This window comes from Micromonospora sp. NPDC049257, from assembly GCF_040678915.1.
Taxonomy (GTDB): Bacteria; Actinomycetota; Actinomycetes; order Mycobacteriales; family Micromonosporaceae; genus Micromonospora; species Micromonospora antibiotica.
Genome location: NZ_JBFAQU010000017.1, coordinates 57,672 through 115,342 on the forward strand (window position 1 = coordinate 57,672; position 57,671 = coordinate 115,342).

45 protein-coding genes and 3 pseudogenes (2 of these 48 cut by a window edge) are annotated in these 57,671 nt (G+C 72.7%); 21 read left to right on the forward strand and 27 right to left on the reverse strand.

What is annotated here, in order from left to right; all coding sequences use genetic code 11:
- The 4 genes from AB0K25_RS22745 to AB0K25_RS22760 form a co-directional block, all read left to right on the forward strand.
- Nucleotides 1-668: the 3' portion of a bile acid:sodium symporter family protein gene (locus AB0K25_RS22745; RefSeq protein ID WP_219461766.1), read on the forward strand. It extends 241 nt beyond the left edge of the window; only the last 668 of its 909 coding nucleotides appear in the window; the start codon falls outside the window, past its left edge; its stop codon occupies nt 666-668.
- A gap of 39 nt (nt 669-707) precedes the next feature.
- The gene (locus AB0K25_RS22750) at nt 708-1,451 is read left to right on the forward strand and encodes a DUF2071 domain-containing protein (RefSeq protein ID WP_219461768.1); all 744 of its coding nucleotides are present in this window, start codon (nt 708-710) and stop codon (nt 1,449-1,451) included.
- A gap of 96 nt (nt 1,452-1,547) precedes the next feature.
- Nucleotides 1,548-2,210 (forward strand): HEAT repeat domain-containing protein, encoded by a 663-nt coding sequence (locus AB0K25_RS22755; RefSeq protein ID WP_219461772.1) that lies wholly within the window; start codon nt 1,548-1,550, stop codon nt 2,208-2,210.
- Between the two features lie 4 nt (nt 2,211-2,214).
- Nucleotides 2,215-3,228 carry a HEAT repeat domain-containing protein gene (locus tag AB0K25_RS22760; RefSeq protein WP_219461775.1) on the forward strand — a complete coding sequence of 338 codons (1,014 nt, stop codon included), beginning with the start codon at nt 2,215-2,217 and terminating at the stop codon, nt 3,226-3,228.
- Between the two features lie 77 nt (nt 3,229-3,305).
- On the opposite strand, the gene AB0K25_RS22765 is transcribed toward AB0K25_RS22760, so the two are convergent.
- Nucleotides 3,306-3,515, reverse strand: a complete 210-nt coding sequence (locus AB0K25_RS22765) for a hypothetical protein (protein WP_219461776.1) — start codon at nt 3,513-3,515, stop codon at nt 3,306-3,308.
- Nucleotides 3,516-3,684: 169 nt separating this feature from the next.
- Between AB0K25_RS22765 and AB0K25_RS22770 the strand changes: the two genes are divergently transcribed.
- From AB0K25_RS22770 to AB0K25_RS22785, 4 genes are all read left to right on the forward strand, one after another.
- The gene (locus AB0K25_RS22770; protein WP_219461778.1) at nt 3,685-4,911 is read left to right on the forward strand and encodes a sensor histidine kinase; all 1,227 of its coding nucleotides are present in this window, start codon (nt 3,685-3,687) and stop codon (nt 4,909-4,911) included.
- Nucleotides 4,899-5,555, forward strand: a complete 657-nt coding sequence (locus AB0K25_RS22775; protein WP_208566070.1) for a response regulator transcription factor — start codon at nt 4,899-4,901, stop codon at nt 5,553-5,555. Before AB0K25_RS22770 ends, AB0K25_RS22775 begins: the two co-directional genes overlap by 13 nt.
- Before the next feature lie 128 nt (nt 5,556-5,683).
- A complete protein-coding gene (locus tag AB0K25_RS22780) occupies nt 5,684-6,790 on the forward strand; it encodes a winged helix DNA-binding domain-containing protein (RefSeq protein WP_219461780.1) in 1,107 nt (368 codons plus the stop codon).
- A gap of 32 nt (nt 6,791-6,822) precedes the next feature.
- The gene (locus tag AB0K25_RS22785; RefSeq protein ID WP_219461782.1) at nt 6,823-7,419 is read left to right on the forward strand and encodes a GNAT family N-acetyltransferase; all 597 of its coding nucleotides are present in this window, start codon (nt 6,823-6,825) and stop codon (nt 7,417-7,419) included.
- 25 nt (nt 7,420-7,444) lie between these two features.
- Here the strand turns inward: AB0K25_RS22785 and AB0K25_RS22790 are convergent, their stop codons facing one another.
- The 4 genes from AB0K25_RS22790 to AB0K25_RS22805 are packed head-to-tail and all read right to left on the reverse strand — an operon-like array spanning nt 7,445 to nt 10,849.
- On the reverse strand, nt 7,445-8,050 hold the full coding sequence (locus AB0K25_RS22790; RefSeq protein WP_219461784.1) for a response regulator transcription factor: 606 nt from the start codon (nt 8,048-8,050) through the stop codon (nt 7,445-7,447).
- On the reverse strand, nt 8,047-9,201 hold the full coding sequence (locus AB0K25_RS22795) for a sensor histidine kinase (RefSeq protein WP_357533576.1): 1,155 nt from the start codon (nt 9,199-9,201) through the stop codon (nt 8,047-8,049). The genes AB0K25_RS22790 and AB0K25_RS22795 overlap by 4 nt, the downstream gene beginning before the upstream one ends.
- Nucleotides 9,202-9,222: 21 nt before the next feature.
- Nucleotides 9,223-9,954, reverse strand: coding sequence for an ABC transporter permease (locus AB0K25_RS22800; protein ID WP_219461788.1), 732 nt, complete (start codon nt 9,952-9,954; stop codon nt 9,223-9,225).
- Nucleotide 9,955: 1 nt separating this feature from the next.
- Nucleotides 9,956-10,849 carry an ABC transporter ATP-binding protein gene (locus tag AB0K25_RS22805; RefSeq protein ID WP_357533574.1) on the reverse strand — a complete coding sequence of 298 codons (894 nt, stop codon included), beginning with the start codon at nt 10,847-10,849 and terminating at the stop codon, nt 9,956-9,958.
- 345 nt (nt 10,850-11,194) lie between these two features.
- On the opposite strand from AB0K25_RS22805, the gene AB0K25_RS22810 reads away from it, so the two are divergent.
- Together AB0K25_RS22810 and AB0K25_RS22815 are read left to right on the forward strand one after the other, a co-directional pair.
- Nucleotides 11,195-14,557: a M12 family metallo-peptidase gene (locus AB0K25_RS22810; RefSeq protein ID WP_357533572.1), complete on the forward strand. Its 3,363-nt coding sequence runs from the start codon at nt 11,195-11,197 to the stop codon at nt 14,555-14,557.
- Between the two features lie 111 nt (nt 14,558-14,668).
- Entirely contained in the window at nt 14,669-16,885 is a 2,217-nt protein-coding gene (locus AB0K25_RS22815; RefSeq protein WP_219461793.1) for an ATP-dependent RecD-like DNA helicase, read from the forward strand.
- A 138-nt stretch (nt 16,886-17,023) separates the two neighbouring features.
- On the opposite strand, the gene AB0K25_RS22820 is transcribed toward AB0K25_RS22815, so the two are convergent.
- Nucleotides 17,024-18,622, reverse strand: a complete 1,599-nt coding sequence (locus AB0K25_RS22820; protein WP_357533570.1) for an arabinofuranosidase catalytic domain-containing protein — start codon at nt 18,620-18,622, stop codon at nt 17,024-17,026.
- 191 nt (nt 18,623-18,813) lie between these two features.
- Nucleotides 18,814-20,607, reverse strand: a complete 1,794-nt coding sequence (locus tag AB0K25_RS22825) for an RICIN domain-containing protein (RefSeq protein ID WP_363822513.1) — start codon at nt 20,605-20,607, stop codon at nt 18,814-18,816.
- 483 nt (nt 20,608-21,090) lie between these two features.
- Here AB0K25_RS22825 and AB0K25_RS22830 point away from each other — a divergent pair, with 483 nt between their 5' ends.
- Nucleotides 21,091-22,812 carry a trehalase family glycosidase gene (locus AB0K25_RS22830; protein WP_357533568.1) on the forward strand — a complete coding sequence of 574 codons (1,722 nt, stop codon included), beginning with the start codon at nt 21,091-21,093 and terminating at the stop codon, nt 22,810-22,812.
- Between the two features lie 56 nt (nt 22,813-22,868).
- Here AB0K25_RS22830 and AB0K25_RS22835 read toward each other — a convergent pair whose 3' ends face one another.
- On the reverse strand, nt 22,869-23,882 hold the full coding sequence (locus AB0K25_RS22835; RefSeq protein ID WP_357533566.1) for a LacI family DNA-binding transcriptional regulator: 1,014 nt from the start codon (nt 23,880-23,882) through the stop codon (nt 22,869-22,871).
- A gap of 368 nt (nt 23,883-24,250) precedes the next feature.
- Here AB0K25_RS22835 and AB0K25_RS22840 point away from each other — a divergent pair, with 368 nt between their 5' ends.
- Nucleotides 24,251-25,696 (forward strand): arabinofuranosidase catalytic domain-containing protein, encoded by a 1,446-nt coding sequence (locus AB0K25_RS22840; RefSeq protein WP_255597568.1) that lies wholly within the window; start codon nt 24,251-24,253, stop codon nt 25,694-25,696.
- A 373-nt stretch (nt 25,697-26,069) separates the two neighbouring features.
- Nucleotides 26,070-28,316: a helix-turn-helix domain-containing protein gene (locus AB0K25_RS22845; RefSeq protein ID WP_357533563.1), complete on the forward strand. Its 2,247-nt coding sequence runs from the start codon at nt 26,070-26,072 to the stop codon at nt 28,314-28,316.
- Between the two features lie 3 nt (nt 28,317-28,319).
- Here AB0K25_RS22845 and AB0K25_RS22850 read toward each other — a convergent pair whose 3' ends face one another.
- Together AB0K25_RS22850 and AB0K25_RS22855 are read right to left on the reverse strand one after the other, a co-directional pair.
- Entirely contained in the window at nt 28,320-29,447 is a 1,128-nt protein-coding gene (locus AB0K25_RS22850) for a helix-turn-helix domain-containing protein (protein ID WP_308290724.1), read from the reverse strand.
- Nucleotides 29,448-29,610: 163 nt separating this feature from the next.
- Nucleotides 29,611-31,086 (reverse strand): RICIN domain-containing protein, encoded by a 1,476-nt coding sequence (locus AB0K25_RS22855; RefSeq protein ID WP_357533561.1) that lies wholly within the window; start codon nt 31,084-31,086, stop codon nt 29,611-29,613.
- Nucleotides 31,087-31,568: 482 nt separating this feature from the next.
- On the opposite strand from AB0K25_RS22855, the gene AB0K25_RS22860 reads away from it, so the two are divergent.
- Entirely contained in the window at nt 31,569-32,465 is an 897-nt protein-coding gene (locus AB0K25_RS22860) for a hypothetical protein (protein ID WP_357533559.1), read from the forward strand.
- 71 nt (nt 32,466-32,536) lie between these two features.
- Here AB0K25_RS22860 and AB0K25_RS22865 read toward each other — a convergent pair whose 3' ends face one another.
- The 6 genes from AB0K25_RS22865 to AB0K25_RS22890 all read right to left on the reverse strand — a co-directional run bounded on the left by AB0K25_RS22865 (nt 32,537) and on the right by AB0K25_RS22890 (nt 39,794).
- A complete protein-coding gene (locus AB0K25_RS22865) occupies nt 32,537-34,138 on the reverse strand; it encodes a class I SAM-dependent methyltransferase (protein WP_357533557.1) in 1,602 nt (533 codons plus the stop codon).
- 184 nt (nt 34,139-34,322) lie between these two features.
- Nucleotides 34,323-37,142, reverse strand: a complete 2,820-nt coding sequence (locus tag AB0K25_RS22870; protein WP_357533555.1) for a M14 family zinc carboxypeptidase — start codon at nt 37,140-37,142, stop codon at nt 34,323-34,325.
- Between the two features lie 257 nt (nt 37,143-37,399).
- The gene (locus tag AB0K25_RS22875; protein ID WP_363822520.1) at nt 37,400-38,905 is read right to left on the reverse strand and encodes a phosphoesterase; all 1,506 of its coding nucleotides are present in this window, start codon (nt 38,903-38,905) and stop codon (nt 37,400-37,402) included.
- 183 nt (nt 38,906-39,088) lie between these two features.
- A complete protein-coding gene (locus tag AB0K25_RS22880) occupies nt 39,089-39,397 on the reverse strand; it encodes a hypothetical protein (protein WP_363822523.1) in 309 nt (102 codons plus the stop codon).
- The gene (locus AB0K25_RS22885) at nt 39,394-39,612 is read right to left on the reverse strand and encodes a hypothetical protein (RefSeq protein ID WP_219461825.1); all 219 of its coding nucleotides are present in this window, start codon (nt 39,610-39,612) and stop codon (nt 39,394-39,396) included. Before AB0K25_RS22885 ends, AB0K25_RS22880 begins: the two co-directional genes overlap by 4 nt.
- Entirely contained in the window at nt 39,609-39,794 is a 186-nt protein-coding gene (locus tag AB0K25_RS22890; protein ID WP_219461828.1) for a hypothetical protein, read from the reverse strand. Before AB0K25_RS22890 ends, AB0K25_RS22885 begins: the two co-directional genes overlap by 4 nt.
- Nucleotides 39,795-40,024: 230 nt before the next feature.
- On the opposite strand from AB0K25_RS22890, the gene AB0K25_RS22895 reads away from it, so the two are divergent.
- From AB0K25_RS22895 to AB0K25_RS22905, 3 genes are all read left to right on the forward strand, one after another.
- Complete coding sequence (locus tag AB0K25_RS22895) at nt 40,025-40,879, forward strand: helix-turn-helix transcriptional regulator (protein ID WP_308290727.1); 855 nt, start codon at nt 40,025-40,027, stop codon at nt 40,877-40,879.
- Entirely contained in the window at nt 40,876-41,064 is a 189-nt protein-coding gene (locus AB0K25_RS22900; protein WP_219461830.1) for a DUF397 domain-containing protein, read from the forward strand. Before AB0K25_RS22895 ends, AB0K25_RS22900 begins: the two co-directional genes overlap by 4 nt.
- A gap of 280 nt (nt 41,065-41,344) precedes the next feature.
- On the forward strand, nt 41,345-42,274 hold the full coding sequence (locus tag AB0K25_RS22905; RefSeq protein ID WP_363822528.1) for a DUF4394 domain-containing protein: 930 nt from the start codon (nt 41,345-41,347) through the stop codon (nt 42,272-42,274).
- Between the two features lie 178 nt (nt 42,275-42,452).
- Here the strand turns inward: AB0K25_RS22905 and AB0K25_RS22910 are convergent, their stop codons facing one another.
- From AB0K25_RS22910 to AB0K25_RS22935, 6 genes and pseudogenes are all read right to left on the reverse strand, one after another.
- Nucleotides 42,453-45,272, reverse strand: coding sequence for a hypothetical protein (locus AB0K25_RS22910; protein ID WP_363822582.1), 2,820 nt, complete (start codon nt 45,270-45,272; stop codon nt 42,453-42,455).
- A 59-nt stretch (nt 45,273-45,331) separates the two neighbouring features.
- Nucleotides 45,332-46,444, reverse strand: a complete 1,113-nt coding sequence (locus tag AB0K25_RS22915; protein ID WP_363822531.1) for an AAA family ATPase — start codon at nt 46,442-46,444, stop codon at nt 45,332-45,334.
- A gap of 14 nt (nt 46,445-46,458) precedes the next feature.
- Nucleotides 46,459-47,526 (reverse strand): annotated as a pseudogene (locus AB0K25_RS22920) (VWA domain-containing protein); the annotation flags it as partial.
- 186 nt (nt 47,527-47,712) lie between these two features.
- A pseudogene (locus AB0K25_RS22925) lies at nt 47,713-47,964 on the reverse strand (VWA containing CoxE family protein); the annotation flags it as partial.
- Between the two features lie 14 nt (nt 47,965-47,978).
- Entirely contained in the window at nt 47,979-49,367 is a 1,389-nt protein-coding gene (locus AB0K25_RS22930) for a hypothetical protein (RefSeq protein WP_357533551.1), read from the reverse strand.
- Nucleotides 49,367-49,834, reverse strand: a complete 468-nt coding sequence (locus AB0K25_RS22935; RefSeq protein WP_208566460.1) for a hypothetical protein — start codon at nt 49,832-49,834, stop codon at nt 49,367-49,369. Before AB0K25_RS22935 ends, AB0K25_RS22930 begins: the two co-directional genes overlap by 1 nt.
- Nucleotides 49,835-50,133: 299 nt before the next feature.
- Between AB0K25_RS22935 and AB0K25_RS22940 the strand changes: the two genes are divergently transcribed.
- Nucleotides 50,134-50,631: a DinB family protein gene (locus AB0K25_RS22940; RefSeq protein WP_363822534.1), complete on the forward strand. Its 498-nt coding sequence runs from the start codon at nt 50,134-50,136 to the stop codon at nt 50,629-50,631.
- A gap of 77 nt (nt 50,632-50,708) precedes the next feature.
- Here the strand turns inward: AB0K25_RS22940 and AB0K25_RS22945 are convergent, their stop codons facing one another.
- The 3 genes from AB0K25_RS22945 to AB0K25_RS22955 all read right to left on the reverse strand — a co-directional run bounded on the left by AB0K25_RS22945 (nt 50,709) and on the right by AB0K25_RS22955 (nt 52,268).
- Nucleotides 50,709-50,936, reverse strand: coding sequence for a hypothetical protein (locus AB0K25_RS22945; RefSeq protein WP_091240024.1), 228 nt, complete (start codon nt 50,934-50,936; stop codon nt 50,709-50,711).
- Nucleotides 50,937-51,075: 139 nt separating this feature from the next.
- Nucleotides 51,076-51,624 carry a nucleotidyltransferase family protein gene (locus AB0K25_RS22950; RefSeq protein WP_255597569.1) on the reverse strand — a complete coding sequence of 183 codons (549 nt, stop codon included), beginning with the start codon at nt 51,622-51,624 and terminating at the stop codon, nt 51,076-51,078.
- 41 nt (nt 51,625-51,665) lie between these two features.
- Nucleotides 51,666-52,268 (reverse strand): helix-turn-helix domain-containing protein, encoded by a 603-nt coding sequence (locus AB0K25_RS22955; RefSeq protein ID WP_363822538.1) that lies wholly within the window; start codon nt 52,266-52,268, stop codon nt 51,666-51,668.
- Between the two features lie 54 nt (nt 52,269-52,322).
- Between AB0K25_RS22955 and AB0K25_RS22960 the strand changes: the two genes are divergently transcribed.
- A complete protein-coding gene (locus AB0K25_RS22960) occupies nt 52,323-53,087 on the forward strand; it encodes an SDR family oxidoreductase (protein ID WP_363822541.1) in 765 nt (254 codons plus the stop codon).
- A 139-nt stretch (nt 53,088-53,226) separates the two neighbouring features.
- Here AB0K25_RS22960 and AB0K25_RS22965 read toward each other — a convergent pair whose 3' ends face one another.
- Entirely contained in the window at nt 53,227-53,787 is a 561-nt protein-coding gene (locus AB0K25_RS22965) for a GNAT family N-acetyltransferase (RefSeq protein WP_308291093.1), read from the reverse strand.
- Between the two features lie 24 nt (nt 53,788-53,811).
- Nucleotides 53,812-55,872, reverse strand: a pseudogene (locus tag AB0K25_RS22970) (penicillin acylase family protein); the annotation flags it as partial.
- 76 nt (nt 55,873-55,948) lie between these two features.
- On the opposite strand from AB0K25_RS22970, the gene AB0K25_RS22975 reads away from it, so the two are divergent.
- Nucleotides 55,949-56,659, forward strand: coding sequence for a siderophore-interacting protein (locus tag AB0K25_RS22975; protein ID WP_363822544.1), 711 nt, complete (start codon nt 55,949-55,951; stop codon nt 56,657-56,659).
- A protein-coding gene (locus AB0K25_RS22980; RefSeq protein WP_208566026.1) for an MFS transporter crosses the window boundary here: on the forward strand, nt 56,656-57,671 show its 5' portion. The gene runs 229 nt beyond the window's last position; 1,016 of the gene's 1,245 nt are visible here — the first part of the coding sequence; its start codon is at nt 56,656-56,658; the stop codon falls past the right edge of the window. The genes AB0K25_RS22975 and AB0K25_RS22980 overlap by 4 nt, the downstream gene beginning before the upstream one ends.

Genomic DNA, 57,671 nt, shown 5'->3' on the forward strand with positions numbered 1-57,671 from the left:
GCAGCACCGCCGGTCTCTACAGCCACCTGTTCCGGGGCAACGTCGCGCTCAACGTGTCGTTGACCGCGATCAACTCGGTGCTGGCCCTGTTCACCCTCCCGTTGATCGTCAACCTGTCGGTGGCCGGTTTCGTCGGTGCGGACAGCACGATCGGCCTCCAGTTCGGCAAGGTGGTGCAGGTCTTCGCGCTGGTCCTGATCCCGATCGCCATCGGGATGTTACTGCGGCGTCGGTTCACCGCCTTCGCCCTGCGGATGGAGCGCCCGGTGAAGATCATTTCCGTGCTCGTCCTGGCGGTGATCATCGTGGGGGCGGTGGCCGGCATCAAGGACGACGTGCTGGCCACCCTCGGGGAGCTCATCGGGGTCGTGGTGCTGTTCAACCTGACCAGCCTCGCCGTCGGCTACCTCGCGCCCCGGCTGCTGCGGGCCGGGCACCGGGACTCGGTCGCCTCATCCTTCGAGATCGGCCTGCACAACGCCACCCTGGCCATCACCATCGGGATGAGTCCGACCCTGCTCGACAACGCCACGATGGCCATGCCGTCGGTGGTCTACGGCAGCCTCATGTTCTTCACCGCCGCCGCCTTCGGGCTCGTCGTCGCCCGTCGCTCCGCCGCCCCCTCGTCCACCGTCGCCGGGCAGACGGGCCGACGGACCCTCCGCTGACCCGTCCCACCGGCCGGGGCGGTGGAGCAGGATGGGTGCGTGCAGATCGAACCGGTCGTCCCCGCACCCGTCCAGACGTTCCCCCGTACGCTGCTGCGCCAGCGGTGGGCGGACCTGACCTTCCTGCACTGGGCGGTCGCCCCGGAACTCGTCGCGCCGCTGCTGCCGGCCGGTACCCGTCCGGACACCGTCGACGGAACCACCCACGTCGGACTGATCGGCTTCCGAATGGTCGGCCTCGGTTTCGGCCGGGGGCCCGCCGTGCCGTACCTGGGGACCTTCCGGGAGACCAACGTGCGGCTCTACTCGGTGGACCAGGCCGGTCGGCGGGCCGTGGTGTTCCGGTCCCTCGACGCGTCCCGGCTGATCCCGGTGCTGGTCGCCCGGGTCACCCTGGGGCTGCCGTACCTGTGGTCGGCGATGCGCCTGGACCACGACGGTGACCTGCGCAGCTACCGGTGTCGTCGGCGCTGGCCAGGGCCGGCCGGGACGACCAGCCGGATGGTGGTCCGGGTGGGTGCGCCGATCCACCGGCCGACCCCGCTGGAGCACTTCCTCACCGCCCGGTGGGGCCTGCACACCCGGGCGTACGGGCGCACCCTGCACCTGCCGAACTGGCATCCGCAGTGGCCGTTGCACCGGGCCGAGCTGCTGCACCTGGACGACGAACTGGTCACCGCCGCCGGACTGCCGGCGCCGACCGGACCGCCGGTCAGCATGCTGTACTCACCCGGCGTGCCGGTCCGGTTCGGTCCACCGGTCGTCCTGCGCCGGCCCCGGTGACCCGGCGGACACCCGTCGGATCGGGCGGACGCAGCGGGACTCCGGTTGACCCTGACACGGTGTCAGGGTCGACACTGCGTCGGGGAGGTGGTCCGGATGACCAGATCGGAAGTGGACCCGACGCGGGCGCTGCGGGGGCTGGCGAGTGGTGACCCGTCGGTGCGGCTGCGGGCCGCGCTGGCGGTCGGCACCACCCCCGACCCGGCTTTCGTCGACCCGCTCGTCGCCCGCTGCGGGACCGAACCGGACTTCTCCGTCCGCGAGATGTTGACCTGGGCGCTCACCCGTCACCCGCCGGAGGCGACGGTGCCCCGGCTCGTCGCCGCCCTGGGGTCGACCCGGGCGCAGACCCGCAGTCAGGCGTTGCACACGCTGTCCAAGATCGGGGACCGGCGGGCCTGGCCGGCGATCACCCGGGCCCTGCTGACCGACCCCGACGACGAGGTGGCACGCAGCGCCTGGCGGGCGGCGGTCGCCCTGGTGCCCGACGGCGCGGGGTCCGGACTGGCCGAGGTGCTGGCCACCCAGCTCGGGCGGGGCGACCGGGCGACGTGGCTGAGCCTCAGCCGGGCGTTGTCCGCGCTCGGCGAGGTCGTCCCGCCGGTCCTGCACGCCGCCGGGACGCATCCGGATCCCCGGGTACGCGCGCACGCGGCCGCCACGCAGCGGCTGTTGCGCGACCCGGACGCCGGATTCGAGTTCTCCCTCGGGGAGGCGACGCGCATCGTGGCGCTCGGCGGGACCGGCGGGCCGGGGTGAGGCGGTGCTGATCGGTGACGTGTCGCGACGCTGCGGGGTCAGCGCCCGGATGCTCAGGCACTACGAGTCGCTCGGACTGCTGCGACCGACCGGTCGTAGCGGCGTCGGTTACCGCGAGTACTCCGGCGCGGACCTTCGCCGGATCTTCCACATCGAGAGCCTGCGCTCGCTGGGGTTGTCACTGCGGGCGGTGGGACGGGCGCTCGACGACCCCGCCTTCACCCCTGCGGAACTCGTCGACGACCTCATCCGGCAGACCCGGGCGCGCATCACCGCGGAGCGGGAGCTGCTCACCCGCCTCCGGCGGATCGACGCCGCCGGGCCCGCCGACTGGCAGGACGTCCTGCAGGTCGTCGCGCTCCTGCGCGACCTGGGCTCACCGCGCGCGGAGCAGCGTCAACGCGCGGCGCTGGCCTCGGTCGGTGAGGTACCGGTGCCGGTGGAGGCACTGGTCACGGCGGTGCTGGACGAGTCCGACCCGAACGTCGCCGGGGCGCTGCGCTGGGCGCTCGCCCACCTGGGCGTCGACGGGTTGCCCCTGCTGGCGGAGGGGCTCGACGCACCCGAGGCCGGGGTGCGGGAACGTGCCGTCCGGGCCATCGTCGAGATCCCGGGTGGGGACGCCACCGCGTTGCTCCGCGACGCCCTGCGCCACCCGGACCCCGTGGTCGGCAGGTACGCGGCGCTGGCGCTCGGCGTCCGTGGCGAGCCCGACGCCGTGCCGACGCTCGTCGACATGGTCGTCGCCGAGGTGAACGACGTCGACGCCGCCGACGCGCTGAGCGCGCTGGCGACCGATCCCGCCACGGCGGAGCGGATCGCCGCGCGCCTGATCGGCCTGCTCACCCAGGCAGATCTCGGGGCGTCGGCACGGCGTCGGCTGATCCAGGCGCTCGCGGACATCCCGGGGGACACGACGTCGGGGGCCCTGGCCGGGCTGACCGGGGACGACGACCGGGTCGTCGCGCTCACCGCGAGCTACGTGCTCACCCTCCGCGCCGCCCCCGACGGCCGCTGAGCGCCGGCCGGCGGAGGCGGCCGGCCCATCCCCTGCCCCGTGGCCGGGGAGGGGCGGGCCCGCGTCCCGTGCGCCGGTCACCGGGCGCGGCGGTGCCGGGCGAGCAGCGTCCCGGCGCAGAGCACCGCCAGCAGGCCGCAGGCGGAGCCGGCCCACTGGTTGTCGAACACGGTCGTCAGCGCCGCGTTGGCGGCGAGGCTGACGACCAGCACCAGCCACAGCAGCGGGCGGAGCAGGTCGGCTTCCGGCTTGGTCGGGGCGTCGGCGATGCGGTACGGATCGGTCATGGCTGCCTCCTCGGGCGGCGGGTGTTCGACCAGGTTGACGCTAGGCGTGGCGGTGGGTCGGGCACGATCCCGCCAGCGCGACCGGCGGCGGTACAGCAGGCGCTACTTTCCGCGCCGACGGTGCCGGGCCGCCCGCCCGGTGGCCTATGTTGGCGCGGGAGGTCTTCCGATGACACACCTGCGGGACCGGGCTCGTGCCTCGGTCGACGCCCTCGAACACCTCGTCGGCGGGTTGGCCACCGCACTGCTGGCGTTGGCTGCGCTGCTGTGGGTGTTGCTCGTCGCGACGGCCTGCCTGGTCTGGGTGGGGCTGCCGGCGGCACCCGGCGCGCTGCGGGCGGTACGCTCGGTGGCCGACCGCGAGCGTGTCCGGCTGTCCCGCTGGGGCACGCAGCTCCCCGCCCCGGGCCCGGTGCCGGCCGAGCTGCGGGTGGCGGTGCGCGACCCGTTCGTCCGGCGGGAACTCGGCTGGGTCGCGCTGCACGCGGTCACCGGCCTGGCCAGCGGGCTGCTCGGCCTCGCTCTGCCGCTCTACGCCGTGCAGGACCTCACGTTCCCGCTGTGGTACCGGCTGCTGCCGCCCGGGGCGGGGGCGCCGGGGATCGTCTGGTGGCGCATCGACGGGCCGGCCGAGGCACTCCTGGTCGGGTTGCTCGGGTTGGGCTGGCTGGTCGCCGTGGTCGCGCTCGGTCCGCCGTTGGCCCGCCTCCAGGCCCGGCCGGGACGGTGGTTGCTGCCTCCGCCGCCGGGCATCGACCTGTCGTTGCGGGTCGCCGAGTTGACCGCCACCCGGGCTGCGGCGCTGGACGCCCACGCGGTGGAACTGCGTCGCATCGAACGTGCCCTGCACGACGGCACCCAGAACCGGCTGGTCGCGGTCAACGTGCTGCTGGGGGCGGCCCGCCGGGCGGTGCGGCGGGACCCGGACCGGGCCGACGAGATCCTCGGGCGGGCGCAGGACGCGGCGGAACAGGCGCTCGGCGAGTTGCGTACCGTGGTGCGGGGCATCCTGCCGCCCGTGCTGGACGACCGGGGCCTCGCCGGTGCCCTGGCCGGGCTGGCCGGCAGTTGCGCGGTGCCCTGCCGGCTCACGGTCGACGTGCCGGTACGCTGCGCCGTCTCGGTGGAGGCCACCGCCTACTTCGTGGTGGCCGAGGCGTTGACCAACGTGGTCCGGCACAGCGGCGCGGGTCGGGTCGACGTGACCGTACGCCGCGAGCAGGGCCGGTTGTCGGTGACCGTCGAGGACGACGGGCGCGGCGACGTCGACGAGACGCGCGGCTCGGGGTTGACCGGCATCCGTCGGCGGGTCGGGGCGTACGACGGCCGGATGACCCTGACCAGCACCAAGGGTGGGCCGACGAGACTGGAGGTGGAGTTGCCGTGCGGATCGTGATCGCCGAGGACGACCCGCTGCTGCGGGAGGGGCTGGCGCTGCTGCTGCGGGCGGAGGACCTGGACGTGGTCGCCACGGCGGGCAACCCGGGTGAGTTCCTGGCCGCGGTCGACGCGTACGCGCCGGACGTGGCGATCGTGGACGTGCGGATGCCGCCGACGCACACCAACGAGGGCATCGTGGCTGCGGTGGAGGCCCGTCGCCGGCAGCCCGGCCTCGCGGTGCTGGTCCTTTCGGCGTACGTGGAGCAGGCGTTCGCCACCGACCTGTTCTCGGTCGGTGCGGTCGGGCTCGGCTACCTGTTGAAGGAGCGGGTGGGTCGGGTCGAGGAGTTCCTCGCCGCGCTGCACCGGGTCGCCGACGGCGGCAGTGTGATCGACCCGGAGGTGGTGGGGCAGTTTCTGGCCCGCCACCGCAGGCCGGACGCGGCACTGGGAGAGCTGTCGCCGCGTGAGCGCGAGGTGCTGGGGCTGATGGCCGAGGGGCTCGGCAACACGGCGATCGCCGAGCGGTTGTACGTCACCGAGGGCGCGGTGCACAAGCACATCCGCAGCATCTTCGCCAAGCTCCAGCTGCCCCCCGACGACCGGGCCGACCGCCGGGTCACCGCGGTGCTGCGCTACCTCGACGGCGGCCGACGGTAGCGCCTGCGGTGCCCCGGCCCCGGCCGGCACCGAACTGGCGCTGGGCGCCCGGCTGAACCGACTGCTGATCGGCGTGCCGGTGGGCTACGGTGCCGAGTTCTGTCGGGGGTGCCGCCTAGGCTGACCGGATGATCGACCGGCGGCAGGTGCTGCATTTCCGCGCCCGCGCACAGCAACTCGACCGGGCCGAGGGCACGCTGGCGGACACCGCCGTGCTCGACCTCGGGGTGCAGGACACCGGCCCGGACGGCGGCCGGTGGGCCCTCGCGCTGCGCGGGGTCGAGGTGACGGCCCCGGTCGCGGACGACCTGATCCTGCTCTGGACCGCGCGCGGTGCGCCGCACCTCTACCGTCGCGCCGACGTGGCCGAGGTGGCGGGGGCGGTCGCGCCGTACTCCGAAGCGGACGCGGCCAAACGCATCTACGACGCCGCCCGGCCGCTGAAGGCCGCCGGCATCGGCATCCTGGCCGCCCTCGACGAGGTGGCGGCGCGGATGCGGGACGTGGTCACCACCCCGACGGTCAAGGGCGACGTCTCCGGGCGGCTGGCCGCGCTGCTGCCCGAGCCCTACCTGCGGTTCTGCCGCCCCTGCGCCGCCACCCACCTCTACGAGATGCCGTTCCGGCTGGCGGCCGTGCGGGCCGGGCTGGAGCTGCGCCCCGGCACCTCGCCACCGGTCCTGCACCACATCCCCGGGTTCACCCGCCCCGCCCCGCCCGGCGACCGGTTCGACCTGGTCCGCGCCTACCTGCGGCTGCTCGGCCCGGCCACCCCCAAGCAGGTCGCCGACTACCTCGACGCCCCGGTCAGGGACGTGCGGGCCCGCTGGCCGCAGGACGTGGTCGAGGTACGGGTCGACGGGGAGGCCCGCTCGCTGCTCGCCGCCGACGAGCCGGCGCTCGCCGGTGCCGCCGACACCACGGCCGTGCGCCTGCTCGGCCCGTTCGACCTGTTCCTGCAGGCGCGGGACCGGGCGACCCTGGTGCCGGACGCGGCCCACGCCAAGCAGTTGTGGCCGGTGCTGGGCCGCCCCGGCGCCGTCCTGGCCGGTGGTGAGATCGTCGGCACCTGGCGGCCCCGTAAGACCGGCCGGGCGCTGACACTCGCCGTCCAGCCATGGCGGAAGCTGTCCGCCGCCGTCCACGACGCCATCGTCGCGCAGGCGCAACGCCTCGCCGCCCACCGGGACCTCGCCCGCGTCGACGTCGACGTCGACGTGCCGGGCGGAGTTTGACACCGGCCCACGGCAGCGGGGGAGGATGAGGCGTGCGGGTCCCTCTTTCCACACCACCGGCCATCCCCGCCGGGGCCGTCGCCGCCGGTGTGCAGCCGACCCTCACCGCGCCGGGTGGCCTGGTCCTGCGTCCCTGGGAGCCGTCCGACGCCCCGGTGTTCCTGGCCGCCTACCGGGATCCGGAGATCCGGCACTGGCACACCCGTCATCCGGCCTCCGAGAGTCAGGTCCGGCAGTGGTTCGTGGAATACCAGCAGGCCTGGGCGCGGGAGACCGGTGCCAGTTGGGCGGTGACCCGCGACGGCGTCGAGGTGCTCGGCCGGATCGCCCTGACCAGTATGGATCTCGATGACGGTGTCGCCGGGTGCGCGTACTGGGTGCTTCCCGCCGCCCGCCGGGCGGGGGTGGCCTCCCGGGCGTTGACGGCGCTTGGCGACTGGGCGCTGGACGGGGCGGGCTTCCACCGGCTGCACCTGGACCACTCGACCCGTAACGTCGCCTCCTGCCGGACCGCGCTGCGCGCCGGGTTCCTGCTGGAGGGCACCAAGCGCAGCGACGCCGTGCACGCCGACGGTCGGCACGACATGCACCTGCACGCCCGCATCCGGGGCGATCGACCAGCCGGCTGACACCGGCACCCCGGGCCAGGGGCGGTCAGAGCCAGCCGTTGGCGCGGGCGGTGTGGGCCGCCTCGATCCGGTTGCGGGTGCCCGTCTTGCCGATCGCAGCCGACAGGTAGTTGCGGACCGTGCTCTCCGACAGGTGCAGTCGGGCGGCGACGTCAGCCACCGTGGCACCGTCAACGGCGGCGACGAGCACCTCCCGTTCCCGTTCGGTGAGCGGGTTCGGGCCGGTCGCCAGGGCCGCCGCCGCCAGCGCCGGATCGATCACCCGCTCACCGGCGAGCACCCGGCGGACCGCCACCGCCAACTCCTCCACCGGCCCGTCCTTGACCAGGAATCCCCGCGCCCCGGCCTCCATCGCCCGGCGCAGGTAGCCGGGCCGCCCGAACGTGGTGAGGATCAGGACCCGGCAGGAGGGCAGCTGCTGCCGCAACGCCGCCGCGGTGTCCAGCCCGCTGCCGGCGGGCATCTCGATGTCCAACAGGGCCACGTCGGGGCGGACCCGCAGGGCCGCCGCCAACGCGGCGGTGCCGGTGCCGGCCTCGGCCACCACCTCCATGTCGGGTTCGAGGTTGAGCAGCAGGGCCAGTGCGCCGCGCATCATGCCCTGGTCCTCGGCGAGCAGCAGCCGGATCATCCGCGCGCCGCCCCGTGCGTGCCGGTGGGAATCCGGGCGGTGAGCCGCACACCGCCGCCACGGACGGAGGTGACGTGCAGTTCCCCGCCCGCCCGTGCGAGCCGTTCGGTGAGACCCCGCAGGCCGTTGCCCGGCTCGGGCCGGCCGCCGACACCGTCGTCGCCGATGGTCAGCACCGACTCCTCGGCGTCGGCGCGCACCTCGATCTCGCAACGCGACGCACGGCTGTGCCGCAGCACGTTCGTCACTCCTTCCCGCAGCACCCAGCCGAACGCGTCGTCCGCCTCCACCGGCAGCGGCCGGCCGGGTTGCCGCACGGTGACGGTGATTCCGCCGTCGGCGAGGGCGGTCCGGGCACCGTCCAGTTCCCGATCGAAGCTGCGGTCCCGGTAGCCGGTGACCGCCTCGCGTACCTCGGCGAGCGCGGTACGGCCGATGCGCTCGATGTCCCGGGCCTCTGCCGCTGCCCGCCCCGGATCGGTCGGGACGAGCCGGCGCACCACCTCCGCCTTCACCACCACGAGTGACAGTGTGTGGCCGAGGAGATCGTGCAGGTCCCGGGCGAACCGTAGCCGCTCCTGCTCGACCGCCGTCCGGGCCAGCTCCTGCTGGGTGCGGCGCAGCTCCGCCACCAGTCGGGCCGTCCGGGTGAAGGCCAGGGTCATGGTGCCTGCCAGCACCGTGATCAGTGCCGAGGCGGCGATGTCACCGACCGGCACCCGGTGCGCCACCCCGATCATCAGGACGGCAGCGGCACTGCCGCCTACCCAGGCGAACCCCCGGCTCGGCCGGACCAGCCCGACCGCACCGGCCGTCGCGACGTACGTCAGCAGGATCAGCCAGCCCTGCGGGCCACCGGCGTACGCGCCCGCGAGGCCCACCCCGAGCGCCGCGAACACCAGCAGGCCGAGGTGGAACAGCACGGGCGGCACCACCAGGTCGGCCACCGGCACCGCCACCAGCGCGAGGTAGAGCAGCGCGAAGGTGACCAGCCCGACCGCCGCGACCGCCGTCGGGCGTACCTGCCCCTGGACGATCGCGGTGGACGGTGGCAGCAGCAGCCAGAACCAGAGCGTGTGCGACGCCACCAGCAGGAGTCCCCGCCGCCGGCGGCGGCCGGTGGCGGGGGCCGCGATCGTGGCACCGGGCATGGTCGACACCGTAGCGGGAGCTCAGCGACGCGCGGTCGACCGGCGGTACGCCACCGCGGCGAGCACCCCGAAGGCCACCGTCCACCCGGCGAGCACCGCCAGTCCGGTCGGATCGGGGGTCAGGCCGGCCGCCGTACGCCAACCGAGTTCGGCGAACCGGTACGTCGGCAGCGTGTGTGCCAGGTGCCGCAGCAGGTCGGGGAAGTACGCCGCCGGCACCAGCAGTCCGCCGAGCACCGACAGGCTGAGGAAGGCGAGGAAGTTGACCGGCTGGGCGAGCTGCGGGGTGAGGCCGTACCCAATGGCGAGCCCGAGCAGCGCGAACGGCACCGTGCCGACCCACATCAGCACCAGCAGGGCCGCCCACCTGCCGGCGGGTAGCTCGACGTGGTGCTGGAGGCGTCCGGCGATACCCACCGCGACCAGCGACGGCACCCCGCTCACGGTGCTGACCAGGGCCTTCACCGCGACCACCCGGCGGGGGGACAGCGGGGTGACCCGCAGTTGGTGCAGCCAGCGCACCGCGCGTTCCTGGGCCACCGACGAGCCCACCGAGAGCACCCCGGCCATCGCGCCGTAGCCGGCCAGGCCGACCATGAGCGCGGCGGCGGCGGTGACGCCCTCCAGCCGGTCGCCCGCCGGAAGCAGGCCCGAGAAGATCACGTAGGTGACGACCGGGCCCAGCACGGTGAACAGCGCCAGCCGCGGGTCCCGGGCCAGGCGACGTAGCTCGAAGCGCAGATAGGCGCGCATGTCAGTGATTCCCTTCCGCGCCGGTGAGGGTGAGGAAGGCCGCCTCCAGCCCGACGCCGGTGACCTCCAGGCCCCGGAAGCCCCGGTCGGCGGCCAGGGCCAGCACGGTGGCGTCGGCGTCGTCGGTGGTGAGCGCCACCCGACCGCCCCGGACCTGCACCGACCGGACGCCGGGCAGCAGGTCGAGGCCCGCCACCGACCCGTCGGCGAGGTCGAAGGCCACCGTTCGGCCGCCGGCCACCGCCCGGATCTCGGCGGGCGGGCCGTCGGCCACCACCCGACCGCCGGCCAGCAGCACCACCCGGTCGGCGTACTCGTCGGCCTCGTGCAGATGGTGGGTGCTGAACAGGACGGTGTGACCGTCGGCGGCGTACCGGCGGATCGCCGTCCAGAACGCCTGCCGGGCGGCGACGTCCAGCGCCGCGCTGGGCTCGTCCAGGACCAGCAGGTCCGGGTCACCGGCCAACGCGAAGGCGAACCGGGCACGCTGCGTCTCACCGCCGGAGAGCCGGTCCAGCCGGCGGTCGGCCAGGTCGGTCAGCCCGGCCAGCGCGAGCACCCGGGCGGTGTCCAGCGGCCGGGGATACAGCCCCCGGGCGAGTGCGACCAGGTCCCGCACCGTGGCACCGGGGACGAAACCGCCGTCCTGCACCATCGCCCCGACCTGGCCGGCCCGGACCGCCTCGCCCGGTGACCGGCCGAACAGCGTCACCGTTCCGGCGTCGGGTGGGGCGAGTCCGAGCAGGAGCGAGATGGTGGTCGTCTTGCCGGCGCCGTTGGGGCCGAGCAGGGCGACCGTGCTGCCCGACGCGATGGTCAGGTCGATCCCGTCGACGGCCCGGACGGGGCCGAACCGCCGGGTGAGCCCGGTCAGGCGTACCGCGGTGTCATCCATGCCCGTCACGCTAGGCAGCCGGGGCCGCCGAGGGCAGAGCCGGCGATACCCGTCCGGCCAGGACAAATGTCCCGGCCGCGCCCGCGTCGGCGGGCCGGTGTCGCCCCGCCACGGCCAGCGGGCGTCCGACCACGACGCACCGGTCCCTGGTCACCTGCCCACCGCGCCGGGATCCATCAAGGACCGCTTACACCGCCGTGCTTCGCCGCCGCGTCGACTTTACGGATGATGTCTGTCGACAGGGGACCCGTCATAGCGTGTGCTTCTCCGGGACAGCCCGGCGTGGCCCACGAACGCCACGCCATCCGGCCCGTTCCTCTTACCTGGTGAAGTGAGGCCCACTCGATGACGGTTCCACCCCCCGATCCCGCTGGTCGCGGCCGCCGCCGACTGGCCGGGCTCCTCGCCGCGGTGCTGGTCGCCACCGCGCTGCCGCTGACCGGCGGCACCGCGGCGGTCGCCGCGCCGGCCGGCTCCGGCCCCTGGCGGCAGCTGCCGAGCGAGCCGTCGGCCAACGCCCGGGACGGGCGTACCCCCGACATCCGCGCGGAGCGGTTCACCGCGTACACCCTGGACCGGGCCGCGTTGGCCGACACCCTGGCCGACGTGCCGGCCGAGCGGGCCGGTACGGCCCGACGGTCGCAGTCGGCGCTGACCGTCGCGTTGCCCACCCCCACCGGGGGCTTCCAGCGGTTCGCCCTGGTCGACTCGCCGGTGATGGAGCCGGGGCTCGCCGCCCGGCATCCCGAGATCAGCACGTACGTCGGCCGGGGCCTGGACGACCCGACGGCGACCATCCGCGCCGACCTGACCCCGCTGGGCTTCCACGCCTCGGTCCGGTCGACCGGCGGCAGCTGGTACCTCGACCCGTACTACCACGGCGACCAGAGCGTCTACGCCAGCTACTACGCCCGCGACCTGCTCGACACCGACCCGGCCATGGTGGAGCGGGAGGACGTCGCGGCGGCGGCCGGGGCGCTGACGCCGGAGGTTACCGCGGACGAGCCGGTAGGTCCGCCGGTCACCCTGCGCACCTACCGGCTGGCCCTGGTCACCGACCCGTCGTACGCCACCTTCTTCGGCGCGGAGAACGTCACCGCGGCGAAGGTGACCCTGATCAACCGGGTCACCCAGATCTATGAGGACGAGACGGCGATCCGGTTGGTGCTGGTCAACGACACCGACAAGACCAACCTGAACACCGCAGCCCTGGCCACCGAGGCGAACGGGCCCTGTGGCACGGCGGCCTGCTACACCCCCACGCAGATCTCGTCGTGCACCAGCTCGCTGCTCAACCGCAACCGGATCGTGCTGGGCCAGCTCGTCGGCGCGGGCAACTACGACGTCGGGCACATCGGCCTGGGCCTGCCCGGTGGCGGCGTCGCCGGCCTCGGCGTGGTCGGCCTGGACGGCAAGGCGCGCGGCTGCACGGGCCTGCCCACCCCGGTCGGTGACTTCTACGCCGTCGACTACGTGGCACACGAGATCGGCCACCAGTTCGCCGGCAACCACACCTTCAACGGCACCCAGTACAACTGCTCCGGCGGCAACCGTAGCGCCGCCAACTCCTACGAGCCGGGCAGCGGTTCGTCGATCATGGCGTACGCGGGCATCTGCCAGCAGGACAACCTCCAGCCGCACAGCGACCCGTACTGGTCGCAGCGCAGCTACACCGAGATCAGCACGTTCGTCACCGGCACCCGGGCGGCGCTCAACGAGGTGCAGACCGTCTCGCTGTCCGGCTTCGACACCGACGGTGACGCGTTCAGCATCAGCTACGCGGGGCAGTCGTCGGTGCCGGTGGTGCGCGGCGGCAACTACACCGCGGCCGGGATCAAGGCCGCCATCGAGGCGATCACCGGTTGGCCGGCCGGGGCCACCGTCAGCGTGACGGCCTTCGGTGGGCTGGGCGCGCCGAACGACACCGGCTTCCAGGTCACCTTCGGTGCGGGCCCGCTGGCCGGGGTCGACGTGTCGTCGCTCGGTCTCACCGACACCGTCGGGATGACCGGCTTCGTCGGTGAGACCGCCCGGGGCGGTGCGGCCGGCAACAACGGTTTCCAGACCGCGCAGACCGGCAACCGGGCCCCCGTGGTCACCGTGCCGGCGGCGGCGCACACCATTCCGGCGCGGACCCCGTTCGCGCTGACCGGTAGCGCCACCGACGTCGACGGGGACACCGTCAGCTACCTGTGGGAGCAGAACGACCGGGGTGGCAGCACCGGCACCGCGCTGGTCAACAACACCAAGACCAACGGGCCGCTGTTCCGCCAGTTCGGCGTGGCGGCGGCGGTCAGCCCGACCGACACCCTGGAGTACCACTCGCCGGGGGAGAACGCGGTGAGCACCGACCCGACCCGGCACTTCCCCGACCTGACCCAGATCGCCGCGAACAACACCAACGCCGCCACCGGGGCCTGCCCGGCCGCGCCGGCCCCACCGGCCACCGGCGGGGCGAGCAACGTGCCCGCCGCGACGGTGGACTGCTACTCGGAGTTCCTGCCCACCGCCGACTGGGTCGGCGTGACCAACGACCGGACCCTGCACTTCCGGCTCACCGGCCGGGACCACCACCCCGGTGGCGGTGGCATCGGCAGCGCCGACGTGGCGTTGACCCTCGCCCCGGCGGCCGGCCCGTTCCTGGTCACCTCGCAGGCCACGCCGGCGGCCCACCTGGGCGGCGGCACCATGCCCGTCACCTGGGACGTGGCCGGCACGGACACCGCCCCGATCAACGTGAGCGAGGTGCGGATCTCGCTGTCCACCGACGGCGGGGCGACCTTCCCGCACGTGCTGGCGGAGAGCGTGCCGAACACCGGCGCCGCGACGGTGACCCTGCCGAACGTGGACACCGCCCGGGGCCGGCTGAAGATCGAGGCGGTCGGCAACGTCTTCTTCGACCTGAGCGACGCCGACCTCGCCATCACCCAGGTCCGCGCGGCCACCGTCACCTACACCGGTGACGCCCTGGCCGCCCCGGTGGACGACGCCGACACCACCGGCGTGCTGCTGCGGGCCACCGTGCGGGGTGGCGGCGGTGACGTCCGCAACGCCACGGTGACCTTCACCGAGGGCGACGAGACCCTCTGCACGGCGGTCGCGACGCCGTTCGGCGCGGCGGCGGACGACGGCTCGGCCAGTTGCCGCGCCGTGCTGCCGCACGGCGCGCACCCGGTCACCGCCACGGTGTCGGGGGCGTACACCGGCAGCGCGACGGCCATCGTCACGGTGGCCGGCGGGTACGGCCGGTCGGTCGCCGGTTCGGGCTACCTGAAGGGCGGGGCCACCGCCGGTGGTTACCCGCTCGACGACGACCGGCGCATCGAGGTGACCCTGGACGGCCGGATCAACAACGGCAAGAAGTTGGTCGGCAGCGCGAAGGTCGGCTACAAGTCGGGCGGCAAGCGGTACAAGTTCCAGAGCACCGCGCTGGAGTCGTTCGGTGTCACGGTGGCCGGGGAACCGGTCGCCGACCTGCGCTACCAGGTCACCCTGTACGACATCTCCACCGCGCAGGACCCGGTGGCGGTGGCGACCGGGCTGACCATGCGGGTGACCGCCACCGACCGGGGCGAGCCGGGCCGCCGCGACGGGATCGGCATCACCGTCTGGGACGGTGACCGGTTGCTCTTCTCCTCGGACTGGACCGGCGCGTCGACCCGGGAGGGCACCCTGACCGCCTCCGGTGGCAACCTCACCATCGGCTGACCAGGCGCACCGCGACACCCGGCGTCCTTCCCCGCCCACCCGGCGGGGGAGGACGCTGGTGTTCGTCCGGGCGGTGGGTGGGGCGCGTCGGGCACCCGGCACGATGAGGGGGTGACCGCCCCCGCCCGCGCACCGCTCGCCACCCTGGACGCGGTCCTCGAACGGCTTACCTACGTCAACGAGGAGACCGGCTACACCGTCGCCCGGGTCGCCACCGACCGGGGCTCCGACCTGCTGACCGTGGTCGGCGCGTTGCTGGGTGCGCAGCCCGGGGAGAGCCTGCGGCTGTCGGGACGTTGGTCGTCGCACCCGAAGTACGGCCGGCAGTTCGAGGTCGACTCCTACACCACCGTGCTGCCGGCGACCGTCCAGGGCATCCAGCGTTACCTGGGTTCCGGCCTGGTCAAGGGGATCGGGCCGGTGTTCGCCGAGCGGATCGTGGCGCACTTCGGCCTGGACACCCTGCGGATCATCGAGGAGGAACCGGCCCGGCTGGTCGAGGTCGCCGGCCTGGGGCCGAAACGCACCGCGAAGATCACCGCCGCGTGGGAGGAGCAGAAGGCCATCAAGGAGGTGATGGTCTTCCTCCAGGGCGTCGGGGTGTCCACGTCGCTGGCGGTACGCATCTTCAAGCAGTACGGCGACGCGTCGATCGAGGTGGTGACGAAGGAGCCGTACCGGCTGGCGGCCGACGTGTGGGGCATCGGCTTCAAGACCGCCGACACCATCGCCCAGGCGGTCGGCATCCCGCACGACAGCCCGCAGCGGGTGATGGCGGGCCTGCGGTTCACCCTGTCCGAGGCCACCGACTCGGGCCACTGCTACCTGCCCGCCCCGGCGCTCGTCGCCGACGCCACGACGATCCTCGACGTCCCCGGCGACCTCGTCACCCGCTGCCTGGACGACCTGATCGCCGAGGAGGGTGTGGTCCGGGAGCTGTTGCCCGGCGACGACGGCGAGCCGGTGCCGGCGGTCTACCTGGTGCCGTTCCACCGCGCCGAGCAGTCGCTGGCCACCTCGTTGCTGCGGCTGCTGCACGACCGGGCCGACCGGCTGCCCCACTTCACCGACGTCGACTGGCCCCGGGCGCTGGCCTGGCTGCGGGCGGTCACCGGCAACGATCTCGCCCCCGAACAGGAGCACGCGGTCCGGCTGGCGCTCACCTCGAAGGTCGCGGTGCTCACCGGCGGGCCGGGCTGCGGCAAGAGCTTCACCGTGCGGTCCATCGTCGCGCTTGCCGCCGCGAAGAAGGCCCGGATCACCCTGGTCGCGCCGACCGGGCGGGCCGCGAAGCGGTTGTCGGAGCTGACCGGGCACCCCGCCGCCACCGTGCACCGGCTGCTGCAGCTGCGTCCCGGCGGGGAGGCCGTCCACGACCGGGACAATCCCCTCGACGTCGACCTGCTCGTCGTCGACGAGGCGTCCATGCTCGACCTGATCCTGGCCAACAAGCTCGTCAAGGCGGTGCCACCGGGGGCGCACCTGCTCCTGGTCGGCGACGTCGACCAGTTGCCCAGCGTCGGTGCCGGGGAGGTGCTGCGGGACCTGCTCACCGCGTCGGCCGTCCCCCGGGTGCGGCTGACCCGGGTGTTCCGCCAGGCCGCCCAGTCGGGTGTGATCACCAACGCGCACCGGATCAACGCCGGTCGGCCACCCCTGCTCGACGGGCTGCCGGACTTCTTCCTGTTCGCCTGCGACGACACCGAGGCCACCGCCGCGTTGACCGTCGACGTCGCCTGCACCCGGATCCCCACCCGGTTCGGTCTCGACCCGCGCCGCGACGTGCAGGTCCTCGCCCCCATGCACCGGGGGCCGGCCGGTGCCGCCGCCCTCAACACCCTGCTGCAACAGCGGCTCACCCCGCACCGCGAGGGGCAACCGGAGCGGCGGATGGGCGGGCGGGTCTTCCGTGTCGGCGACAAGGTCACCCAGATCCGCAACAACTACGACAAGGGCCAGTCGGGCGTCTTCAACGGCACCCTCGGCATCGTCACCGCGATCACCCCCGAGGAGCAGACCCTCACCGTACGCACCGACGAGGACGAGAACCTCGACTACGAGTTCGACGAGCTCGACGAGTTGGCCCACGCGTACGCGATGACCATCCACCGCTCGCAGGGCTCGGAGTATCCCGCCGTGGTGGTGCCCCTGACCACCAGCGCCTGGATGATGCTGCAACGCAACCTGCTCTACACCGCCGTCACCCGGGCCCGGCAACTCGTCGTCCTGGTCGGTTCCCGTCGTGCGCTGGCCGCCGCCGTGCGTACCGTCGGCGCGGGTCGCCGCCACACCGCGCTGGACCACCGCCTCGGCGGATCGGCCGGATAGCGGGTGTGGCGCGCCGGGGTGTGGGGCACCCCTTCGACGGCCGCGCGCTCACCGCCAGCCGACAGCCGGCTGTCGCGCCGGCCACCGCCCGATGGCGGTGACCGGCGCGACGATCCGGTCAGGTGGTCGGCACCGGGGTCAGCGGTAGCCGGCGGCGGTGATGTTGGCCTGTACCGCGTTCTCGGTGGCGTCCGACGGGTAGCCGGCGACCATCGCGCCCTCGTAGAACGTGCCGGCGCTGAGGTTCGCGCCGCCGTCGGGCTTGCAGCAGTCGCCGCCGCTGCCCAGGATGATCGCGCCCTGCTTCTTCATCGGGCTGTAGCCGGGCGGCAGCGACCCGTCGTAGAGGGTGTAGAGGCTGCCGGACTGGGCGTTGCTGCCCTTGATGGCGAAGCGGGAGGTGCCGTTGTTCTTCAGGGTGGCGGTGACGAACTTGTGCGGGAACGCCCGCTGGTTGGGGTTCCACGAGCTGCTGCCGCCGGGGAACAGTCCCCACTCCAGGTCGGCCTGCACCCACGGGCCGGAGCCGGAGCAGCCGCCGAACCAGCACTGGGTGCTGAAGTTGATCGCGTCCATCGCCCCGGCGGCGTCGGCCTTGCGGGTGGTTTCGCTGTTGCCGTAGTCGAAGCAGCAGCCGTTGTTGACGTGGGTGCCGCTGGTGACCATGTACATGCCCTCGGGGGCCGCGCCGGTCGGGATGCCCGTCAGGTGACCGTCACGCCAGTAGCTGTTGCCCGGGTTGATGTAGAGCGAGTACGCCTTGGCGCCGCCCACCGTCAGCGACTCCGAGGTCGCGACCGCCGGCCGGCTCTGCGGCGACCCGGGAACCACGCTGGAGCCCTGGTACCACAGGTCGTTGCCGCGACCGGACTGGTCGAACACGACGGTCACCACGCAGGTGGTGCCGGTGCAGAACGCGTCCTGGGTCGCGGCGTTGGCGGTGCCGCCGGTGCCGGTCAGCCCGATGTTGCGGGTGGTGTTGTCCGAGGAGCGGCGTACCTGGTAAAGGTTGCCGGTGTACGCGGCGTAGAGCGCCCGGGTGGTGCTGTGCGCGGCCACGCACGGGGTGCCACCGGCGGCGTAGATGTCACACGGCAGGGCGCCTGCGGGCGGGGGAGTGGTCGGCGGCGGCGTGGTCGGCGGGGTGGTGGTGGGCGGGGTGGTCGGCGAGGTCCACTGCTGGTTGGCCTGACCGTTGCAGGTCCACAGCAGGATCTTGGTGCCGTTGGCGGTGCCGTTGCCGTTCGCGTCCAGGCACAGGCCGGACTGCACGCCGACGATGGTGCCGTTGGCGTTGACGTTCCACTGCTGGTTGGTCTGACCGTTGCAGTCCCAGATGATCGCCGCCGTGCCGGCGGTGGTGCCCCGGCCGGAGGCGTCCAGGCACTTGTTGCCGTACACGGTGAGCTGGCGGTTGGTCGTCCAGGTCCAGGTCTGTCCGGCGCCACCCTGGCAGTCCCACAGCTGGGTCTGGGTGCCGTTGGTGGTGCTGGCGTTGGGGACCTCGAGGCAGCGCCCGGAGGCGGTGCCGACGATCCGGGTGCTCTGCCCCGGCTCGATGGCGGCCAGCGCGGGCGCGGCGGCGGCCTCGGCGACCGGCGAGGTGACGCCGGGCACGGCCCCGGCGACGACGAGGACGCCGGCCAGCGCACCGACCAGCATGGTCAGCCGGTGCCGGCGGCGGTGGGGGAGGGGATCGCGGACCGGTCCTGATCCGCTCGGGGACGGGGTACGCACGAGGCGGCTCCTTGGTTCGTCGGCGGCGCGGCCCTGGCGGACCCGCCCTCGGGTGGTGGTGGCGAATCGGTTCGGGACCCCCTCAGGATCACCAAAAGAACGATAGAAATCAATTCGTAGGGTCGTCTGTGGTGGGGCGGGGTCGACGTCCGCGCGACCGGGTGCCGGTCGACCGGTCTCCGACCGTCGCTCTACCGGCCCCAGAGCCGCCAGGTCTGGTTGAGCGGGCTGCTCTGGCCCACCGGCTTGCAGGTCCACTGCAGGATCCGCGCCTGGGCGGCGGTGGAGACCCCGTTGACGTCGACGCACTTGTTGCTGTGCCGGGCGACGAGCTGGTAGTCGTGGGAGTCGTTGCCCCCGTAGGTCACCCGGCGCAGGGTGAACTGCTGGCTGGTGCCGTTCTGGCACGTCCACTGCTGCACGGCTGCGCCGTCGGCGGTGGACGCCCCGCTGACGTCCAGGCATTTGCCGCTCTGCTGGTTGACCACGGTGTACGTGTCGGCCACCCCGGCGACCGGGCGGAAGTTCCACAGCTGCTGGTCGCCGCCCTCGCAGGGGAACTGCTGCTGGGGGTTGCCGTCGGCGGTGCCCAGGCCGGTGTTGTCCAGGCACTGCTGGGAGTGCTGGGCCACCGCGACCGAGGTGAAGCCGGTCTCGGCGGGCGGCAGTACGGTGACGGTGTACGTGTCGTTCTGGTTGCCGTACGGCAGGGTCACCGAGACGGCGTTGTTGGTCAGCGTGAGCACGGTGTTCGACACCGTGACCGGCCCCTGCACCGCGCCACCGTTGTTGTGCGGGATGCGCTGGGTGAGCACCCGCACCTGGTTGTTCTGCACGATGCCGCTGGTGGCGTCCAGCCGTTGCAGGTTGACGGTCAGGTTGCCGGTGGTCCGGCCGCCGCCGACCAGGACCCTCGCCACCCCGGTCGCCCGGGTGGCGAAGGCGTCGTAGGACTGGCTGGGGGTCACCGCGGCGATCTGCCCGGTCTGCGCGGCGTAGTAGCGGTAGACCCACCACTCGCCCTTGGGCTGGTGCTGGCCGGCCGAGTTGCGGATCAGCAGGTTGCCCAGGTCGTTGTGCAGGTTGCCGGCGCTGGCCCAGTTCGCCCGCAGGCCGTCCGCGCGGGCCCGCTCCAGCCGGGCGACGTACCAGGCGCCGTCCGCCGGGTTCTGCTCGTTGGACGCGCCGTACTCGTTGATCTGGTAGGGCCGGGGGTGGGCGATGCCACGCGCGTCGAGGGTGGCGTTGGCGGCGGCGACGTTGGCGACCGGGTCGCCGGGCAGCGAGTGCCAGCTGACGATGTCCGGCACCGTGTTGGTGGAGCGGACGAAGTCGAGGTACTGGTTCCAGAAGGCGTGGTTGGTCGACGGCACGCAGGCGCAGCTCGGCCCGACGATGAGCTGGGTGGGGAACTCCGCCCGCAGCCGCTGGTAGGTGCGTCGCCACAGTTCGAGGTACTGGGAGATCGGGCGGTTCCAGAAGATGGTGATATTGGGTTCGTTCCAGATGTCCCACTGCACGGTCAGCCCGGCCGCCCGGACGTCGCCGATGAGCCGGGTCAGGAAGTTGTCGTAGTCGGTCCAGTTGCCGTTGTCACCGGGGAAGCGGGAGATCCCCGCGCCGTCGGCGCCCCACAGGTCGTGCGGCAGGATGATGAACTGACCGCCCAGGGCGGCGGTCCGGCGGGCCTGGGCGAGGGTGGAGTTCCACCGGCGGTCGTAGTTGCCGCCGACCCAACCGCTGCCGGGCAGCTGCGCGCCGCCGGCCCGCATGTACTGGAACTTGACGTCGCGGTAGAAGTGGTCGGCCGGGCCGCTGGCGTTCTCGGTCATACCGTAGATCCAGCCGGAGGCGCGGTAGGTCGGCGTGCCGTCGGTGGCGGAGAAGTTGACGCTGATCGACTCGTCGGCGGCCTGGGCCGGGGTGGCGGCGACGGCGGTGGCGGCGACGGCGAGCAGGCAGACGGTGAGTCGGGTGACGATCACGCGGATTCGTCCGGGCCGGCTGCGCAGCGGGGTTTTCACAGGGCGGCTCCTTGGTGGGGCGCGGGGACGCTCTCCGGAGGGCTTCGCATGCGAATCGATTCGCAGGGATCGTAGGGTGAGCCAGTGAAGGATGTCAATAAGATGACAGGGCGGTGAAGTCGACGTTTCCGATGTCGATCACGGCTGTGGTGCCCCCTCTTGACCGTGTCGCCTCGCCAGACCTATGTTCGTCCGAAGGAGGAGCCGAACCGATTCGCCTGACGGTCGGGTCGCGCCCCCACCCGCGCGGCGCTCGTCCCCCCTCGCCACCGGACGTCGCCCGCGAATCGAGGCAGCAGGCGACGGCAACCAGCCGTCGGCGGTGACCGACCGCTGCCAACCTCGTGGCGATCGCCGAGGGGCCGGTTCGCGTCGCCCGGGCCCGGCCGGGACGTCGGATGCGCAAGGACCGACCACCGTACGACAGAGAGGGCGTCACCTGCCATGACCGTCGCACCGTCCGGTCCGGAGTTCTCCCTCCAGGACATCCCGTTCAGCTACCGAGGTTCCTGGCTCAACATCTCCCCGGTGGTGGCCGAGAAGACGTACGCCGACGATCTGCACCTGGTCTCCCACCAGACCGGGCTGCACCCGGTGCTCCGACTCGCCCCGACCGCCGCCAGCACGGTCGTGGCCACGCCCACACTGCTCACCTGGCGCAGCGGCACGGGCCTGGTCGAGGCCGGCTACGAGGGGCCGGACACCCTACGGCTGCGGGGCCGAGGGCTCGGACTGCGGATCGCCGCCGCAGCCGGGACCCTCACCCCGTTCAGCGGCACCTACCTCTACCGCGACCCGGTCGACGGGTCGGCCGTGTTCACCTCGTACGAGACGGGCCGCCGCTACCGGGTCACCGTGTTGTCCGGCCCACCGGGCGGGCTCGGGGGAGCGGAGGCGCTCGGCACCGCCGACCGCTGGCTGCACCTGCCCGCCGACCAGCCCTGGGAGATCGCGATCGAGGAGTACCGCACGGCCCGCCGCCCCTATGCCCGGTCCGGCACGTTCGACCAGCTGTGCCGCGACCGCGGCGTCGAGTTCACCGCGTTCGTCGACGCGGTCGCGCCCTGGCGCGGTGTCGACACCCCCGCCGCCGAGCTGGCCGCGTACGTGCTGTGGTCGGCCACCGTCGAGCCGGCGGGTTTCGTCACCCGGCCGGCCGTGCTGATGTCCAAGCACTGGATGGACAAGGTGTGGAGCTGGGACCACTGCTTCAACGCGATCGCCCTGGCGTCCGGCGAGCCGGAGCTTGCCTGGCACCAGTTCCAGCTGCCCTTCGACCACCAGGACGCCGCCGGTGCCCTGCCGGACTCGGTCACCCACTCGGAGGTGCTGCACAACTACGTCAAGCCACCCGTGCACGGGTGGGCCCTGCGGCAGCTGCGCCGCCGGCTGCCCACGCCGCCGGACCGGGTGGAACTGGCCCGGACGTACGACCGGTTGGGTCGGTGGACCCGGTTCTGGCTGGACGCCCGCCGCGCCCCCGGCCACGACCTGCCGCACTACCAGCACGGTAACGACAGCGGCTGGGACAACGCCACCACCTTCGACCACGACCGGGTGCTGGAGACCGCCGACCTCGCCGCCTTCCTGGTCAGCCAACTGCGCTGCCTGGCCGACCTCGCCACCGAGCTGGGTGAGCCCGCCGACCGGTGGTCCGCCGAGGCCGACCGGGTGCGCGCCGCCCTGCTGCGGGACCTGTGGGACGGCGAGCGTTTCACCGCCCGCAGCCCGCACACCGGTCGGCGACGGGCCAGCCGCAGCCTGCTCGACCTGTTGCCCGTCACCCTCGGCGACGACCTCCCCGAGCCGGTCACCCGGGTGCTGGCCCGGCGGGTCGAGGCCCACCTGACCACCCATGGGCTGGCCACTGAACCGACGGACTCGGCCCACTACCTCGCCGACGGCTACTGGCGTGGCCCGATCTGGGCCCCCTCCACGGTGCTGGTGGAGGACGGCCTGCGCCGGGCCGGGCACACCGTGCTCGCCGACGAGATCAGCCGGCGGTTCCTGGTGCTGTGCGAGAAGTCCGGCTTCGCGGAGAACTTCGACGCCGAGACCGGCGCGGGGCTGCGCGACCGGGCGTACACCTGGACGGCCAGCAGCTACCTCATCCTCGCCGCCGCCCAGCAGGGGCGCACCGGGTCACCGGCGGGGCCGACCCGGTGAACGTCGTGCCGCCGCCCACCCGGTGGTGGCACGGCGCCGCCCCGGGCCGGGGCGGGTCAGCGGGTCCGGGCCGGGCCGGTGCTCTCGCGCAACGAGATGGGCGGCGCGTAGAGCCGGTGGCGGGGGGTGCCGCCGGGTGCGGCGATCAGCTCCAGCAGCAGCGACACCGCCTCGGCGCCCATGTCCCGGGTCGGCACGTCGGCGGCGGTCAACGGGGGGCGGAAATCCTCCGCCCAGTGCTGGGCGGCCACGCCGGTGACGGAGAAGTCACCCGGCACCGACAGGCCGGCGGCGTGCAACGCGCGCTGCATGCCGGGCAGTGCCGCTTCGTTGATGGTGGCCACCGCCGTGACCTGCGGATGCGTCGCCAGCAGCTGCGTCATGCCCGCCTCGCCCGAGGCGGTGTCGTCGCCGCAGCAGACGTCGATGCCGGTCAGGCCCCGCTCGGCGGTGGCCGCTTGGAAGCCGGCCAGGGCACGGTGGCTGGGGCCGTAACCCGCCGCGACCAGCTCGGCGGAGCGGTTCACCAGAGCCACCTGCCGGTGCCCCAGGTCGGCCAGGTGGTGCACGCAACGGGAGATCAGGGCCGCGTAGTCGACGTCGATCCAGCTCATCCCGTGCGGCTCGGCCGTCCGACCGATCGTCACGAACGGCACACCGGCCGTCGCCAGCCGGGTCACCCGGTCGTCGGTCAGCCGGATCTCCATCAGTACCACCCCGTCCACCCGCCGCCCGGTGACGATCCGCTCGAACGACCGGTCGTGGTCGCCGCCGGACGGGGACAGCAGCACGTCCAGGTCGTGTCGGGCCGCCGCCTCGACGACGCTGGCGACGAAGCCCAGCTGCATGTCGGTCAGACGCTGGTTGGCCGGGGGGATCACCAGCCCGAGGGTGCGGGTGCGCCCCTCCTTCAACGCGCGGGCGCTGGCGTTCGGCCGGTAGCCCAGCTCGTCGATGACCGCCTGGATCCGTTGTCGGGTCGTCGCCGACACGGCCCGCTTCCCGCTCAACACATACGACACGGTGCTGCGGGACACTCCGGCCCGCCGGGCGATCTCCCCGATGTTCATGCCCGCCCTCAAGCCGAATTCCGCCACCGGCGCGGGAATGCGCCGTGTTTGCCGTGGAGCATAACCGCCCCGCAATTCCCGATCGGGGCAGGAACAGTTCCGCCGCCGTCCTCCGGGGGCAATCCGCCGATGTCCGGCGTTGCGTGGTGCGCAGGGCGGGGCGGACAGGGATCGCAGGGTGGCGCAATATATCGACAGGGGTTAATGTTAAAGATCTGACGTCTTATGTCAGGAGTGGGCGCGGCTGACGGATCGGTCCCGCAACCCCGTCGTTCGGACATGAGGCACAGCCGCGCCAGAGGCAGCCAGCACCGCACCCGTACCGTTCCGGAGAGGTTTCGATGAATGTGTTGAGAAGGCCCAGTCGTATGACGATCGCCGTGGCGACGATGGCGACCCTGGCCGTCGTCAGCGGCGGCTCCGTGCTGGCGGACGCGCCGGGCGCGCGGGCCGCGACCACCGGCCCGTGTGACATCTACGCCGCGGGCGGTACGCCGTGCGTGGCCGCGCACAGCACCACCCGCGCCCTGTACGGTGCGTACAACGGGCCGTTGTACCAGGTGCGCCGGACGTCGGACAACACCACCCGGGACGTCGGGGTGCTGAGCGTGGGTGGTGTCGTCGACGCCGCGACCCAGGACTCCTTCTGCGCGAACACGAGCTGCGTGATCACGATCATCTACGACCAGTCGGGCCGCAACAACCGCCTCACCCAGGCGCCCGGCGGCTACTGGCCCGGCCCGGCGCCGGGCGGCTGGGACAACCTGGCCGACGCGAAGGCCGCACCGGTCACGATCGGCGGCCGGAAGGCGTACGGCGTCTACGTCTCGCCCGGCACCGGCTACCGCAACAACAACACCAACGGTGTCGCCACCGGCGACCAGCCCGAGGGCATCTACGCCGTCGTCGACGGCACGCACTACAACCAGTGGTGCTGTTTCGACTACGGCAATGCGCAGACCGACGGTCAGGCCGACGCGCCGGCCATCATGGAGACGGTCTACTTCGGTGCCAACAAGCAGTGGGGATACGGTGCCGGCGCCGGCCCGTGGGTCATGGCCGATCTGGAGTGGGGGCTGTTCTCCGGGGTGAACGCGGGGTACAACAACATCGCGTCCATCAACCACCGTTTCGTGACGGCCATGGTCAAAGGTGAGCCGAACCACTGGGCGATCCGCGGTGGCAACGCCCAGTCGGGGGGCCTGACGACCTATTTCGACGGGCGGCGTCCCAACGGATACCACCCGATGAAGAAGGAGGGTGCGATTCTGCTCGGCATCGGCGGCGACAACAGCGTCTCCGGCCGGGGCACCTTCTTCGAGGGCGTGCTGACCTCGGGTTACCCGTCGCCGGCCACCGAGGACGCGGTGCAGGCGAACATCGCCGCGGCGGGATACGCGCCGGCCGGTGGCGGCACCCCCACGCAGAGCGTCCAACTCGTGGGCACCCAGTCCGGTCGCTGCGTCGACGTGCCGAACGGCAGCACCACCAACGGCACGCAGGTCCAGCTGTGGGACTGTACGGGTGGCAGCGCGCAGCGCTTCACCCGGACGGCGGGCCGGCAACTCCAGGTGTCGGGCGGCAAGTGTCTCGACGCCTCCGGGCAGGGCACCGGCAACGGCACCCAGGTGATCATCTGGGACTGTCACGACGGGGCCAACCAGCAGTGGAACGTCAATGCCGACGGCACCATCACCGGCGTGCAGTCGGGTCGCTGCCTGGACGCCACCAACGCGGCCACGGCCAACGGCACCAAACTCGTTCTCTGGGCCTGCAACGGGCAACAGAACCAGCAGTGGAGCCTGCGCAGCTGACCGCCACGTCGTAACCGGCCGGTCGGCCGCCTCGTGTCCTGCGCGGGGCGGCCCGACCGTTCGGTCGTGTCGCGCTGCCCGGCCCGGTCTGCGTCGTCGTCTTTCCTGCCTGTCGTTCCGCGTGTCACCCGGGGTTCCCGCAGCAGCAGATCGAAGGCTACGGTCCGAACTGGAACCAGGTGTCGTTGCGGCCCAACGACGTCGACACCCGCCACGGCTGCGTCGACACCCACGGCAGCGCAGACGCGTACGCCCGGGCGTGCAACTACGGCGGCTACCAGACCTGACGGGTGAACGGTGGGTGATCCGACCATGCGCTACGTCACTCGTCGATGCCTGGAATCTCGGGCGGTGATCTGTGAGGGTGTGCTCGGTGAAGCCGATACCGAGCGTACCCGAACCGCCGACGCTGGGTGCCGTCCTGCGTGGGTGCCGCGTGGCGGCGGGCCTGTCGATCGAGGCGCTCGCCGAGCGCTGCGAAGTCAGCGCCCGGGCGATCAGCGACATCGAACGCGACCGGGTCCGTCGCCCGCAACGGCGCACCCTGACCGTCCTGTTCGACGTTCTCGCCGTGCCGCACGACGAGCGTCGTCGCCTGGTCGAGGCCACCTCCGTGCGGCCGGCCGGCGCGGAACTGCCCGATCCGCCTCGCTACTTCAGCGGCCGGGCAGCGGAGTTGCGGACCCTGGGCGGCATCGCCCGTCGCCCGTCAGGTGACCGGCAGCAGGCCACCGTGCTCGTCGTCACCGGACCGGCCGGGGTGGGCAAGACCAGCCTCGTCCTGCGGGCCTCGGCCGACCTGGCCACGGACTTCCCCGACGGCCGGTTCCTCGTCGACCTGCGCGGCATGGACGACGTCCCGACCACCCCGGGCGAGGCGCTGCACCGGTTGCTGCGGGCGCTCGGCGTGCCGGAACAGCGGATCCCCGCCGGCCGCGACGAGCGGGCGACGGCGTACCGGTCGGTGCTGTGTGAGCGCCGGGCCCTGGTGGTGTGGGACAACGCCGCCGACGAGGCGCAGGTCCGGCCGTTGCTGCCCGGGGCCGGACGCAGTCTCGTGCTGTTCACCAGCCGGCGGCGACTCAGCGGTCTCGACACCGCACAGTGGCTGTCGCTGGAGCCGCTGCCGGCCGAGGACTCCACCGCGATGCTGCGGGCCATCGCCCGGCCGGTCGCCGTCGATCCGACCGAACTCACCGAGCTGGCCCGGCACTGCGGTCACATGCCCCTGGCGTTGCGCGTCACCGGGCAACGCCTGTCGGCCGAGCCGGGGCTGTCCGTCGCGGAGCTGAACCGTCGGTTCACCGGCGAGCAGGCCCGCCTGCGGGTCATCGACGCCGACACCGCCGGCATCCACACCGCGCTGAGCCTGTCGTACCGGCGGCTCGGGGACGACCTGCGGCGGACCTTCCGGCGGTTGTCGCTGATGCCGGGTCCGGACTTCGGCCCGGACCCGGTCGCCGTGGTCACCGACGGCTCCGACGCCGACGCCGAGAAACGGCTGGAAGCCCTGGTGGAGAGCGGCCTGGTGGCTGCCGTGCCGGCGGACCGCTACGGGCTGCACGACCTGGTACGTGACTTCGCCGTCGACCGGCTGACGGCCGAGGAGCCGGACTCGGCCGGCCCGTTGCGGGCGTCCTCGCTGCGTTGGTGGCTGGCGCGGACCACGGCGGCGGGGCGGCACTTCGAGCCGGACGGACCGCCGTCGCTGGCGGAGTTCGGGGATCGCGATGCGGCGACGGCGTGGCTCGACGCCGAACGGGGCAACTGGTTCGCGGCGTTGCGGTCGGCCGCCGCCGAGGGGCTGCACGAGCAGGTGCTCGACACCGTCGACGCGCTGCACTGGTTCTCCGACAGCCGGGTGCACCTCGACCTGTGGCCGGAGGTCTTCCGGTTGTCCGCCGAGTCCGCCGCCCGGCTGGACGACCCCCGCACCGAGGCGGTCCACCTCAACTACCTGTCCTGGGCGCAGGCGATCTGCCAGCGTGAGTACGCCGCCAGCGTGGCCACCGCCACCCGGGCGCTGGACCGGGCGGTCCGTGCGGGCGACCCGGCCCAGCAGGGCTGGGCGCTGCTCTACGCCGCCAGCGGCCACACCGGGTTGGGCGAGCACGCGGCGGCGCTGCGGCAGCGGCAACGGGCCTGGGTGCTGCTGCGACGTGCCGCCGATCCGGAGGGCCTGCCGCAGGCGATGGCCTCGCTCGGCTCATCGCTGCTGGCCCTCGGTAGACCCGTCGAGGCGCTGCGGGTGCACCAGCGGACGAGATGCCTGCTCCGCGATCCGCGCTATCCCATCGCGGCTTTCGCCCGGGCCGCCACCGACGCGTTGAACTGCCGGCGGATCGCCGACGATCTCGCCGTCCTCGGCCGGTGGCCGGACCGTGTCACCGCCCTGCGGGAGGCGGTCGCGCGGTTGCGGGCCAGCGCGATGCCGGCGTTCGAGGCCCTGGTGTCGGTGGAACTGGCCGAGGCGCTGCGCCGCACGGGGGAGACCCGGGACGCCCCGGCGTACCTGCGGCGGGCGATCGAACTGGCCGAGGATTGTGATGATCCGGACCTGGCCGCCCGGGCCGCGACGCTGCTGGCCGAGCTCTCCCGCGACGGCGTGGACCCGGGGTGAGGGTCAGGTGCCGGTGGCGACGCGGGCGAAGGCGCGTACCAGCGGGTGGGGCTCGTAGCGGTGCTCCCGGCCGGCCGTGACCCAGCCCCGTTCGGCCAGGTCGAGGAAGCCCGCCTCGGCGGGGACCGGACCGGCCGGCCGGGTCAGCAGCCGGACGGCCCGGCGGGCCCGGGCCGGCAGCCCCGCGTACGTGCGCTCGAACGCGTCGCGCACCGACAGGTCACCGGCGACCAGCGCGTCCAGGACCCGCTCCGGCCTGGCCAACCGGTCGATCAGCCACTGCGCGCTCCACTGCGGCCGGGTCAGCAGCCGGTTCGCGGTCACCCGCAGGGCAAGGGGCAGTCCGCCGCAGCCGGCGGCGAGCGCTGCGACCGCGGGTGCGGGCGCGGTGCCGTCCACCATCGTGTCGAGGGCGGCCCGGGCGTCGGCCGCCGGCAGGGGCGGCACCAGCCACCGGTCGGTCGCCGGGAGGTCCGCCAGCGGGTGCCGGCCGGTGATCAGGGTGACGCCGAGGGCGTCGGGCGGCAGCAACGGCCCGACCTGGCGGTCGTCGCGCACGTCGTCCAGTACGACCAGGATCCGCCGGCTGCGCAGCAGCTCCCGGTACGCCCCGATGACCACCGGGTCGGGCCCGTGCGTGGACAGGGCGGACGGTGGCAGCAACCGGCGGGCGATCGTCGCGGCGGTGGCGTCCGCGACCGGTCCGAGGAACCGCACCCCGTCGGGGAACCGCCCGGCGAGGTCGGTGGCGGCCTGCACCGCCAACGCCGTCTTGCCCGCCCCGGGCAGGCCGATCAGCTGCACCGCGTGGCGGTGTTCCAGCCGGGTGGCCAGCCAGGAGAGGTCGTCGTGGCGGCCGGTGAAGTGGGCGGTCACCCCGGGCAGACCGGTGAGCCCGGCGACCTGTCCGGCGGCCGGGCGCAGTTGGCCGGCATCCACCCCGTCCAGGCCCAGGGCCGCGCCGAGCGCCTGCAGGGTGCCGTGGTGCGGGCGGCGGATCCGGTGCCGTTCGATCCCGCCGATCGTCCGGGCGCTCACCCCGGAGCGGGCGGCGAGTTCGTCGATGGTCAGTCCGGCGGCCATCCGCAGTGACCTGAGCCGGTGGAGCTGTTCCTGCGTGTTGTCCCGCACCCCGTACCCCCGCCAGGACGACTGCTGTCCGGTCCAGTAGACGTCGCCGGGGCGGCACGTGGGGTGAGGTCATCGTCACACCGCGTTCCGGGGCTGGTGGGACGCGCGGTGGTGGCCGTCCGCCGTCCCGGCCTGCGGGAGGCGGGACGGCGGACGGGGCCGATCAGGAGGTGCCGACCCGCTGCCACTGCTGGTTGGCGGCGCTGCCGCAGGCGTACTGGATCACCCGCGCGCCGTCGGCGGTGGAGTAGCCGGTGACGTCCAGGCACCTGCCGCTGTGCCGGGCGACGAGCTGGGTGTAGTCGGAGCCCGCGTCGCGCAGCTGCCACTGCTGGTCGGTGCGCCCCGACTGGCAGCCGAACTGCTGCACCGGTGCGTTGTCGGCGGTGGAGCCGCCGGCCACGGTGAGGCACTTGTCGCTGTGCCGGGCGACGATCTGCACGTACCCCGAGCCCGCGTCGCGCAGCTGCCACTGCTGGTTGGTGCCGTTGTTGCAGGCGTACTGGGCCACGGCGGCGGCGTCGGCGGTGGACCGGTCGAGCACGTCCAGGCACTTGCCGCTGTGCCGGGCGCGCAGCGTGTCGAAGGTGTAACCGCCGTTGACCCCGGAGACCACGCCGGTGGCGGTGTCGATGGTCAGCTGCGGATACCAGCTCATGGTCAACGAGGTGGCGGTGGGGAAGTTCAGCGGCAACCAGACGTAGCGGGACTGGTTGACCGGGCCGCCCGTCGCGCCGGCCCACCGGTCGCCGAGATAGAGGTACGAGGTGGCGGCGCTGCCCTGCACCGGCAGCACGTACGCCGACTGGGAGTCGTAGGTGGTGCCGTCGGCGAAGTTCGTCGGGTTGGTCCAGGTGCCGCCGACGCTGCTGGCGGTGGCGTACCGGGCCTGGTTGGGCGACCAGCCGGTGGCGCCCGAGGTGACCAGGAAGTAGACCCCGTTGCGTTTGAACATCGCCGGGGCCTCCCGGTAGTTGTCCGGCCACAGCGTCCGCACCAGCGACGCGACCCCGGTGTAGTCGGCGGTGAGGCGGTAGATGTTCAGGTCCGCGTTGTTGCGGGTGGCGGAGATCAGGTACGCGGTGCCGTCGTCGTCGCGGAACACCGTCTGGTCCCGGGAGTCGTGGCCGAGCGGCCGGAAGCTGCCCAGGTAGCGGTAGTTGCCGTCGACCGTGCTGGAGGTGGCCACCGCGACCCGGGCCTGGTTGTAGTCGACGCCGTTCTCCCAGTGCATCCAGAGCACGTACTGGCCGGTGCCGGCGTTGTAGATCACCTTGGGGCGTTCGATGTTGGCCGTCGCCAGCTCACCGGCGGAGGACTGGGTGAGCACGTTGTTGCGGAACTCCCAGGTGCGCAGGTCGGTGGAGCGGTAGACCGACACGTACCGGAAGGTGTTGTTGGCGTTGCGGTTCTCGCCGAACCAGTAGTAGTAGTCGCCCACCTTGATCATGCCGCCACCGTGGGCGTGCACGCCGGCGCCGCTGGTGTCGGTGAACTGGGTGCCGTTGGCCACGGTGACGGGTGCGGCCCGCGCGGCCGGGGTGGTGAGGGTGAGTGGGGCGAGCAGGACCGCGCAGGCGGCGAGGGTGAGGGCGGTGACGATCCGGCGGAGGGTGGTGGGGTGGGGCGCGGCAGGCATGGCCGCCTCCTCTTGCGGTGGGCGCGAGGTGCCGCAGGGACGCGCGGGACCTTTTCTCGACCCTCACGATAAGCCGATCCACCGCTACATGCCCATACTTCGATGCGATTGCCGTCGATGTGTTGCGACCCGGGGTGGGGGCGCGGCCCGGATGGTCCATGGGTCCGGTCGTCGCGGTTGTCGAGATCGTGACGAATGATCTACGTCACATTGTGAAGCCTTTTCGCAGTGTCGGGCACGGAAGGCGCGTTCCGGGCCGAATCCCTTTCCCGCACCGCACATTTCGCCGCCGAACGCACTCGCAGCGGGCTGGTGGGGCCGTCGTCGGACTCCGATTCGCCACTCAGCGTAGTCGCGGCTCACCCGCGCGTGGTCGGGCGGTGTTGCTTGCCGTCCGACAATCAGCGCCTCGGTTTGTGCCGCTCACTACCCTGACCGATGATCCAGTGCCTGGGTACCGTCGACAGCGATAAGGGCTTCAGATGAGCAACAGTCACCCTCCGTACGGAGAACAGCCGGATCCGAACGTCACCCCGTGGAGCGGGCCGCCGGCGCCGGCCGCCGGCTACCCGGCGTACGGCCAGCCCGGTCAGGCCCCGCAGTACGGCCAGGCCCCGCAGTACGGGCAGGCCCCGCAGTTCGGTGTTCCCGTGCCCCCGCAGAAGTCGAACCGGGGCCTGGTCATCGGCCTCATCGTCGGCGCGGTGGTCCTCATCCTCGCGCTCTGCGGCGCCGGGATCGGGCTCGCCCTGGTCGGCGACGACGAGGCCGACCCGACGCCGGGCCCGGTCGCGACCACCGCTCCCGGACCCGGGACCGGCAGCGGCACGGACACCCCGCCGACCGCGCAGCCGTCCGAGTCGTCGCCGGAGCAGCCGAACAACAACAACGCGGTGACCGCGCGCTACTCCAGCGACCTGTCGTCGGTCTGCGACGGCAGCCCGATCCTCAACGCCGCCACCTACAGCGGCCCGACCACCGCCAAGGCGTACGTCTTCTCGAACAACCCGGAGCGGCCGACGTTCTGGTCGTCGAAGCTGGTCGGCTCCGACAAGCGGTACTACGCCAAGTCGGCCGACTTCACCACCGTGTCGGTGGTCGGCTGCATGTCGATGGTCCCGGGCAGCGAGGGCGCGCCCAAGAAGTGCGACTACAAGGCGAGCGACGGCAAGAACGTCAGCGTCTCCTACATCTCCTCGCGCTACCAGCTGACCTTCTTCGCCGCGAAGACGGCCGAGAAGATCGGCGACGGCGGGGTCGTCAACGCCCCGGCCACCCGGTGCCCGAGCTTCATCTCGTACAACAAGACGACGATGAAGGCGTACGCGGCGCCCGACAGCGGCACCATCGAGGCGGCCCTGGACAAGTTCCTGTCCTGACCGGCTCCTGACGGCGGTGCCGGGGGCGGGGGATTTCCCCCCCCGCCCCCGGCCTTCCGTCTCCCGCCGGATCAGGTGTTGACCGGCCGGCGGGCGACCAGCAGCACGTGCGTCACCGGCCAGTCCAGCGGGCTGCCGTCCAGCGCGGACAGCTCGGCGGTCGGCGCGAGCCGGTGGGTGACGATCCAGTCGTTGCGGTACGGGCCACTGGCGGGGTCGACCTCGAAGCCCACGTCGGCCAGCAGCGCCTTCCAGTCGGCCCACTCCAGCCCGCAGAACTCCTCCTGCGTCTCCGACAGCCAGTTGTCGGTGTAGTCCTTGCGGGTGAGGAAGTCCATCGCCGAGCCGAGCGGCAGCTCGACCACCGCCCCGGTGCCGTCGTCGACCGGGCGGAACCCGAACGGGAACCGGTAGTCGACGGCGAACTGGTCCAACCGGGCCCGCGTCGACAGCCCGGCGAGCCGCTCGGCCACCTGGTCGGCCGGCAGCGCCGCGAGGTCGGGGTGGGGCCGGGCCGGGTTCGCCCCGTCGGTCGTCGACAGCCGCAGCCGTACCGTCCGGTCCCGGCCGTCCGGTCCGCACACGTCACTGTTGATCCACACCCCGCCGGGCACCGTGTGGTCGTAGATGGCCTGCACGAACCGGCGCAGCGACGCCATCTGATCGCCGTACGACCAGATCTCGTGGGTCAGCGCGAAGGTCATCGTGGTGTCCACCGAGCGGGGTGCGAACACCGCCCCGCCGAGCACGTTGCGGCGGTAGAAGAACACGTTCGGGTTGGCGAAGAAGCCCTGCGCCTTCTTGTGCACGCACTCCTCGTAGAGGTGCCGGGCCACCTCGACCCCGATCAGGTCGCTCTCGCGCAGCGTCGGCTCCCGGTCGGCCAGCTCCAGCACCGCGCCCGCGCCGCAGCCGACGTCGACGATCCGGCCGGGCCGTACGTGCTCGCGCACCGCCGCCCACTTACGCTGCGCCGCGTCGGCGAACGCCTCGGCGTACGTGCGGTAGTCGCGGGTGGCGGTCAACCCGCCCTCGTCCCCGACCACCGGGTCGTTGACCACCGAGCGGACCAGGTCGTCGAGCCGGTAGCGGGCGTAGACGTCGAGGGTCGCCGGGTGGGCCAGCTCCCGCCACGACGGGTCGTCGGCGGCCAGCCCCAGCAGCACGTCCCAGGGCCGGGCGGGGGTCGGGTCGACGTCGGCCTCCACCCCGGCGATCGGGTACCCCAGCCGGGCGTACATGGCGGCCACCTGCGGGGTCGAGCAGGCGACCACGGTGTTCGCCGGCGTCAGCTCCAGGCCGGCGGTGGCCGCGACGTTCTTCAGGGTCACCTCGGCGAACCTGTCGGTCTCGGCGGTGTCGAAGACCGGCACCACCACCGACCGCAGCCCGGCCAGCACGCTGAACCGTTCGATCGCCGCCTCCCGCCGGTGGTAGGGGACCGGGTTGCGGCGGGTGTTCTCGTGGTTGGCGGAGGTGACCGCCCAGACCACGGTGACGCCGTCGTCGGTCAGCTGAGCGTTGCCGTCGGTGGCGGACGGTGCGCCGCCGCCCCCGGCGTGGTCGCCGTCGGCAGCCTCGTGGTGACCGCCGGTGGCGAGCCGGTGCAGATAGTCGGCCTGGAACCGGGTCAGCAGGTGATGTCGGCCGGGAAACAGCAGGTAGCGGGGCATGCACCGTTCCTAGCCGACGTCGGATCACCGGCTCCGCGCGGGGTGCCCGGGGGCGAGTGACCGGCCCGGGCATCCCGCGGAGTGCCCCGGGGCAGGTGGCCGGCCCGCCACCGTGCCGGATCGCCCGGGATGCCCGGGCGGGTGGGGGCGACGCCGCACGGCGTCGCTCCCACCCTGACGGGTGCTAACCCACCACGGAACGCAGCGGGACCTGTTCGGCCCGCAGGGTCCGCACCAGGTCACCCAGGAACGGGTGCTCGTCGACCTGGAGACCCGCCGGGTTGGGGATCACCAGGTACGCCGAGCCGCCCGCCACGGTGACCCGGGCGGTGTCGGTGTACCGCTCGACGACCGCCTCGGCGCGGGTCAGGTCACCGGCGGCCACCTGGAGGGTGAACGGCCGCCACTCGCCGCCCAGGTTCTCCGCCACCGGCGCCGCCGCCGCGGCGGCGCGGGCGGGGTCGACCGGGACCGGCGACGCGGTCCGGGCCGCCGGGCCGCCGCCCGGGTAGAGCAGCGCGTTGGCCACCAGGTGCAGACCACTCTCGTTGTACGCCCGGAACAACGGGTTGAACGCGAACAGCACCGCCCGACCGGCGCCGGTCGGCTCGTCCACCACCGCGACGGTGCCCTTGAGCGCGTCACCCTGCACGGTGTAGCCGTTGGCCCAGAAGGTGTCCCCGCTGGGGTAACGCAGCACGTTGCGGCCGGTGCTGCTCGGGGTGAGGATCGGGTCGTTGTTGTTGAACTCGAAGTCCTCCGCCGGCCGGCCCAGCCCGACCGGGCTGTCCGGGTCCACGTCGACCCGCAGGTGCGAGCCGATCACCGTGTAGCCGGTCGGCTTCGGCTTCTCGGTGGTGGAGGTGAGACCGGCGGCACGGGCCAGCCGGGTGCCCTCGTTGCGCAGGCCCAGGTAGGTGTGACCCTGGGCGATCCAGGCGCGCAGGTTGGCCTGCCCGGTCGCGGTCAGCCCACCTGTCGCGTTGCTGCCGTCCGGCACCAGCAGCACCGTGCGGCCGGTGAAGGCGGGGGTGTTGTCGTTGATGTCGGCGGTGGTGACCGGGGTCAGGTCGAGGCCCCACCGCTTGCCCAGCACGTACCGGGCCTCGCCGTGCGAGCCGGAGGTGGTGGAGATGCCGGTGCCCTGGAACAGGCCGACGTCCGGCCGGCTGATCGGGGTGCCGACCGCCGCCGTGGTGTACGGGGTGAGCGTGACGCCCAGCTTCTTGGCCGTGGTGTTCAGCTCCGGCGTCAACGCGCCGGCCGGCATCCCCACCTCGCCGCTGTCCAGGTCCCGGACCAGCTGCACGCCCTGACCCAGCAGGGTGAAGGTGAACTCGGCCGCGGCGGCGGAGTCCAGCGCGTAGGTGTAGGAGCCCTTCAACGGCGGCGCGGCGAGGATCTTGCCGCCACCGGTGTTCTGGATCTTGTCGATCAGCTCCGCGTTGGGCTTGACGTCCGCGCCGGTGTAGACGGCGTTGAGACCCATCAGCAGCGGGTTGCTCCACGACGACACGTCGTAGAAGTACGGGAACGGCGTGTACGGGTCCTCACCCATGATCGCCTGGATCCAGTGCTTCTGCGGCTGGTTCATCGGGATCCAGTACGACCCGACAGGCACGGTCAGGTTGGTCGCCGAACGGCCACCGAAGAGCTTCGCGGTGGGCAGCTTGACGGCCTTGCGGACCTGGTAGACCTCGACGTCCATCCGGCGCAGCCGCTCGACGAGCTGGCGGGCGTCGGCGAGCTGCCGGTCGGGCAGCAGGAAGTACGACCGGACGGTCTGCGCCGGCACCGGGAACTGCACGGTGTTGGTCGGCTGGACCACCTCGTTGGGCTCCAACGCGCCGGCCCGGCCCTGGGCGAGGGCGTCCTTCCAGACCTTGAACCAGCCGGTGAGCACCTCGACCTTGTGTGCCGCCGCCCAGCCCAGCGTCGACCACTGGGTGTGGAACTGCTGCTGCACCCGGTCGGCCACCGCCGACGAGCTGCCCTTCTCGAAGGTCATGCCGGCGGCCCCGAAGCCGGCGGCCGGCACCGTGTCGCCGTACCCCATGAAGAACAGGTCGTAGGTGGAGTAGTTGAAGTAGCACTCGGTGGTCACCGTGGCGTCACACGCGCCGTTGTAGCCGAAGCCGGCCTTGTTGGCCTCGCCGATCCGGTTGATCCAGTCGACCGCCTCGCCGGAGATCTCGTGGTGGATCGGGTCGGCGTTGGGCGGGAAGAAGTACTGCCGGCCACCCATCTCGTGCGCGTCGATGAAGACCTGCGGCGGGTACCTGCGCATCAGTTCGAGCTTGCCGTCGGTCTCCTGCTGGGTGCGGGCGAACCAGTCCCGGTTCATGTCGAAGCCGTACTCGTTCTGCCGGCGGCTGGCGTCGCGGCCGTCCGGGTTCTGCGTCGGCACGATGATCGTGACCAGGTTGTCGTTGCGCTGCTGGACCTCGCAGGACAGGCCGGCGGCCAGCTCGTACAGTGTCTTGAGGGCGGCGTCGGTGCCGCTCTTCTCACCGCCGTGCACGTTGGCCGTCACCCAGACGATGGCCGGCGCCGCCTCGGCGATCTCACCGGCCTGCTGCTGGTCGAGTACCCGGGGGTCGCGCAGCGAGCGGACGTCCTCGGCGATGCCCTTGAGCACGGCCGGCCGCACGTTGCGCTCGTTGGACACGATCGCGTACGGCAGCGGCTGGCCGAGCACACTGGTGCCCATCACGCCGGTGACGACCCGCTTCGACGCGGTGTCCACGGCGGTGAGGTAACCCCGCACCTCCTCGTTGGTGACCACCCGTTCCTGGCCGGTGCCGAGCGGGAAGCCGAGGAAGCTCTCCGGGCTGGGCACCGAGGCCAGCCGGTCGGTGGGATCGGTACTACAGGTCGTCGGGGGTGCCGCCGCGGCGGGCGGGCCGACCACCAGGGGGGTGATGCCGGCCAGCAGGACGATGGCGGCGGCGCTGGCCAACCGTGGGGAGGAGAGCAATGTGGAGCGGATGAGCGGAGTTCGCATGAGGCGTCCCGATTCCCTTCCCGGGAAATGAATCAAGGGCGCCCGGAGCGTATGACCTGCGCTTTCGGGTGGTCAAGATTCACAACCGGGCGGCGGTACGCGATCTGCCAATTGCGGCACGGCCGGCGCGACCCGGACGATCGGCGATCCACACTGGATCAGCCCTGGGCCGGCCGGCGGGCGGGCGTGGTGATCCCGGCGGGGGGACCGGCTGCCGGGCCCGTCGACACCGCGACGGTGTCGACGGGCCCGGTGGGTCAGCGCACCCGGACGAACACCGGGTTGGAGTAGAACCACAGGTCGCTCCACGGGCTCTCCAGCCCGTCGGCGAGCGGCTCGGCCTCGTCGGTGCTGGTGCCGCGTACCCGCAGGTAGCTGTCGGTCCCGACGTCGCGCAGGGTGTGCCGGATGACGTACTGCGCGCCCTGCTGCTGCCAGTCGCGCGGGCCGAACCGGGCCACCACGGCGGTGGTGGGGTTGGTGTCGGCGTCCCGGTCGACGCTCGGTCCGGTGACCTGTCCGACGATCAGGTCCACCCGCCGGACCTGCGGGCGGTCCCCGTTGCCGTTCGTCCCGGCCGGCGGCCGGAACCGGATCACGACGTCCACGTCGGTACGGTTGCGCCGGCTGACGGTGATGGTCTCGCCCGTTGCGGCCGAGTGCCCCTGGCTGCTGGCGGTGACGTCGAGCCGGTTGATCAGGTCGCCGGTGGTGACGAAGATCCGCCCGTGCCGCAGGCCGTCCATGATGTCGTGGTACTCCTGCCGGGCCAGCACGTAGGTCTTGCTGTACTCACCCGGCCAGAAGTCGGTGCCGCCCCGGGTCCAGTGCACGTGCGAGTCGGAGGTCGCGGTGATCCACCAGTGCCGCCCCTCCCCGAGCAGCGCGTCCCACAGCCCACCGACCCGGGCGGTCGCCTGGTCGTAGCCGCCGTAGGTGGGGTGGTTGCCGTAGCCGCCGCGCGCGCTGCCGTTGAGCGGGCCCGCCTGGTGGCCCGGGGCGCCCTCGAAGCCGACGTACACGTCCGGGGCCGCGTCGTTGCCGTTGCGGAACTCGTGCGGCAGGTCCTGGCCGTAGACCCCGAGCCCGGTCGCCGAACGGGAGGTGTGGTGGGCGATCACCAGCGGCTTGTGCGGCATGTTCCGCGCCACCTTGAGGAACTCCACCATCTTGGCCTCGGTGTCCCGGCCCGGGTCGGCCGGGAACGGGTCCCGCTTGGCGAACCGGCTCTCCAGCTCGAAGAGCTGCTTCGCCTCGTCGGCGTGCCGGGGAATCATCAGGGTGTGGTGGTCCATCGCCGGGGCGTCGAACTCCATCCCCCAGAACTGCAACACCTCGGGCACCAGCCGGCGGGACCGCAGCAGATCGGGGTACGCCTGTTCCAGGTTGACCTTGGAGTGCGTCGGTCCACCATGGTCGGTGCACATCGCCCAGGTCAGCCCGAAGTTCTTCGCCATGATCGCGTTGGTGACGATCGGGTAGACCGCGTCGGCGCCCTTGCGGAACGTCGGCGGGTTCGTCGAGGTGTCGAAGTCCCCGCTGTACTCGGAGTGGATGTGGTGGTCGCCGGCCCGCCAGACCCGGTTGTCGGGTCGGCCCGGGCCGGCCTGCGCCTGATCCTGCCGGTCCGGGTCGGCGTGGGCCGCCTCGACCCCCACGAACGGGCCGGCGGCGGCGAGCGTCGCGCCGACGCCCGCGTACTTCACCAGTTGGCGGCGCGACAGCTGACCGCCTGTGGCGTCCTCGGATTCCCTGTGCTGCACTGCGGAGCCTTCCGCTCGATCCGGTGGTAACCGTGTCGATCACGAAGCCTGAGAGAGGGCGGTGAACGGCCGTTGCACGGCGGTCGGGGGCGGCGTGAACGCCGCCCGGCCAGCCGAGGGCCGGGCGGCCGGTCCGCGCCCGAAGGTGGGCGTCCCGTCGCGTAGCGCGATGGGGGCATCCGATCACCGTCCGACCTGCGGCGACGTACCGACGGATCGGCAGCGACCGCGAGGGTCTCGGGTGGGCGTCGGCCGGCCCGTGGGTGCCGGGGCCGTTCGCCGTGGGATCACCAACCCCGTCGGCTGTACAAAGATCGACCGACGCGCGACGGCATCGCTCCGAGCGTCGAGCTGGTAGCCGTCGAGCCAGATCCAGCCGTCGTACGTGGGCCAGTCGAGCACCCGGATCACCCGGAACATGATCGGTTTGATGAACTGCACGCTGGCCGCCCGGGTCACCTGGAGCAGGTCACCGGAGCGGGGTGTGGTCACCGGGCCCACCCGATGAACCGCCGATACCACACGCCCGCCTGCACCCAGGTCAGATCCTCGGCAGCCCAGGTGAGATACGACGCCAGGTAGATCGTGAGGGAGACCGGAGCGCCGTCGAACTCCGCCCGCAGCTCCTGCCGTCGAGTGGCGCAGGGCCACGGGAGCGAGCAGCCCGCGCAACTCCAGATGGGCGGCACCGGGCTGTGGGCGGTCATCGTTCCTCCCTCGGCCAGTGGCCCCGATTGATCGGCACGCGGTGCCGGACCTGACAGGGCAGGTCGTTGCCGCAGCGGCAGACGATCTGCCTGCGGTCGGCGGACCACACCGGCCGATGCCTGCGCCGCAGTGTCAGCGCCACGGCGGTCAGGTACTCGACGTAGGTGACGCGTCCGCCCATCTGCCCCTCCTCATATGTGAGGGGCGTGGTAGCCGGGCCACGCACGGTCATCCGACCACCACACCCAGCGCCATCGTTCACCGCCGAGGATAGGAAATGCAATATTACATATTGGATGAAACGCTAGAGATGGTTTCAGCTTGATAGGTTCTATTGCTAAGCGTGATGAGCAGGTGTTACATGCCGAGTGCAGATGTCGCCCGGTATGTAGTCAGGGAGGGGAGTGGTCAGTGACGATGGACACCGGCTCGACGGTCCCGAGGCGGCAGCTCGGGCGGTATCTTCGGCAACTCCGCGAGGAAGCTCGCATGACGGTGAAGGCGTCAGCCGATGCGCTGGAGTGGTCGACGCCGAAGATCTGGCGCATCGAGACCGGTGCAACGTCGATGCGGTCGCTCGACGTGGAGGCGATGTGCAAGGTCTACGGAGCGTCACCGCAGATCACCGAGGCGTTGATGGGCCTCGCCAAGGAGACGAAGGGACGCGGCTGGTGGCACTCCTACGGTGACGCCATCCCCGAGTGGTTCGAGTTGTACGTGGGACTGGAAGCCGCAGCCGCACGGCTCCGCAGCTACGAAACGCAGCTCGTTCCCGGCCTCTTGCAGACCGAGGCGTATGCGACCCGCGTCTTCGAGGTGGCCCGCCCGGATATGACCCGTGCGGAGATCGAGCGCGGTGTTGCAGTACGCCTCGGAAGGCAGGCGCTGTTGACCCGGACCACACCGCGCGCTCCGCAATTCGACGTCCTGCTCGACGAGGCTGTTCTGCGGCGAGGGGTGGACGCGGAACAGCTACAGCACCTGATCACGGTGAGCAGACAACCAAACATCGCCCTCCGGGTGATCCCGTTCACTGCGGGCCTGCATCGAGGCAACATGACCAGCGGCACGTTCACGGTTCTCGACTTCGCAAAGGGAGCTGAGCCGTCGATCGTCTACTCCGACAGCCTCACGGGTGCGCTCTACCTCGACAAGCCTGGTGAGGTCGCCGTGTACGGAGAGGCGTGGGCCATCATGGAGAAGCCGGCGCTGACCGAGGCGCAATCCCGCAAGCTGATGGCATCGATCGCAGAGGAACAGACATGACCCCGCTCACCTGGAAAAAGTCCACGCGTAGCAACGGAGGTGGAAACTGCGTCGAGGTGGCTACCCCGCCCCAGGTCGTTCTGGTCCGGGACAGCAAGGACCGGCAGGGGTCGGCGCTGACGTTCGGCGCGGATCAGTGGGGCGGCTTCATCGAGGGCGTCAAGACCGGCAGGTTCGACGCCTGAGCGATGGCCCCGGGTGTGGTCGTCGCCCGTACCCGGGGCCATCGCCTGCCGACCGCCGTGCGTCCCGGTCGCTCCCCGCCGCGCGGCGGCGACCACCGCGCCGCCGAATGTGCATACAGGTCGGAGATCGCCGATAGAGTAGCCAATCCGACAGTCTGCAGCAAAGTTCGCCATATAGGGTCTGAGCAGGGAAAACGCATCCAAGCGTCTCCCTTTGGGGTGGTCCGGGCCGCCGCCCCTGCCGAGCAACTCGCTCGCCTCCTACCCGAAAGGTTCTCCCATGCGCCATCTCCTCCATCGAGGGCTGCTGACCGGAGTGGCCGTCGTCGTCGGACTGTCGGCCATCCCGGCCCCAGCCGCCGCCGTGCCGGCCGGCCCGTCGTCAGGTGCTGCATCCGCCGGCCGTCCGTCGCTGGCCGCCGGCACCTGCTCGATCCTGTGGGACCTGCTCAACCTGGGTGGCCGCAACGGCCTCGTCGGGGTCGGCCTGACCGAGGACCAGCAACTCGTCAAGTTTGCGGCCAACCGGCCGAACCTGACCTGCACCATCGGCACGGTCGATCTACCCGGTGCCGAGACCCTGGTCGGCATCGACTACCGGGTCCAGGACGGCCGGCTCTACGGCGTCGGCGACGCCGGCGGCATCTACACCCTGTCCACCCGCGACGCCACCGCGACGCAGGTCAGCCAGTTGACCGTCGCCCTCAGCGGAACGTACTTCGGCGTCGACTTCAACCCGGCCGCCGACCGGCTGCGGATCATCAGCGACACGGGCCAGAACCTGCGGCACAACGTCAACTTCGGCGGGACCACCCTCGTCGACGGAACGCTCACCTTCCCGCCCGCAGTCGGCACCGCCCTCGGGGTGACCGGTGCGGCCTACACCAACAACGACCTCAACCCGAACACCGCCACCACCCTGTTCGACATCGACACCACCGGTGACCAGGTCGCCGTCCAGTCCCCGGCCAACTCCGGCCAGCTCGCCGCCACCGGCAAACTCGGAGTCGACGCCGATCAGCGGGCCGGCTTCGACATCTACAGCACGATCCGCGGCGGCCGGGCCGTCGGCAACACCGGCTACGCCGTGCTCAACGGCACCGGCCCCAGCCGGCTGTACGCGATCGACCCGCTCACCGGCGAGGCCAGCACCACGGGCGCATTCGCCCAGGTGGTCGTAGACCTCGCCCTGCAACTCAAGCAGCCGTAACCACCCGCCCCGGCGGGCACCCGCACAGCGGACGGCGACGGCGGTGAGCCTCCGGCGTCGCCGTCCGCCCGGATCGGCCATGCGCTGCCGTGTCCCGTCCCACACCCGGCAGCGCATGGCAGGCCGTCACAACCGGACCAGCACCACCCCGCCGGTACGGTAGCCCACGGCGACCCGGTCACCCGCCGCCGAGCAGTGCCGCGACCGCCTCGACGGTGTCCGGATGTGCGGCCATCAGCGCCGACCCCGGCGACCCGGCCGGCGTCGCCTGCGGCTCCGACCATCCGCCGTCGCAGCCGAGCAGCCCGGCGACCGCGTCCACCGCCGCCGGATGTGCGCCGAGCAGGGTGTGCACCTGCCCCACCGGTCCGGCCCGCACCGCCGTCGGCGCGGGCGTCGGGGCCGGGGCCAGCCACGGCGGCACCCAGGCGTCCAGCGCGGGCAGCGTCCCCGGGAAGGTACGCGCCGCTTCCCGGACCAGCATCGGCACCAGCTCCGGCCCGTGCTGGCGCAGGGTGGTGATCAGGGTGGGCAGCCAGGGCAGCAGCACCGGGTCGGGCAACCGGGCGAACGCGGTGGACATCGTCTCCACCACGAACGGCGCGAGCCCCGGCACCGGTTCCAGCGCGTGCACGAAACCGGAGAGGTACTGCGGGAAGGCCGGCACCACCAGCGGGTTGGCCAGCAACTCGGCGCAGCGGCCCCGCAACTCGGCCAGCGGCAGCAGACCGAGCTGGTGGCGGGCCGCCCAGAGCAGGGCGACCTTGGCCGGGCTCTGCGGGTGTGACTGGGCCACCGCGAGTTCGAGCTGGGACCGGTCGCAGCCCAGGGACAGCGCCAGGCTCTCCATGCTGAACAGGAAGCCCAACATCGCCCCAACCTGCCGGACCCCGGTCTCCTCCTCGACGAACGCGGTGGGCAGCAGGGTGCAGTAGTGCGCGTAACCAGTCGTCACGAACGCCGCGCACCAGGCCGGCAGGGTCGGCGCGGTGGCCCGGTGGTGGGCCAACAACCGGCGGATCCGCCGCAGCACCTCCGGGGCGTCGTCCACGGTGCGTTCGGTGGCCAGCAGCTCCACCGCCCGGGTGCCCAGCTCGTCGACCAACCGAGGGCTGTTCAGCAACCGGATGGCGTCCTCCACGGCGGCGAGGGCACCGGCGGCGGTCGCGTCGGTGCCCCGGACCGCCCGGCGCAGCCGCTGCTCCAGCACCTGCTCGACGGTCACCCCCTCGTAGCCCAGCTCGATCAGCGCCCGCTGGTGGCGGCCCAGCGCCAGGTCCCAGCTCTCCTGGATCGACCGGTGTCCCAACCGGCGCTCACCCATGATCGGGCGGACGGCGTCGGTGGGGAGCAGGTGCCGCAGCATCCACAGCAGATCCGAGCAGCCGGCCAGGGCGGGGGTGGCGTGCAGGTCCAGCAGGGCCCGCTGAATGGTGCGTTTTTCCAGGTCCAGGCCGAGTGGCTGGAGCCGGTCGAGCACGTCGCGGGCCAGCGGCGGCAGGGCGTCGTAGCCGACCTGCCCGATCCGGTCCCCGCCGAGCAGGATCTCGCAGAGCCGCCGGACGTCCCGCCGGCCCGGCACCACGTCCTTCTCGATGCAGGTCACCGCCGCGTCGGCGAAGTCGTACGGGGTGGGTCGGGCCCGGTTACGCAACCCGGCCAGCAGGATCGAGGTCTCGAACACCGCGATCGCGTCGGCGGTGCTGGCCAGGTAGCCGTTGCGGCGGGCCAGCCGGACGATGTCGACGCACCAGCCGCGCAGCTCCGCCTCGTCGAGCCCGTCCAGGGGCGGCGGCGCGGCGAGGAACCCGGTGAGCCGGTCGGCGACCGGCCCGGCCGGCGCGGTTACCGCCGCGACAGCCTTGCGCCGGCCCCGGGTCTTCCCACCCCGTTGGCCGTCGAGCCGGTACGGGGTCAGGCCCGAGCCGCTCACCGCCTTGGTCCAGGTGGCGGCGGCGATCGACACCGAGCCCGGTGCCAGGCCGAACTGCGCCTCGATGGCCGAGTGGCTCGACGGGATCAGCCCGTACCGCCAGCGGGTGCCGGTCCGGGGGCTGATCTCGAAGTCCGGGGCGGGGGAGTCCATGCCGAACTGAGCGACCCGGCTGGCGGCGTGGAACGCCCCGCACACGTAGAGGCAGTCCGCCGGGTCGACCCCGGACGCGGCGAGGTGCTCCCGCATCCGGGTCCACATGTAGCGCTCCCGGTCCTCGTCGCGCTCGGTACGGTCCGACCCGGCCGGACGCAACCGGCGGAACAGGCTGCCGATCAACACCATCACCTGTCGGTAGGTGTCGTGGTCGGCGCCGGTGAGGGGCCGCTCGACGTACTGGTCCCACCACTCCGACCAGTGCCGCACCTTGCCGTGGTGCAACAGGTACGCCTCCAACTCGGCGAACCGGGGCCGCAGGTCACCGATCTCCACGCCGACCGCGTCGCCGTGCAGCGCCGTCTGCTCACCCGCGCCGCCGGTCGACGCGGTGGCTGCCGTCGGCCCGGTGGCTGCCGCCGACTCGGCGTCGTCGCGCGGCGACCACTGGAAGACGTGGTCGGTGGAGCGGTCCACCAGCACCAGTTCCACCCCGGGTGTCTCCAACGCGTACGCGATCGCCTGGTACTCGGCGGATGCCTCGGTGACCGGGGCGACGACGCTCAGCGGCCCCCACTCGGCGGGGAAGCCGTCCAACTCGGAGGCGAACGCCTGCACCGCCACCGGCAGCCGGCAGTTGCGCAGCTCGCCCAGGAGCGGCTGCAGATCCTCGCACAGCTCCAGATAGATCACCTTGGGCTGCCTGTGCCGCAGCCGACGTACCATCGCCAGCGCCGAGGCCGGCGAGTGGTGACAGACCGGGAAGATCTCCAACCGCTCGCCCAGCGCCCGGTCGACGTCGTCGACGATGCCGGCGAGGATGCCGGCCAGCGCGTCGGCGGAGCCGGCGAACGTGGCCGCCGCATCGGTGAGCTGCTCCCGCAACGCCCCGAACGGCCCGGCGGTCACCCCGCCGGTGCCGGCGACGGCGGTCGCGGGCGGCGTGGCGGTGCCGGCGTCGGCGGTGGTCACGACAGCGAGGCGATCGCCTGGCGACCGCCGTCGAGGAAGCCGGCCCAGCCCTCGCCGTCCTTCTTGGCCCGGGGCTCCACCACCCCGTGCAGGTACTTGTTGAGGATCGCCAGGTCCTCCGGGCTGCGTCGGGCCAACGACCCCACCAGCGAGGAGGCCAGCGTCTCCACCCGCAGGGACCGGTCGCCGAAGAACTGGCTGTGCAGGATGGCGTCCTCCAGCACGCCGATCTGCTCGGCGGTGGACAGCGCCGACTCCAGCTTCTCGTCGTCGCTGGTCGCCGACGCGGCGGCGGCCCGCAGGTCGGCGAAGCTCTGCAACAGGATGTCCAGCAGGGTGGGCGGCACGTCCAGCTCGATGCGGTGCCGGCGCAGCAGCTCCTCGGTGCGGAACCGGACGATCTCCGCCTCGCTGCGCTTGTTGGTGACCACCGGGATCCGGACGAAGTTGAACCGGCGCTTCAACGCCGACGACAGGTCGTTGACGCCCCGGTCCCGGCTGTTCGCGGTGGCGATGATCGAGAAACCGGGCTGGGCGAAGACGATGTTGTCGTCGTTCAGCTCGGGGATGGAGACGTACTTCTCCGACAGGATGGAGATCAACGCGTCCTGCACGTCGCTGGTGGAGCGGGTCAGCTCCTCGAAGCGGCCCACCACGCCCTGCTCCATCGCCGTCATGATCGGCGACGGGATCATCGACTCCCGGGACTGCCCCTTGGCGATGACCATCGAGACGTTCCACGAGTACTTGATGTGATCCTCGGTGGTGCCGGCGGTGCCCTGCACCACCAGCGTCGAGTTGCGGCAGATCGCGGCGGACAGCAGCTCGGCAAGCCAGCTCTTGCCGGTGCCGGGGTCGCCGATGAGCAGCAGGCCCCGGTCCGACGCCAGGGTCACGATGCTGCGTTCGACGAAGCTGCGGTCACCGAACCACTTCTGCGGGATCTCCCGCTCCAGACCGTCGGCCCGTTCCGAGCCGAGGACGAACAGCCGCACCATGCGCGGGCTCAACCGCCACGAGAACGGCTTCGGGCCGGTGTCGACCGACTCCAGGTAGTCGAGTTCGTCGGCGTACTTGACCTCGGCGGGGGCACGCAACATCTCGGACATGAGGGGTGATTCTCCTAGGTGAGGAAGCTCTTGAGCTCGAAGACGAGTTTGCGGATGTGACCGGAGAGCACCGGGGTGCCCAGGTCCTTGAGGCGCTGCCGGAACCACGGGTTGACGCTCTGCTGGCCGGAGCTGCTGACCGAGCCGACCGGGATGAACCGCACCCCGGAGCGGTGCACCGCCTCGATGCCGTCGAACAGCGGCTGGGAGCGGTTGAACTCGTAGAAGTCCGAGATCCACACCATGACCGTGTTGCGCGGCTCGACGATCTTCGGACGGGCCATCGCCATCGCCACCGGCCCGTCGTTGCCACCGCCGAGCTTGGTGCGCAGCAGCACCTCGAACGGGTCGTGCACCCACGGGGTCAGGTCCAGCGCCCGGGTGTCGTACGCGATCAGGTGCACGTCCACCTTGGGCAGCCCGGCGAAGATCGAGGCGAGGATGGTGCAGTTGACCATCGAATCGACCATCGACCCGGACTGGTCCACCACCACGATCAGCCGCGACGGAGTGGTCTTGCGGGCGGTCTGCCGGTAATAGAGCCGGTCGACGTAGAGGCGCTCGTCCTCCGGGCTCCAGTTGGTGAGGTTCTGCCAGATGGTGCGATCGAGGTCGAGGTTGCGGTAGACCCGCTTCGGCGGCACCGACCGGTCGATCGTGCCGACGCTGGTCTGCTCGACCTGGGTACGCAGCACCTCGGCGACCTCGTCGACGTACCGCCGGATCAGCGACTTGGCGTTGGCCAACGCCACCCCGGACAGGTTCGCCTTGTCCCGCAGCAGCTGCTCGATCAGCGACATGCTGGGGGTGAGCTGGGCGGCCAGCTTCGGGTCGGCCAGCACCTCCCGCAGGTGCATCCGGCGGACCAGGTCGCCCTCCAGCCCGGCGAGGGTGCCGCCCAGCCCGGTGCCGCCCTGCCGACGCAGCTCACCCGGGGGGCAGCCGAGCGCCTGCTCGAACCAACCGGCGTCGGCCTGCCAGCGGGCCAACTGGCCGGCGCTGACCGGCCCGGACCCGGTGCCGAAGACGTTGAGCAGCAGCTTCGACACCAGCGCGGCCCGGCGTACCTCGGCCGTGCCGGGCCGGTGTGCGCCGAGGTCGCCGGCCGCCGGGTGACCGCCGTCGGTCGTGGCGTCCCCCTCGGCGGTGACACCGGCTGCCGCCGTCGCCCCGTCAGGCTCCGTCGCCCCGTCGGCCGGCGGGCCCTCGCCGTCGCCACCGGTGGCACGGCCGTCGGCGTCGTCGGCGCCCGCGGCGGGCTCGGCAACGAGCAGGCCGCGCAGTTCGTCGGCGAGCACGGGGAAGCGCTGCAGGACGGTGTCCACCGAGACTGTCGGGTCCAGCAGCGCGGCGGGCAGGCCGAGGTCGTCGACCACGGCCACGCTCGCCGACTCCAGCGTGGGCTGCTCGTCGGGGTCGAAGAGCCGACCCAGCAGCCGCCAGTAGAGCACCTGCCGACGGTTGGCGGCGGCGAGGTCGCCCGGCTGCACGGCGTCACCCGCCGGTACGGTGTCGCTCATCGCTGTGGGCTCGCTCATCGGCGCAGCAACCGTCCCGCGCGTTCGCGCAGTACGGCCACGGCGTCGCCCGCCCGGGACTCGGCCTTGGCCACCTTGGGATCGGTCACCCCGTCGGCCCAGTCACCGTTGTGCGCCTCGACCGGCCGGCGTTTGACGGTGGCCTGCACCGCCAGCGGCTGTAGCAGCCACCGGCCGTCGTCCCAGCGGATCAGGCCCAGGCAGGTCGACGACGCGGCGACCAGTGCGGGAGTGAGCGGCCCGCCGGCCGGCAGCCGGTCGAGGGCGACCGCGAGGCGGTGCCCGTCGAGGTCGATCGCTGCTGCGTCGTCGTGCACGGTGTAGCCCTCCAGCAGCACCGGTTCGGCGATCGCCACCGGGTGCCGGTCCAGCGGCGGGAGCGCCGTCGCCGTCGCCGTGCCCAGCAGGACCCGGGCGGTGGCGAACGGGTCGGCGGGCTCGCCCACCTGCGCCTGCCCGTCGACCCAGTGCAGGTCGCCGTCCTGCGCCGGCAGGTCGGTGACGGTCAGCGCCCGGCGCTGCGCGATCGCGGTGAGCAGCACCGGGTACGCCGACAGCAGCCGCCACACCGCCGGCCCACCGATCGTGGCGACCTTGGCCGCGCCCACCGTCACCCGGACCAGCCGGGGCGGCGTGTCGTCGGCCGGTTCGAGGATCGCGTGCAGTTGCACCTGGACGGCGGTCTCGTGCTCGTGGACGTCGACCCCGAACGGCAGCAGCCGACCGGTGACCCGTTCGATGGCGGTCACCGGGGCGGGCCCGTCCTGGGCGAGCAGCACGGCCCGGGACCACAGGTCCGCCCAGCGGCGTACCGGCACCTGCGCCATGGTCGCCACCGGCAGCCCGGCCCGCAGCTCGGCGGCGAACCCGTCGAGCAGCACCGCCAGCCGGCGCGACTGCGGTTCGGCCAGCGCCGCCTCGACAGGCGTGCCGACGGCGGAGAGCACCTCGTGGTCGATGCCCCGCCAGCCGGCCAGGGCGGTCTCGTGCAGCCAGGACCGGGCTGCGGCGCGGGCGGGGGAGGGGTCACCCGCTGCGCCGGTCGGGGTCCACGGGGCCCGGTGCCGCCCGAGGGCGGTGTCGAGCTGGTCGAGCAGGGCGTCGTGGGCCGCGCCGAGCAGGGCCGACCGCGCCCCGGCCAGCGCGGCCAGGTGTTCCTGCCCGACCGACCCGGCGGTCACCTTGCCGACCGCCTCGGCCACCCGTTCGCCCAGCGGGGTGCCCGCCACCGCGTCGGCCAGGGCGGTCAACGCGGCGGCGTCCTGCTCGCCGACCCGGGCGAAGCCCCGCAGCAGGGCGTCGTCGAATCCGGCGACCACGTCGTCGGCGTCGGTCAGCCCGGTGGGGGTGCCGTCGCGCAGCTGCGCCAGTTGCGTGCCGAGCATCAGCGACCCGCCCCGGTGGACGGGAACCAGTGCAACTCGGGCAGCACGGTCGTGCTGGCCGGGAGCTCCAGGTAGGCCAGGTGGCGCAGGAAGCGGCTGAACACCACCGCGGCCGAGGTCGGCTCGTGCCGGGCGTCGAGCCGCGACAGCAGCTCGACGCCGGTCTGCGTGCCCTCACCGGCGTCGACCCGCAGGTAGCGGGCCACCCGGTCGACGCCGTACTGGAGCACGGCCTCGTCGGCGAGGGACTCCAGGTGCTTGCAGGGTGCGCCGCGCAGCCCGCCGCAGGGCCGGTTGTTGTTGGTGCTGCAGTGGTAGGCGTGGCTGCCGGCGGTCACCGAGGAGACGTAGACCCGCTCGATGTCGGACCCGCTGGACACCACTCCCTGCAACCGCCCGTCGGCCAGCTCGACGAAGGGCACCTTGGCCAGCTTGCGGGGCCGGGCCGGCGGCACCACCGCCAGCACGCTCCGCCGCCGCGCGGCCCCGTCAGTGTCCGTCACCGCACGTCCTCCCACCCGCCGCAACACGGCGTCGACCATGGTTGATGGCGTGCGCCGGCCGGGGCCGGCGTCGCCGTGACCACAAGATCATGGGTCACGGGTACGACAGTTCCCGGGGTTCCGACCACCCGGCGCGAAGCGGCATCCGGCGCTCCCGGACGAGCCCGGGCCGGTGGCCGGCATCCGGGCCGGCCGCGGTGCCACCGGCGTGCACCCGCGTCGCGCACCCCCATCGCCACGGGCGAATCTGGAATGCTGCTCCCATGCCTGCCTTCCCGCCCACCTTCGCCGACCAGGTGGTCGCCCAGCCGCTCCGGGCCCAGTTCGAGGCGTTCCTCGACGAGCATCGCGGTGCGCTCGACAGGTGCCTGGACGGGCTGACCGAGGAACAGGCACGGCGGTCGTTGGTGGCCTCCCCGACCACGCTGCTGGGTCTGGTGAAGCACGCGACCTTCGTGGAGAAGGTCTGGTTCGACGAGGCCGTCACGGGTCGCTCGCGCGCCGAGATCGGTCTCCCCGCGACGTCGGACGAGTCGTTCGTCCTCGCCGACGACGACACGATCGCCACCGTGCGGCAGGCCCACCGGGAGGCCTGTGCCGCGTCGCGGCGGGCGACGGCCACGCTGGGTCTGGACGACATCCTGTCCGGGCACCGGCGGGGCCCGTTACCCCTACGGTGGGTGTACCTGCACGTGCTGCGGGAGTTGGCCCAGCACTGCGGGCACGCGGACATCCTGCGCGAGCAGCTCCTCGACGGCTAGCCCACGGGGTCGGTCCGCCCTCGGGGCACCCGCGCCGACCGGAGCGGGATGCGATGCCACCTGACCGTGGGGCGGTGCTAGCGGTCCCGGTTGCGGGGGTGCCGCTTGGCCGTGCGCTCGTTGCCGTGCTTGTAGTTGCCGGTGAGGCGGGCCATCAGCTCCTGCGGATCGTCGCTGTCCACGTCGACCAGGAACCGGGCTGCGGCGGCGCCGCGGAGCACCGAGGCGGGGCGGCCGTGGTGCAGCACTTCCACGTCCCCGTTCTTGCGGAGACGGTAGGTGAATCCCTCAGGGGTGCCGGACATCGCCTCATCGTCCTCGCGGACCGGTCCGTACGCGACCGGATTAGTCGTTCCGACGAGTCGTCGTGCCGCTCACCGGTCTACCTGCCACCGGGGTCGACGGCCGGACCCGGTGCGGCACCCCGAAAACTCCGGCGTGGCGCTAGACCTCCAGTCGCAGCCTGGCCCACCGGCCGCACCATCCCTTGGCCGTCACGCGCTCGCGCACCTTCGCGCGGCCTGCGGCGTGGTCGAAGGCCGGCGAGGGCCGGACGACCATGCCGACCAGGTCGGCCGCGCCGTGGCAGCACACCAGGTGAACCGAGTCGCCACGCAGGGTGACCGCGATGCAGGTTGCCGTCTCGGGCCAGCGCGAGATCGCGTCCAGGGTGTCGAGGTAGGGACCGTCGCGGTTGCGCAGGTGCATCCGTGCCTGGTTGCGGATCTCCCACGGCACCCCGGGCAGCACCGTCGCGGCCCAGGCCTCGGTGCGGACGTCCACACCGGGGTCCCGCTCCTGCGGGTCGAAGTAGGCGACGTCCACGTCGCGCGGCGGCAGGGCCGGCAGCTCGCTGATCGCGTCCCAGACCAGGTTGCGGACGAAGCCGGCACCGATCCACCAGTCCGGCAGGCCGAGGCCGGCCGTGGCCCGGAGGACTCTCATCGCCGCCGGGTCGGACTCGATGAGCCCCACCACGTCCTGTGCGCTCATGACCATCCGGGGAGCCTAGGGCAGCGCCCACCCGGCCGGGGTCACCGCGCTCGGGACGGGGCGTCGCCGAAGGCCGCCGCGAGCGCCGCCGCGATCAGGTCGGCCAGGTCGGTGCGTCCGTCGTCCTGGGCCCACCGCACCAGCGCGGTGTGCATGACGGCCAGGCAGGCGCTGGCCGCCGCCGCGGCGCGGAAGGCCGCCTCCGGGTCGTCGGCCTCGTCGCCGAGTCCCGCCACGATGGCCTGTTGCAGCAGGTGGTGGTTGTCCAGGTGGCGGGCGCGCAGGGCGGGTGTCGAGATCATCAGCCGCAGGCGGGCCAGCAGGAACCGGTCGTCACCGGCGGTGAGCGTACGTGCCGCATCGACGAGCGCGACGCCGATGCGGTGGACGAGGGGCTGGCCGGCCGGTGTCGCGGCGATGCGTTCGGCGACCAGTGGCCCGTTCTGGTCGGCCAGCACGAGGTCCTCCTTGGTCGGGAAGTGCCGGTAGACAGTCATCGGGGACACCCCCGCCGCCGCCGCGACGTCGTTCACCGTCGTGCCGTCGTAGCCGCGCCGGACGAACAACCGCACCGCGTGCGCCTGGATCAGGCGCTGCGTCTCGGCCCGTCGCTGGTCCCGCAGGGTTGAGTGCCGCTCGTCCATCTGATAGACACTACCGTAGTGATAGTTACTACCAAGTTGGGAGCGACTCACGTCATGGGGGATCTGAGTGGCAGGACCGCACTGGTGACCGGCGCGTCGCGGGGCATCGGACAGGCGATCGCGATCCGGCTGGCCGGGCAGGGAGCGGCAGTCATCGCGCACTACGGTGCCGACGAGCACGGCGCGCGGGAGACGGTCGACCGGATCGGGCGCGACGGCGCGACGGCGTACGCCGTCCGCGCGGAACTCGGCGTCGACGGAGATGTCGAGACGCTGTTCGCCGGGGTGGTGGCGAGCCTGGCCGGGCGGCCACTGGACATCCTCGTCAACAACGCGGCGGCGCCGCCCGCCGGCCCGCTCGGCGGCACCACCCGGGCCGCCTTCGACCGGCTGTTCGCGGTCAACGTGCGCGCGCCGTACTTCATCATCGAACGGGCGTTGCCACTGCTACGCGACGGTGGTCGGATCATCACGATCTCGTCCGTGGCGACCCGGATGGCCAACCCCGGCCAGACGTCGTTCGCCATGACCAAGGGTGCGGTGGAGACGATGACCCTGGCCCTGGCCAACCAGCTCGGGCCCCGGGGCGTCACGGTGAACGCGGTCGCGCCGGGCGCCACCCGGACCGCGACCAACGCACCGGCCTTCGCCACACCGGGCCTGGCCGACCTGATCACCTCGATGACGGCCCTCGACCGGCTGGGCGCTCCCGGTGACGTCGCCGACGTGGTCGCGTTCCTCGCCTCCGACGCCGCACGCTGGGTCACCGGGCAGGTCCTCGACGCCAGCGGCGGCCTCTTCCTGGGCCCGCGCAGCTGACCACCGCGTGGTCCCGGTGCGCCCGCATCCCTGACCCACCGCGCGACCACGATGCGCCCGCGTTCCTGACCACGGTGGCGGTCGCGGTATTGCCCGCGTGCCTCACCACCGCGCGGTCGTGGCCCGTCCGCCAGCCGGTTCAGGCCGGGACGGGATGGTCCGCCTCGAACCGCTCCCGGGTGAGGAACGCCAGTTGGGCCCGCTTGTCGGGCATGTCGATCTCGTCGGCGAAGGTGAACCCCTCCCGTTGCAGCCGCAGCAGCGCGAACCGGTTGCGCACGTCGGGCTCGACCACGATCCGCAGTAGGCCCGGGTCGCGGAACAGGAACCGGGCCAGCGCCGGGCCGATCGCGGTGGTGAGCCCGCGCGGCGGTCGGCGTCCCGGGGCGAGCAGCAGGTGCATCCCGATGTCGCCGGGGCGGACCCGGTAGCGCTCCCCGACCGGGTCGGCCTCCGGCTGGTAGGTCTGGAACAGGCCCACCGGCGTGCCGTCCAATCCGATCAGGTACGCGTGGTGGGTGCTCAGCCCGTCGACGTACGTGTAGACCTCGCGTACCTCCTCGACGGTGTACGACCCCATCCCCCAGAACGTCGCGCGGGGCTCGGTCACCCAGCCGTGCAGCAGCGTGGCGTGGGCGGCCGGGTCGACCACGGTGAGGCTCAACTCACCGAAGCCGGGGATCTGCTCCTGGTAGGTCACGGGGTCCTCGTCTCGGGGTGCGGGGGTGAGGGTGTGCCAGTCGGTGCCGACGGGGATCAGCCCACCGGCGGCCCACAGCGGCAACTGGTCGGCGAAGTGCGGGTCGTCGGGGCGGCCCGAGACACCGAAGGGGACGATCCAGCGGCTCGCCGCCCGGTCGGTGAGGTCCCACACGTACCGGGCGACCGGCCCGCGCCAGCACGCGTCGGAGACCCCCGGCACGCTGGAGGTGGACAGCACGCAGTTGGTGTCGCCACCGAGCGCGGTGCCGTCACGCATCGCGGCCACCCGGTCGGCGACCACCTCGGACACCCCGAGGTGCAGCGGGTGCAGCAGGTGCCGCCGCCCCCAGGGGCCGGGTGGGTCGCCGGCCGCGACCTCCTCCAGCGCGGCGACGGCGAGCGGTTCGACCGCACCGCCGAGGCGGGGCAGCCCGGCGACGACCCCTTCCACGGCGTGCCCGATCCGGGCCAGCGGGTCGGTCCACGGGGCGAAGAGCGGGTCGTAGCCGCCGGGGGAGTGCAACGGGGCCAGGGCGGGGTGCGCGGACAGGCCCCGGACCAGCGCGGCCCGCCAGGCGGCGAACGCCCCGGCGTCGGTGCTGTCGGCGGCCATCCGACCGTCCCAGCCGGTCAGCCGGTCGCGCAGCCGTCGGGCCGGCCCGCTGAGTGACCCCGGGTCGAGCCGGGCGAGCAGGCCCCGCAGCACCGTCGACCCCAGCAGCGTGTCGGTGTGGACGGTGGGCACGTCGACGCCGTCGGCGAGCAGTTCACCGATCCGGTGGGCCCGGTGCGGCGGGGCGAAGTCGACGCCGAGGTGGGCGGTGTCGTCGCGGCGGTCGTTGGCGCAGACCGTCGGCCCGCCGACCTCGACGGGCTTGGCCGTGGCGTGGTCGCCGCGCCACCGGTAGCGGGGCTCCCAGCCGGGCACCGGTTCCCGTCGGCACCGGTCGTCGCGCTGCGGCACCAGGCCGGCGACGAGTTGGAGCACCGTGCCGTGCCGGTCGGCGACGAGCACGCTGTTGACCGGTTCGACCCAGCCACGCAGCGCGTCGGCGACGTCGTCGGCGGTGCGGGCCCGCAGCAGCGGCAGCAGCGCCTCGAAGCCGAGGCTCTCCGTCACCCGGGCCGGGGTGCGCAGGCTGAGCGCCTCCCCGGTGTGCCGGTCGTGGTCGACCACCGGCCCGCGCGGGGTCTCGATCACCTCGACGGTCTCGGTCGCGCCGCCGCGTACCTCGATCCGCTCGACGTGCCGGTGGGCCGGCACCCAACCGTCGGCGTCGCGGACCAGCACCCGGTCGCCGTCGCGGCGCAACTGTTCGCGGTAGAGGTCCTGGTAGTCGGCCATCGCGTTGGTGACCGCCCAGGCGACGTCACCGGCGTGGCCGAAGTGCGGCAGCCCCGGCACGCCGGGGAAGGCCAGCCCGACCACGTCGAACTCGGGGCAGGCCAGCCGGATCTGCTGGTAGATGCCGGGCAGTTCGAGCAGCCGGTGCGGGTCACCGGCGATGACCGGCCCGCGACCGGTCGTCGGGTCGGCGGGCAGCGCCCAGGCGTTGCTGCCGGAGCCGCCGGGCCCCTCGACGGCGAACAGCTCGCGGGCGTGCGGGCCGAGGGTGGCGGCGACGTGGGCGTGCCACAGCTTCTGCGGGAAGGTGCCGAACAGGATGTGCTGGACCAGGAAGACGCCCAGCGGCGTCCAGGGTCGCCACCGGCCGGGGGTGCTGCCGGTGGCGGCGAACTCCGGGGCCGCCACCGCGCCGGCCGGCAACGCGTCGTTGACCCCGTCGGCGTACGCGGTGACCCAGCGCCGGGTGGCCGGGGTGAGCCGGTCGAAGCAGCGTCGGGCGGTGTCGTCGAGGCGGGCCCGCCGGGCGAACCGGTCCCAGTCGAGTTCGGTGGGGCCGACGTGGGCGGCGAGTCGGCCCTCGGCCCGCCAGCGTTCGACCTCGAGCTGCCAGGCCCGGTCGGTGGCGGCCACCCGGCCCTGCCATCGGGCCAGCTCGTCGGCGGTGTCGGCCCACAGGTGCGGTACGCCCCACCGGTCGCGGTGCACGCCGCTGGTCGGACGGTCGCCCGGCGGCATGCCGGTCCCACTCTCCACAGGACTCCTCGTTTAAGTTACCCTCGCCTAACTTAGGCGGACCTTACCTGGAGGGCGTGTGAAACGGAACTGGGAGGCCCTGGTGCTCAAGGCCATGGGCGGCCGGGACTTCCGGCTGACCGTGCGGGGCACCGAGTCGGTCGGCGGGCACTATCAGCGTCTGCTGATGGACGACGGCGGTCTGCTGGCGGCGGGCAAGGTGCACCCCACCATGTGGATCCGGCTCTGGTTCGACGACGCCGGCCGGGCGCACCAGCGGGCGTACACGCTGGTGGACCCGGAACCGGAGGCCGGCCGGTTCACCCTGGAGTTCGCCCTGCACGACGGATGCGCGGCCCGCTGGGCGAGCACCGCGCAGGTCGGTGACACCATCGTCGCCACCCTCCAGGGCAGCGCCTTCGCCCTGCCCGACCCGGCGCCCGCCCACCTCTACCTGGTCGGTGACGCCGCCTCGCTGCCGGCGGTGAACAGCCTGCTCGACGCCGCCGCCGACACCCCCGCCACGATCTGGCTGGAATACGCCCACGAGGGGGAACGGGCGCTGGCCCTGCGTGCCCGCGACCAGCACCGGGTCACCTGGGTGCCGCGCGGCGACGACGGGCGGCAACTCGTCGACACCGTCCAGGCCGCGCTCCCGGCCGCACCGGACGCCCTCTACTGGGTGGCCTGCGAGGCAGCCAGCACCCGCGCCCTCACCCGGCACGTCCGGCGCACCCTCGGGGTGGGCAGGCAGCAGCTGACCTCGCTGGGTTACTGGAGCGCCCGGTGAAGGGACGTCTCGGCACGCTCACCGCGCTCTACGTCACCCAGTACCTCGGCATCGGGTTCATCACCGTCGGGCTGACCGCCATCCTGCGTGACGGTGGCACCTCGCTGGACACCCTGGCCCTGCTCCAGTTCGTCGGCCTGGTCTGGCCGCTCAAGTTCCTCTGGGCCCCGCTGCTCGACAGGTACGGCTCCCGCCGGCACGGGCACTACCGGTCCTGGCTGCTGCCGTTGCAGGCGGGTCTGGTGCTGAGCCTGCTGGCGCTGCTGCCGTTCGCCGATCCGACCCGGCAGCTGGGCCCGGTGGTGGCGATCTGCGCGGCCTACGTCTTCCTTTCCGCCACCCAGGACATCGCCGTCGACGCGGTCGCCGTCCGGGTGCTGTCCGAGGGGACCCGGGGGGCCGGCAACGGCATCCAGGTCGCCGCGAGCTACCTGGGCAACCTGCTCGGCGGGGGCGCGTGCGTGCTGGTCTACGACCGGTACGGCTGGGTGCCGGCGATCGGGCTGCTGGCCGCGCTGACCGCCGTCGGGCTGGTGGTGGTGTGGCGGCTGCGGGAACCGGAGCGGGTCGCCCGGGTGGCCGGCGCCGGGCAGGCGTACCGGGCGTTGCTGTCGGTGTTCGGGCAGCCCGGCTGCCGCTGGTGGACCTTCGGCGTGGTGCCGCTGGTCTACACCGGAGCCGGCGCGGCCTATGCCCTGGTCACCCCGGCGCTGGTCGACGCGGGCTGGTCGCTGGCCCGCATCGGCGTGGTCACCGGCGTGGTGATCAGCGCCCCGGCGATCGTGGCGGGCCTGCTCGCCGGGGTCGGCGTCGACCGGTTCGGCCGGGGTCGGCTGCTCGTCGTCGGGGGAGCGGCCCTCGCGGTCTCCACGGCGCTGCTGCTGCCCCTGATGAACGGGCGGGCCCCGCTGGGGACGACGGTCGCCGCGCTGTGCTGCTTCATGGCGGCGTACACCGTGGCCAACGTGGTGCTCTACGTGGTCAACATGGACTACTCGCGGCCGGAGACCGG

Bases quoted from the DNA above. Each gene is read 5' to 3' on its own strand.
- AB0K25_RS22755 (WP_219461772.1), top strand. From the start codon at position 1,548: ATGACCAGATCGGAAGTGGACCCGACGCGGGCGCTGCGGGGGCTGGCG.
- AB0K25_RS22765 (WP_219461776.1), bottom strand. From the start codon at position 3,515: ATGACCGATCCGTACCGCATCGCCGACGCCCCGACCAAGCCGGAAGCC.
- AB0K25_RS22770 (WP_219461778.1), top strand. From the start codon at position 3,685: ATGACACACCTGCGGGACCGGGCTCGTGCCTCGGTCGACGCCCTCGAA.
- AB0K25_RS22780 (WP_219461780.1), top strand. From the start codon at position 5,684: ATGATCGACCGGCGGCAGGTGCTGCATTTCCGCGCCCGCGCACAGCAA.
- AB0K25_RS22790 (WP_219461784.1), bottom strand. From the start codon at position 8,050: ATGATCCGGCTGCTGCTCGCCGAGGACCAGGGCATGATGCGCGGCGCA.
- AB0K25_RS22795 (WP_357533576.1), bottom strand. From the start codon at position 9,201: ATGCCCGGTGCCACGATCGCGGCCCCCGCCACCGGCCGCCGCCGGCGG.
- AB0K25_RS22800 (WP_219461788.1), bottom strand. From the start codon at position 9,954: ATGCGCGCCTATCTGCGCTTCGAGCTACGTCGCCTGGCCCGGGACCCG.
- AB0K25_RS22805 (WP_357533574.1), bottom strand. From the start codon at position 10,849: ATGGATGACACCGCGGTACGCCTGACCGGGCTCACCCGGCGGTTCGGC.
- AB0K25_RS22810 (WP_357533572.1), top strand. From the start codon at position 11,195: ATGACGGTTCCACCCCCCGATCCCGCTGGTCGCGGCCGCCGCCGACTG.
- AB0K25_RS22830 (WP_357533568.1), top strand. From the start codon at position 21,091: ATGACCGTCGCACCGTCCGGTCCGGAGTTCTCCCTCCAGGACATCCCG.
- AB0K25_RS22835 (WP_357533566.1), bottom strand. From the start codon at position 23,882: ATGAACATCGGGGAGATCGCCCGGCGGGCCGGAGTGTCCCGCAGCACC.
- AB0K25_RS22840 (WP_255597568.1), top strand. From the start codon at position 24,251: ATGACGATCGCCGTGGCGACGATGGCGACCCTGGCCGTCGTCAGCGGC.
- AB0K25_RS22855 (WP_357533561.1), bottom strand. From the start codon at position 31,086: ATGCCTGCCGCGCCCCACCCCACCACCCTCCGCCGGATCGTCACCGCC.
- AB0K25_RS22860 (WP_357533559.1), top strand. From the start codon at position 31,569: ATGAGCAACAGTCACCCTCCGTACGGAGAACAGCCGGATCCGAACGTC.
- AB0K25_RS22865 (WP_357533557.1), bottom strand. From the start codon at position 34,138: ATGCCCCGCTACCTGCTGTTTCCCGGCCGACATCACCTGCTGACCCGG.
- AB0K25_RS22870 (WP_357533555.1), bottom strand. From the start codon at position 37,142: ATGCGAACTCCGCTCATCCGCTCCACATTGCTCTCCTCCCCACGGTTG.
- AB0K25_RS22885 (WP_219461825.1), bottom strand. From the start codon at position 39,612: ATGACCGCCCACAGCCCGGTGCCGCCCATCTGGAGTTGCGCGGGCTGC.
- AB0K25_RS22890 (WP_219461828.1), bottom strand. From the start codon at position 39,794: ATGGGCGGACGCGTCACCTACGTCGAGTACCTGACCGCCGTGGCGCTG.
- AB0K25_RS22900 (WP_219461830.1), top strand. From the start codon at position 40,876: ATGACCCCGCTCACCTGGAAAAAGTCCACGCGTAGCAACGGAGGTGGA.
- AB0K25_RS22905 (WP_363822528.1), top strand. From the start codon at position 41,345: ATGCGCCATCTCCTCCATCGAGGGCTGCTGACCGGAGTGGCCGTCGTC.
- AB0K25_RS22915 (WP_363822531.1), bottom strand. From the start codon at position 46,444: ATGTCCGAGATGTTGCGTGCCCCCGCCGAGGTCAAGTACGCCGACGAA.
- AB0K25_RS22930 (WP_357533551.1), bottom strand. From the start codon at position 49,367: ATGCTCGGCACGCAACTGGCGCAGCTGCGCGACGGCACCCCCACCGGG.
- AB0K25_RS22940 (WP_363822534.1), top strand. From the start codon at position 50,134: ATGCCTGCCTTCCCGCCCACCTTCGCCGACCAGGTGGTCGCCCAGCCG.
- AB0K25_RS22945 (WP_091240024.1), bottom strand. From the start codon at position 50,936: ATGTCCGGCACCCCTGAGGGATTCACCTACCGTCTCCGCAAGAACGGG.
- AB0K25_RS22950 (WP_255597569.1), bottom strand. From the start codon at position 51,624: ATGAGCGCACAGGACGTGGTGGGGCTCATCGAGTCCGACCCGGCGGCG.
- AB0K25_RS22955 (WP_363822538.1), bottom strand. From the start codon at position 52,268: ATGGACGAGCGGCACTCAACCCTGCGGGACCAGCGACGGGCCGAGACG.
- AB0K25_RS22960 (WP_363822541.1), top strand. From the start codon at position 52,323: ATGGGGGATCTGAGTGGCAGGACCGCACTGGTGACCGGCGCGTCGCGG.